This is a genomic window from Streptomyces sp. NPDC034084 (assembly GCF_055575535.1).
On the sequence record NZ_JBVISK010000002.1, the window covers coordinates 284422 to 340393 of the forward strand.

The following is a 55972-nucleotide window of genomic DNA, read 5'->3' on the forward strand; positions in this document are numbered from 1 at the left end:
CGTCGCCGCCGCCGTCGCCGGAATCGCCGGCCTTCTGCTGCCCTTCGCCGGCCCCGCCGCCGAGGCCGAGGCGGCCACGACGGGCATCCACGTCGCCAACGGGCGCGTGTACGAGGCCAACGGGAACGAGTTCGTGATGCGCGGGGTCAACCACGCACACGCGTGGTACCCGGACCGGACGGGCTCGATCGCCGACATCGCCGCGAAGGGCGCCAACACCGTACGGATCGTCCTCGCCAGCGGCGACCGGTGGACCCGGACGAGCACGGAGCAGGTCGCGGCCCTGATCGGCCAGTGCAAGGCCAACAAGGTCATCTGCGTGCTCGAAGCGCACGACACGACCGGGTACGGCGAGGACGGGGCCGCGACCTCCCTGGACAGGGCGGCGGACTACTGGATCAGCGTCAAGAGCGCGCTCCAGGGCCAGCAGGACTACGTCGTCGTCAACATCGGCAACGAGCCCTTCGGCAACAGCGGCTACACCGCCTGGACGAGCGCCACGCAGAACGCGATCGCCAAGCTCCGTGGCGCCGGCATCCACCACGCCCTGATGGTCGACGCGCCCAACTGGGGCCAGGACTGGTCGGGCACCATGCGGAACAACGCCGCCTCTGTCTTCGCCGCCGATCCCGACCGCAACACCATCTTCTCCGTCCACATGTACGGCGTGTACGACACGGCGGCCGAGGTCCAGGACTACCTGAACCACTTCGTCTCCCACGGACTTCCCCTCGTCGTCGGCGAGTTCGGCGACCAGCACAGCGACGGCAACCCCGACGAGAACGCCATCATGGCCACCGCGCAGGCGCTCCGCCTGGGCTACCTGGGCTGGTCCTGGAGCGGCAACGGCAGCGGCGTCGAGTACCTCGACCTGGTCAATGGCTTCGACGCCACCTCCCTGACCCCCTGGGGCAACCGCCTCTTCAACGGCGCGAACGGCATCGCCGCGACGGCGAAGACCGCCACCGTCTACGGCAACGGCGGCGGCGGACAGCCCGGCACCGCGCCCAACGGCTACCCGTACTGCCTCAACGGCAACGCCTCCGACCCCGACGGAGACGGCTGGGGCTGGGAGAACAGCCGCTCCTGCGTCGTCCGCGGCAGCGCGGCGGATCACTGATCACCGACCGCTGATCACCGACGCCGATCACCGATGGCCCTTCCGTCCCGACCGGGCGGAAGGGCCATCGGCGTAGGCGCGATGAACCCCGTACTCACCCCGACGAATTCCCCGGCATGGAGCTCAAAGGAACGGAATCGCAATTCGCCGTCGCAGCACCTTTCGCACAGGGGAAGAAGGACGCGCGGGCTTTCCCTCACGCCCCGAAGGACCGCGTGGAACCGATTCGGCCGCCCGTGCCCCGCACACAATCGGCTCCCCGCGCACGGGCGGTAAGGTCGTGCATCGACGTGACGGACAGAGAACAGGGGTGGCGCGTGAAGCGGCCGACCATGGCGGACATCGCGCGCCGCGCCGGCGTGTCCAAGGTGGCCGTCTCGTACGCGCTCAACGACCAGCCGGGCGTCTCCGACGCCACCCGCGCCTCGATCAAGAGCATCGCGGCCGAGCTGGGCTGGCGCCCCAACAGCGCCGCCCGGACGCTCACCGGAGGCCGCGCGCAGGCGGTGGGACTCACCGTGCGCCGCCCGGCCCGGACGCTCGGGGTCGAGCCGTTCTTCATGGAGTTCATCAGCGGGGTCGAAAGCGTGCTGTCCGAGCGGTCGTACGCGCTGATGCTCCAGATGGTGGCCACCGAGGACGGCGAGATCGAGGTGTGCCGCCGCTGGTGGGGCGAGGGCCGGGTCGACGGAATGCTCCTGATGGACCTTCAGGCCGACGACGCCCGGCCGGCGGCCGTCGAGGAGCTCGGCATGCCCGCCGTGGCCGTCGGTCCGCCGGAGGTGTCCGGGTCGCTGCCGGCGGTCTGGTCGGACGACGGTCAGAGCGTCCAGGAGATCGTGCGCTACCTCGCCGTCCTCGGCCACCGGCGGATCGCCCGGGTCGCCGGGCCCGCCGCACTGGCCCACACGGCCGTCCGCGACGCCGCGCTGCGCGAGGCCTGCCAGGAGGCGGGCATCCCCCGGGCGCCGGTGATCCACACGGACTACACCGGCGACGAGGGGGCGCGGGCCGCCCGGGCGCTGTTGATCGCGCCGGAGCGGCCGACCGCGATCGTCTTCGACAACGACATCATGGCGGTGGCCGCGCTCTCCGTCGCCCAGGAGCTCCACCTCTCCATCCCGGCCGATCTGTCGATCGTGGCGTGGGACGAGTCCCCGCTGACGCAGGTCGTGCGGCCCACGCTGTCGGCGGTCACCCGGGACATCCCCGCCTACGGCGCCCACGCCGCCTCCGCGCTGCTCGCGCTCATCGCCGGGGAGCGGGTCGGCGACATCCGTGAGGGGCACGCCCGGTTCGTTCCCCGGGGCAGCACCTGCCCGCCCCCGGGGCGACGGCCCGACGCGCCCTGACGGAGCTGGGTGGCGCTACTTGGTGGCGCCCTGCGAGAAGCCGTTGTAGATCCACCGCTGGAGCAGCAGGAAGACGACGAGCGTCGGCAGGATGACGAGGATCGCGCCGGCCGAGATGGCCTCCCAGTGCGCCCCGAACGGCCCCTTGAAGCGGAAGAGCGCGGTGGAGATCGTGCCGAGGTCCTCGGAGTGCATGTACAGGAAGGGGATGTAGAAGTCGTTGTACGTCGTGATGCCCTTGATGATCACGACGGTGGCGATCGCCGGTTTGAGTAGCGGGAAGATGATCTTCCGGTAGATCGTGAAGGCGTTGGCGCCGTCGAGCCGGGCCGCTTCGTCCAGGGAGACCGGGATGCCCCGGATAAACTGGAGGAAGATGTAGACCGAGACGATGTCCGTGCCCATGTAGAGCAGGATCGGGGCCCAGCGGGTGTCGATGAGGCCGAAACCGCTGATGACCTGGAAGGTCGCGACCTGTGTGGTGACGCCGGGCACGAGCGTGGCGATCAGGAAGAGCGCCATGACGGCCTTCTTGGCGCGGAAGTCGAAGCGGTCGACGGCGTAGGCGGTCATCGAGCCGATGAGCACCGTGCCGCCGATGGAGAAGAAGAGGATGAACGCGGTGTTGCCGAAGGCCGTGAGCATGTCGCCGTCGGTGAACGCCGTGACGTAGTTGTCGAGGTTCAGCCAGTTCCCCGGCAGGGAGAGCGCTCCGCCCTCACCGACCTCCTTCGAGGTCTTGAGGGAAGTGAGGAGGACGACGGTCAGCGGCAGCAGGACCACCAAGGACGCGGCGATCAGCGACAGATAGGTCAGCACGGTCCCGACGGGGAGGCGGCGGCGCCGGGGTGCGCGGGCGGCTGCCGGGGCCGCGTGGGGATCGGCGATGAGGTCGGGGGTCATACGAGGTCCACCTTGTCGTCGGGCACGAGCCGGCGCTGTATCCAGGTGATCAGGAGGATGATCAGGAGCAGCACCACGGCCGCGGCCGAGGCCAGGCCGGTCTTGTTGAACTGGAACGCGAGCTTGATCGTCTGGATGACGAAGGTCTGGGTGCCGGTCGCGCCGCCGGTCATGATGTAGGGGATCTCGAAGACCGAGAGGGAGCCGGAGATCGCCAGGATGACGCTGAGGCTGATCACGGGCTTGATGCTCGGCGCGATGATGTGGCGGAACTGCTTCCACCGGCCGGCGCCGTCCAGTTCGGCCGCCTCGTACAGCTCGCCGGGGATGGACTGGATGGCGCCGAGGAAGAGGACGAAGTTCAGTCCGGTGAAACGCCAGACGGACACGCCCGCGAGGGAGATGTTGGCGGAGGTCGGGTCGCCGAGCCAGGGGTGGTCGGTGGTGACGCCGAGCCAGGACAGCACCGCGTCCAGGGTGCCGCCGTCCTGGAAGAAGTACAGGAAGACGAAGCCGATCGCGACGCCGTTGATGAGGTAGGGGAAGAAGAGGATCCCCTTGAAGAAGTTCCGGAACTTCAGGTTGAAGCTGAGCACCACGGCGAAGTAGAGCGCGACGGCGATCTGGACCACGGACGCGGCCAGGTAGTAGCCGCTGACGAAGAAGACCCGGAAGAGTTCGGGGCGGGTGAAGATCTGCACGTAGTTGTCGACACCGACGTACTGCCGGTCGGGGCTCACCCCGTCCCAGTCGGTGAAGCTGTACGAGATCATGCTCGCCACGGGGACGTAGGTGAACGTGATCAGGAGCGCCAGCGGGGCCGCGAGGAAGAGCCAGGGTGTGATCCGGCGGAGCGGCGAACGCCGCCAGGAACGGGGGCGCTTCGTCGCCGGGGTCCGGCGCCGGCCGGCGGCACGGTCTCCGCGCGACCTGCCTTCCCGGTCCCGCTCGTCGGTGGCGGACCGTCCGGCTCGCTCGTCCGTAGCGGGTCGTCCGTCGCCCTTGTCCGTGGCGGGCCGCCTGTCGCTCGTGTCCGGGGCGGCTCCCTTGTCTCGCTTGTCCGTGGCGGATCGCCGCGCCGGGGCGGCGTCCCCGGGAACGGCGTCGGTTGTCTCGGTCATGTCGGCCTTTCGTGTCCGCGACTGCGGGAGGTCAGGGGCCCCGGCCGGTGTCGTCCGGCCGGGGCCCGCTCCGCCGGTGGTCAGGAGCCGGCGGTCTTCGCCGCCTCGTCCCACCGCTCGTTCAGGTCGGCGAAGAAGTCCTCCAGGCTGCCCTTCGCCGCTCCCCGCGCGGTGTCGACGAGCTTCTGGCGGTAGTCGGGCTTGTTGAGACCGATCTCCGCCGCGTCGTCGATGTCGTTGACCGCGGCCGTCTTCGCCTCGGAGCGGTCGAAAAAGGTGACATCGTTGTCAACAAAATCCTTGAGAGTCGCCGGCATCGGAGCGGACTTGACCGCCGACACGACGCCCTCCTTCTCCGAGAACCCGGACTTCTCGGTGAACCAGTCGACCCAGGCGCGCGCCGCGGGCTTGTTCTCGGAGTAGATGCTGACGGCCTGCTGGTAGTCGGAGACGACGGCCGCGCAGAACCTGCCGTTCTTCTGGACCGGGAACGGCATGAAGCCGATGTCCTCGGGCCGGGCGCCCGCCTCGGCCGCCGCGCCCCGCATCTGGGTGATCGACCAGGAGCCCAGCATCATCGTGGCGATCTTGCCCTCGGCGAGCAGCGCCTTGGAGGCCTCCCAGTTGGTGGTCGTCGGGTCCTTCTCCGAGAGCCCCTGCTGGGCGATGTCGTACAAGAGGCCGTCGATGGTGCGGAGTTCGCCGCCCTCCTTCCACGGCGAGACCGGACCGGCCAGCTTGTCGCCCGCGTCCGCGTCGCAGCCGACCGAGCCGTTGTTGGCGGTCCACTGCACCAGTGGCCAGCCGTCCTTGAAGTTGGTGTAGTACGGGGTGGCGCCCGTTTTCTCCTTGATCGCCTTCAGGTCGGCGAGGAACTCCCGCGGCGTCTTCGGCCAGGCGGTGATGCCGGCCTTCCTCCAGAGCGCCTTGTTGTACACGAAGCCGTTGGCCGTGCCGAACTGGGCGATGCCGTAGATCTTGCCGTCCACCTCGGTCTTGTCGCCGAAGCGGTACTTCGACCCCAGCTCGGCCGCGGTCCCGAGGGGCGCGAAGAACTTCGGGTAGTCGTTCTTGGCCACGGCCCCGGGGATGAGGAGCACATCGCCGTACGCCTTGGCGTTCATACGGATCTTCACCTCGCCCTCGTAGTCGGTGATGCCGTCGAACGACACCTTGACCTTGGGGTAGATCTTGTTGAACTCGGCCGCGTACTGCTTCATGACCCCCTTCTGCACGAGGTCGGTCCGTTGGGTGAGGACCTTGATCTTGCCCTCGACCTGCTTCGGGTCGGACGGAGGGGCGGCCGTCTCACCGGTGACGGCGCCCCCTCCCCCGCCGCATCCGGCCACGGTCAGCATCGCGGCGGTCAGCAGCGCGCCCGTGAGCGCTCTCGACTTCTTGCCCATTGCCCAACTCCTTCAGGGTTACGGCTCAGGTCTACCGGTGGGATGTCGGCACTATGCCAGCCAGACGTGAACCGGTAAAGTACAGATTTCCAGCGCGATGCCCAATCGTTACCGCCACCTTTGAAAAGCATCGACAAGCGGGTCATCGTGCCTGGTTTCGCCACTGTCCGTCACTGAACCTTCCACTTCATCGGTTCATGGGCAGTCGCTCGACGGCGCAGACACCGGCGCCCCGCACACGCATCCGCTCCCCCGCCAGGCGATTGGAGTCGCACACCATGAAGGACGTCACCCAGCTGCACGAGGGCTGGCACCTGCGCCACGAGGGCGCACTGCTTCCGGCCACCGTCCCCGGCTGCGTCCACGCCGACCTGCTCGACGCGGGGGTGATAGCCGACCCGTTCCTCGGGCTCAACGAGACCGAGGTGGCGTGGGTGGGCCGACGGGCGTGGTCCTATGTCACCGAGCTGGCCCACGACAGCGGCCACGAGCGGTCCGAGCTCGTCTTCGACGGCCTCGACACCGCCGCCGAGATCCTCCTCGACGGGGCCTCTCTCGGCTCCACGCGCAATATGCACCGCGTCCACCGCTTCGACGTGACCGGGCGGACCGGCCCCCTGGAGGTGCGCTTCACCTCGGCGTACGAGGAGGCCGAGCGTGTCCGCGCGCTCACCGGCGACCGGCCCAACGTCTACCCCGAGCCCTTCCAGTACATCCGCAAGATGGCCTGCTCCTTCGGCTGGGACTGGGGGCCCACCGTCGTCACGGCCGGCATGTGGCGGCCGGTGCGGCTCGAGCACTGGTCCACCGCACGGCTCGCCGAGGTGCGCCCCCTGGTGACGGTCGACGGCCCGGACGGCCATGTCGAACTCCGGGTCCGCGTCGAGCGCACGGCGAACGGCGCGGGCCGCCCGCTGACCCTGCGGGCCGCAGTGGCGGACGTCGTCTCCGAGACCGTCTTCGACGGCGACGAGGCGGCCCTGACCTTCCGGGTCCCCGAGCCCCGGCTGTGGTGGCCGCGCGGCCACGGTGAACAACCGCTGTACGGGCTCGATGTGACGCTCCTCGACGAGCACGGAGGTACGCTCGACACCTGGGAGCGCCGCGTCGGTTTCCGTACGGTGACGGTCGACCGCTCCGCCGATGAGCACGGCACCGGCTTCACCTTCGTCGTCAACGGGGTACGGATCTTCGCGCGCGGGGTCAACTGGATCCCGGACGACGTCCTGCCCTCCCGGGTGACGCCCGAGCGCTACCGCACCCGGCTCACCCAGGCCGCCGCGGCCAACGTCGACCTGGTCAGGATCTGGGGCGGCGGCATCTACGAGGACGACGCCTTCTACGACGTCTGCGACGAGCTGGGGCTCATGGTCTGGCAGGACTTCCTCTTCGCCTGCGCCGCCTACCCGGAGGAGCAGCCCCTGCGCGGTGAGGTCGAGGCGGAGGCGCGTGACAACGTTATCCGGCTGATGTCGCACGCCAGCCTCGTCCTGTGGAACGGCAACAACGAGAACCTCTGGGGCTTCCGCGACTGGGACTGGGAGCGGCCGCTCGCGGGCGACTCCTGGGGCGAGGGCTACTACCTGGGCGTACTGCCCCGGATCGTCGCCGAACTGGACCCGACCCGCCCGTACACGGCGGGCAGCCCCTGGTCCGGTTCCTGGGACCACCACCCCAACGACCCCGCCCACGGCACCCACCACTCGTGGGAGGTGTGGAACCGGCAGGACTACGCCGTGTACCGGGCGGACGTGCCCCGCTTCTGCGCGGAGTTCGGCTGGCAGGCGCCACCCGCCCTGGCGACGCTGCGGCGGGCGCTGCCCGGTGAGGAGCTCGCCCCCGACTCCCCCGGCATGCTCCACCACCAGAAGGCCGAGGACGGCAACGGAAAGCTGAACCGCGGCATCGGACGGCACTTCGCCCCGCCGGAGAAGGACTTCGACCGCTGGCACTACCTGGCCCAGGTGCTCCAGGCACGGGCGGTGGCGGCCGGCATCGAGCACTGGCGGGCCAACTGGCCGGTGTGCGCGGGCACGGTGGTGTGGCAGCTCAACGACTGCTGGCCGGTCAGCTCCTGGGCGGCGATCGACGGTGACGGCCGCCTCAAGCCGCTCTACCACGAGCTGCGCCGGGTCTACGCGGACCGCCTGATCAGCCTCGTACCCGCCGAGGACGGGCCCGTGTTCGCCCTCGACAACCAGTCCGGCACCACCTGGCGCACCACGGTCACCCTGCGCCGGACGCACGCGGACGGCACCGTGCTGCGCGAGGACGCGTTCGCGATGGAAGCCGACGCGCGGACGGTCGTACGCCTCGTGCTGCCGGCCGTCCTTCTGCCGGGTCCGGAGTGCACCGACGAGTTCCTCGTCGCCGACGCCGACGGGCTGCGCGCGGTCTACTTCCCGGTCGTGGACAGGGAGTTCGCCTATCCTGCCCCGGAGTACGACGTACGGATCGAGCCCGTCGCGGGAAGCGACGACGTGGACGTGGTCGTCACGGCCCGGAGCCTGGTGCGGGACCTTCTCCTCCAGCCCGACCGTCTCTCGCCGGGGGCGCGCGCGGAGCGCGGTCTGCTCACCCTGCTCCCCGGGGAGGAGGCACGGATCACCGTCTCGGGCTGGACCGGAGCGGATGCGACCGCCGCGCGGAACGCCCTGTTCAGCGTGGGCTCCGCATGAGCGTCCCCGTCCCGCGCGTCACCATCAACGACGTCGCCGCACGGGCCGGGGTGTCCAAGGGCGCCGTCTCCATGGCGTTCAACAACCGGCCGGGGGTCTCGTCGGCGACCCGGGAGCGCATCTTCGAGGTCGCCAGGGAACTCGGCTGGGTCCCCCACCAGACCGCGCGGAACCTGTCCGGGCGGCGGACGGGCATCGTGGGCCTGGCGATCTGCCGCCCGGCCCGCCTGCTCGGCCTCGAACCGTTCTACATGGAGTTCATCTCCGGCATCGAGGACGTCCTGGCCGAGCGGTCGTGCTCGCTGCTGCTCCGTCTGGTCCGCGACCTGCCGGAGGAGACCGCGCTGTACGAGGAGTGGTGGCGCAGCCGGACGGTCGGCGGGGCGATCCTGGTCGACTTCCACCGGGACGACCCCCGCATCGCTCCGCTGCGGGCCCTCGGCATGCCGGCCGTCGCCGTCGGGCACCCGTCCCTCACCGGCGGGTTCCCCTCGGTCTGGACGGACGACGCCTCGGCGGCGGCGGACGCCGTGCGCTATCTCGCGGCGCTCGGCCACCGTCGGATCGCACGGGTGGGCGGCCCGGCCGACCTCGGGCACAGCGGCATCCGCGCCGCGGCGTTCGAGGCGACGATGGCCTCGCTCGGCCTCGACGGGAGCCGCCAGTCGGCCACCGGCTTCGCCGGGGAGGAGGGGGCCCGCGCGACGCGCAGCCTGCTCCTGGGCCCCGGCCGTCCGACGGCCATCGTGTACGACAACGACATCATGGCTGTCGCCGGGGCGGCGGTGGCGGCGGAGATGGGGCTCGCGGTCCCGGACGACGTGTCACTGCTCGCCTGGGACGACTCCCAACTGTGCCGGCTCACCCACCCGCCCCTGTCGGCGATGAGTCACGACGTCCACCACTTCGGGAAGCAGGTGGCACAGGCTCTCTTCGGGGTGATCGAGGGCACCCACAAGGGGGCGCTCCAGGTCCCGACGCCCTCGCTGACACCGAGGGGCTCGACGGGGCCGCCCCCGCGGACGTAAGGAGCCGGGCGCCGTGACGTGAGGCTGTACCTCCCTGGGAGGTACAGCCTCACGTCGTCACCAAGGGGGGCAGTTCCCGGTCACGTCTTCCGGGACCGCACGGGGCTGCGGAGAGGCGACCGTGGCGCGGAAGACCGTCCCCGCTCCGCTCATCGAGGCCTGGTCGGCGGCGGGCAGGTAGACGGACTGTCCGGGCCCGATGCGCAGGGTGCGCCCCGGGGCCTCGACGCTCACCTCTCCCTCCGTGCACAGGACGATCTGCGGAGCCCCCGCCCGGAGTCGGCGGACCGGTCCGGCCTCGTCCAGCCGGATCCGTGACAGCCGGAAGTCGTCGACGGGACTCGGGTAGACCTCCTCGCCGTCCTCGGGCCGGGGGACGAGGACGCGCGTCGGCTCGGCCGTGAAGCGTACGACCTTCATCAGCTCGGCCACGTCGACGTGCTTCGAAGTCAGCCCGCACCGCAGGACGTTGTCCGAGCCTGCCATGATCTCCACGCCGAGACCGGAGAGGTACGCGTGCGGGATCCCGGCCCCCAGGAAGAGGGCTTCCCCCGGCCGGAGTTCGACGGGGCGCAGCAGCAGGGCGGCCGGCAGTCCCGGGTCGCCCGGATGGGCGCGGGCGATCTCCGCGGAGGCGGAGAAGTCCGCACGGTACGCCCCCGGCCGGCCCGCGGCGGCCGTGACGGCGTCCGTCAGGGCAGCGACCAGGCCGGAGGGCGAGCGGAGGAAGGCGGAGAAGACCCGCTCCAGCGCCGCGGTCTCCGGAAGGGTGCGCAGGTCGTCCGTGAGGCCACGGAGCGCGGGGACGTCCAGCGCGTCCAGGAGGTCGGCGCAGTCCCGGGGGGTACGGAAGCCGCACAGGCCGCGGAACGGGGTGAGCGCGACGATCATCTCGGGCTTGTGGTGGGCGTCCCGGTAGTTCCGGTGCGGGGCGGTCAGGGGCACGCCGAGGGCCTCCTCGCGGGCGAAGCCCGCCTCCGCCTGGGCCCGGTCGGGGTGGACCTGGAGGGAGAGGGGCGCGTCGGCGGCCAGCAGTTTGAGGAGGAACGGCAGTCGGGGCCCGAAGCGGCGCAGGGTCGCCGCCCCGAGTTCGGCCGCCGGCTCGGCGGCGATGACCCGGTCCAGCGGCAGCAGGCCTTCGGCGCGGCGCACTTGGGACGGCGCGGCGGGATGTGCGCCCATCCACAGCTCGGCCTGGGGCCGGCCGGTGGGCTCGGTCCGCATCAGGCGCGGCAACGCGGTGAGGGAGCCCCAGGAGTAGGGCTGGATGGTGTTGAGGAGAAGGTCCACGGGTTCTTCCTGATCGACGGGGTGTCGGTCTTCCGGGTCTACTAGGGCTTCGTGCTCGACGCGTGGCTTCTTGATCGAGGGCGAATTCCTGATCGAGGGGGCGTGCTGTTCCAGGTCGACGGGGCTCGCCTTACTGATCGGGAGGCGCGCTGCAACGGTTCGGCGGCTCGACAGGCCTGCGGGCTGACGGGCTGACGGGCGGGGACGGCTGGACCGCTCGCCGGGCCGCCGGGCCGCCGGTTGGAAAGCCCGGCCGACGACTCGACGGTTGTACGGGCCGACCGACGCGCGAAGACGGCCCGCCGGTTGGGCAGGCCGACAGGCCGACAGGCCGACGGGCCGACGGGCCGAAGCACCGGCAGGCCGACTGGCCGACGGCTCGGCCGGGTCTCAGGCCGAGGACCGGCCGGGCACACCGCTCCCCCCGCGGGGCAGACCCGCCGCTGTCGCCCCCGCCGCGGCCGCCCCGATCAGGCCCGCGTCGAGGGCGAGGCCCGCCGGTACGACCGGGATGTCCCGGGTGAAGTCCAGCACCGCGTAGGCGGCGAGGTGGTGCCGCAGGGGGCCGAAGAGGAGTTCACCGGACTGGGCGACGCCGCCGCCGATGACCACGAGGTCGAGCTCGACCATGGCCGCCGTGGCCGCGATCGCCGCGGCCAGGGCGCGCCCGGCACGGTCGAACGCCGCGAGGGCGCGCCGGTCACCCGAACGGGCGGACGCGGCGACCTCCTGTGCCGTCACCTGGGCACCGGCCGCCGGTGCCCAGCCGGATTCGAGGGCGTGGGCGGCGATGGCCGTGCCACTGGCGAAGCGCTCGACGCATCCCCGGGCCCCGCACGGGCAGACGGGGCCGTTCTGGTCGACGCTGATGTGGCCGATGTGACCGGCGTTGCCGGAGGTGCCCGCGTGGAGCCTCCCTCCCAGGATGAGCCCGCCTCCGACGCCGGTGGAGACCACCATGCACAGCGCGTTGCCCACGCCCTTGGCCGCGCCCAGCCAGTGCTCGGCCGCGGTCATGGCCACCGCGTCGCCGACGAGAGCGGGTGGCATGCCGGAGGGCACCGCCGGGTGCGCCCGTACCCGGTCCACCAGCGGGAACGATCGCCAGGCGGGGATATTGACGGGACTTACCGTGCCCGCGACCGTGTCGACGGGTCCGGCGCTGCCGATGCCGAGGCAGGACAGGGAGGTCCACTCCGGGTGCGACGCCAACTCGTCGAGTACGGCGGAGACGGCGGCCATGAGCTCCTCGGCGGAGCCACGCGCCGGGGTGGGCCGCTGGGACCGGGCGAGCAGGCGGCCGTCCGTGTCCACGAGGGCCCCGGCGATCTTCGTGCCCCCGATGTCGAGCGCTCCGTACACCATCGCTTTCCGCCTTCCTGGATTCCGTTTGCGTGCCTCACTCTGCACAGCCTTGACAACGTTGTCTAGTAAACTGGTTCAGTCACGCGCCGAGCGGGCCTGAACCGGCCGGGGCCGCTCGGGCGGTCTCGGCGGACCGAGGCGGGGACCAGCCTGAGCCGCGTCGGAGATGGCTCGATAAAGTGGGGGACATGCCTCGTACTTCTCCTGCGGTCGCTCTCGACGCCCTGCTCGCCGGCAACCGACGTTTCGTCGCCGGCACCCCCGACCACCCCAACCAGGACGCCGCGCGTCGTGCGCAGCTCGCACCCGGACAGGAGCCGTTCGCGGTCATCCTCGGGTGCTCCGACTCCCGGCTCGCGGCGGAGATCATCTTCGACCAGGGGCTCGGGGACCTGTTCGTCGTGCGGACCGCGGGACACGTCCTGGGGGCCGAGGTGCTCGGCAGCGTCGAGTACGCCACGAGCGTCCTCGGCTGCCGGCTGGTCGTCGTCCTGGGCCACGACTCGTGCGGCGCCGTCGCGGCTGCCCGCGCCGCCGTGGAGGACGGCGCGCCGGCGGTCGGATTCGTGCGGGACGTGGTGGAGCGGGTGACGCCGAGTGTGCTCGCGGCCCGCGCCGCCGGCCTCACGGAGAACAGCGACATCATCGACGAACACATAAGGCACACGGCGCAGCTGCTCATGGACCGTTCCCGCGTCCTGGCGGAGCAGGTGGAGTCGGGCGAGGTCGCGGTCGTGGGCCTCGCCTACCAGCTCGCGGAGGGCAGCGCCCGGATGGTGACCTCGCACGGCGTCGAGAGCGCGGAGTGAGCGGTCCCGTGACCCAGCGCTTCGACTGCTCGGACGCGGCGGCCCGCTCGGCCGGCATCGACGCGGCGGTGTCCGCCCTCGGGCAGGGGCGTCTGGTCGTCCTGCCGACGGACACCGTCTACGGTGTCGGCGCCGACGCCTTCGACCCGCGGGCCGTCGCCGGTCTCCTTGCCGCGAAGGGGCGGGGCCGGCACAAGCCCTCCCCCGTGCTGGTCGGCTCGAAGGACGCGCTCGACGACCTGGTCGCGGAGCTGCCGAAGACGGCCGAGGACCTGATCGGGGCGTTCTGGCCGGGTGGCCTGACGCTGGTGCTCCGCCACCGCCCTTCGCTCTCCTGGGACCTGGGCGAGACCGGAGGCACCGTCGCCGTGCGGATGCCGGACCACCCGCTCGCCCTCGACCTGCTGGCCGCGGCCGGCCCGATGGCCGTCTCCAGCGCGAACCTCACCGACCGGCCCTCGCCGGAGGACTGCGACGCGGCCTTCGGGATGCTGGGCGACTCGGTGTCGGTGTACCTCGACGGCGGCCGGACCGCCGGTCCGGTGTCGTCGTCGATCGTCGACCTGACAGGTGACACCCCCGTCCTCGTACGGGAAGGCGTCCTGTCCGCCGCGGAGCTGCGAACGGTCGTCCCCGGACTGATCGCACCGTGACCACCGTCCCACGCTGACCCGCGTCCCCCGCCGGCGCCGTCGCTCCCCGTCACCGGGGGCGGCGGCGCCGTCGTGTCGCACGGCGGGCGGCCCCTCCCCAGGCGTCGGGTGGCCGCCGTCCCGGCGGGTGGGCGCGGGGCAGCGCGGGCACAGGCGCGCGTCAGCGGGAGCCGTACACCGGGTGCGGGGGCTCGGAGGCCGCGAGGAGTTTCAGGGTCGTCTCACCCGCCTCCGCCGGAGTCCAGCGGGCGCCCTTGTCGGCCGTGGGGCCGGGGCGCCAGCCCTCCATGACCGTGATCCGGCCGGCCTCCGCCTCGAAGACGCGGCCCGTGACGCCGGCCGAGGCGGCGGAGCCCAGCCAGACGACGAGGGGCGAGACGTTCTCCGGGGCCATCGCGTCGAAGCCGCCCCCCGACGGCGCGGCCATCGTCTCGGCGAAGGTCTGCTCGGTCATCCGGGTGCGGGCGGCCGGGGCGATGGCGTTGACCTGGACGCCGTAACGGGCCGTCTCGGCGGCGGCGACGAGCGTGAGTCCGACGATCCCGGCCTTCGCGGCGGCGTAGTTGCCCTGGCCGACGCTGCCGAGCAGCCCCGCGCCGGAGCTGGTGTTGACCACCCGCGCGCCGGGCGCGCGCCCGGCCTTGGCCTCCGCCCGCCAGTGCGCGACGGCGTGCTTGAGCGGCAGGAAGTGGCCCTTGAGATGGACGCGCATGACGGCGTCCCAGTCTTCCTCGTCGAGGTTGACCAGCATGCGGTCGCGCAGGAAGCCGGCGTTGTTGACGAGGGTGTCGAGTCGGCCGAAGGCGTCCAGGGCGGTGGCGACGAGCGCGGCGGCGCCGTCGGTGGTGGCGACGTCGCCGACGTGGGCGACCGCCTCTCCGCCCGACGCCGTGATCTCGTCGACGACCCGCTGGGCGGGCCCCGCGCCGCCTCCGGTGCCGTCGAGGCCGACGCCGAGGTCGTTGACGACGACCTTGGCGCCCTCGGCGGCGAAGGCGAGCGCGTGTGCGCGGCCGAGCCCCCGGCCGGCGCCGGTGACGATCACGACGCGCCCCTTGCACAGTCCTGTCATGGTGGCTGCCTTTCGGTGCGTGGGTTCAGTGGTTGACCGGGGCCGCGTCCAGGAAGGAGGGCCGCTCCCCGCCGCCGTGGACGAGCAGGCTCGCGCCGCTGATGTACGCGGCCCGGTCGGAGGCGAGGAAGACGCAGGCGTCGCCGATGTCGGCGGGTTCGGCGAGCCGGCCGAGCGGCACGGTGCGGCCGACGGAGGCGACCCCGTCCTCGTCCCCGTAGTGCAGGTGGGAGAGTTCGGTGCGCACCATGCCGGGGACGACCGTGTTGACCCGCACGAGCGGCGCCCATTCCACCGCCATGGACCGGGCGAGGTTGTCCAGGCCCGCCTTGGCGGCTCCGTAGGCGGCGCTGCCCGGTGAGGGGCGGGTGCCGCTGACGCTGCCGATCATGACGATGGCCCCGCCTCCGCGCTGATGCCGCATCACCTCGTACGCCGCGAGGGAGGCCGTCAGGGGGGCGACGAGGTTCAGCTCGACGACCCGGGCCTGCCGCTCGGCGCCCCCGTCGCCGAGCATCCGGAAGGGGGTTCCCCCGGCGTTGTTGACCAGGACGTCCAGCCGTCCGTGGTCGCCGCGCACCCGGTCGAAGAAGTCCGCGACGGCGGCGGTGTCGCGCAGGTCGACCGGGAAGAAGTGAGCGGCGCGCCCGGCCACCTCGACGGGCTGGTCGGGAGGCCGTCGTGCACAGATGACGACCTCCGCACCGGCTTCGAGCAGGGCTCGGGTGACGCCGGCGCCGACACCCCGGGTCCCGCCGGTGACGATGGCGACGGATCCCGACAGATCGATGGTGACTGGCAAGGGACACCTCCCGCAGTGCGCGAACCGCTGCTATCTTCACCTAACAAACGTTTGGTGGAAAGGTAGCTGATCTGCTGATGGGTGTCTCCACCTCCGCCACGGACCAGGGCGTCGCCGTCGTCACCGTCGACTTCCCCCCGGTCAACGCCCTCCCCGTACAGGGCTGGTACGAGCTCGCCGTCGCGGTGCGAGCCGCCGGAACCGATCCCGAGGTGCGCTGCGTCGTGCTCACGGCGGAGGGCCGCGGCTTCAACGCGGGCGTCGACATCAAGGAGATCCAGCGCGCGTCCGGACACGACGCCCTCCTGGGCGCCAACCGCGGCTGTTACGAGGCCTTCGCCGCCGTCTACGACTGCGAGGTGCCGGTCGTCGCCGCCGTGCACGGCTTCTGCCTCGGCGGCGGCATCGGCCTGGTCGGCAACGCCGACGCGATCGTCGCCTCCGAGGACGCGGCCTTCGGCCTCCCCGAACTGGACCGGGGCGCGCTCGGCGCGGCCACGCACCTGGCCCGGCTCGTCCCGCAGCAGCTGATGCGGGCCCTCTACTACACCTCGCGCACGGTCACCGCGGAGGAGCTGCACCGGCACGGCTCGGTCTGGCGGGTCGTCCCGCGCGAGCGGCTGCTCGACGCGGCGCTCGAACTCGCGCGGGAGATCGCCGCCAAGGACGGACAGCTGATCCGGCTCGCGAAGGCCGCGATCAACGGCATCGATCCGGTGGACGTCCGCCGCAGTTACCGCTTCGAGCAGGGGTTCACCTTCGAGGCCAATCTCAGCGGCGTCGCCGACCGGGTCCGCGACACCTTCGGCGAGGACCATGCCATCGGCAGGAGCGACGCCACCGCCACAGACAAGGAGCAGCGGTCGTGAGCCGGGACAAGACGATGACCACCGAGGAGGTCGTGGGCCGCCTCGAGAGCGGAATGACGATCGGCATCGGCGGCTGGGGCTCGCGGCGCAAGCCGATGGCACTGGTACGGGCGCTGCTGCGGTCCGACCTCACCGATCTGACCGTGGTCTCGTACGGGGGCCCGGACGTCGGACTGCTCGCCGCCGCCGGGAGGATCCGCAAGCTGGTCGCGGCCTTCGCCACGCTCGACTCCATCCCCCTGGAGCCGCACTTCGGGGCGGCCCGGCAGCGCGGCGCGTTCGAACTCGTGGAGCTGGACGAGGCGATGGTCATGTGGGGCCTGACGGCCGCCGTGCACCGGCTGCCGTTCATGCCCATCCGCGCCGGGCTCGCCTCGGACGTGATGACGGTCAACCCAGCGCTACGGACCGTGACATCACCGTACGGCGACCGCGAGGAGCTCGTCGCCGTCCCCGCGCTGCGTCTGGACGCCGCCCTCGTCCACCTGAACCGTGCCGACGCGCACGGCAACGGCCAGTACCTCGGCCCCGACCCGTACTTCGACGACCTGTTCTGCGAGGCCGCCGACACCGCGTACGTCTCCTGCGAGCGGATCGTGGAGACCCAGGAGCTGCTCAAGGACGCGGGGCCGCAGTCGCTGCTGCTCAAGCGGGCGTTCGTCGACGGGGTCGTGGAGACCCCGAACGGCGCCCACTTCACCTCCTGCGCCCCCGACTACGACCGCGACGAGGCCTTCCAGCGCGCCTACGTCACGGCGGCCCGCGACCCGGAGGCCTGGCGGGAGTTCACCGCCCGGTTCCTGTCCGGCGACGAGGAGGCCTACCAGGCCGCGGTCGCGGCGTTCCAGAAGGAGGAAGCGTGAGCGTCACCGACAGCACCACCACGGCCACGCGGGCCGAGTACTGCGTCGTCGCCTGCGCCGAGGCCTGGCGGGACGCGGGCGAGGTCCTGGCCAGTCCGATGGGCACGGTCCCGACGATCGGCGCCCGCCTCGCGAAGCTCACCTTCTCCCCCGACCTGCTGCTGACCGACGGGGAGGCGCTGCTCATCGCCGACGTCCCGGCGGTCGGCTCCACACCCGGGGTGGTGGAGGGCTGGCTGCCCTACCGTCAGCACCTCGCCCTGGTCGCCACCGGACGTCGGCACGTGATGATGGGCGCGAGTCAGCTCGACCGGTACGGCAACCAGAACATCAGCTGCGTCGGCGACTGGGCGCGGCCGAAGCGCCAGCTCCTCGGCGTGCGCGGCGCTCCCGTCAACACCTTGAACAACCCGACCAGTTACTGGATCCCCAAGCACTCGACGCGCGTCTTCGTCGAGCAGGTCGACATGGTCTGCGGCGTCGGTTACGACCGGGCGGCCGCGGCCGGCCCCTCCGCGACCCGCTACCACCGACTCCCGGACGTCATCAGCAACCTGGGCGTCTTCGACTTCGAGACCCCGGACCGCACCATGCGACTGCGCTCGCTGCACCCGGGCGTCACGGTCGAGGAGGTCCTGGATGCCACCGGCTTCGCGCTGACCGTCCCCGACGAGGTGCCGCACACCCGCGAGCCCACTGCCCCCGAACTGTGGCTGATCCGACAGGAGATCGACCCGAAGGGACTGCGCGACCGGGAGGTCCCCTCATGAGCGACGACACGATCGCCACCCCGTTCACCGCACTCGTCGGGGTGCGGCACCCCGTCGTGCAGACCGGCATGGGGTGGGTCGCCGGTCCCCGCCTGGTCTCGGCCTCCGCGAACGCCGGCGCGCTCGGGATCCTGGCCTCGGCGACGATGACCGTCGACCAGCTCCGGTCCGCGGTGCGCGAGGTCGCGTCCCGTACCGACGCGCCCTTCGGAGTGAACCTGCGCGCGGACGCCGGGGACGCGGACGAACGCGTACGGATCATCGTGGAGGAGGGCGTGAAGGTCGCCTCGTTCGCGCTCGCGCCCTCCCGCGAGCTGATCGCCCGCCTCAAGGACGCGGGCGTCGTCGTCATCCCCTCCGTCGGAGCCAGGCGGCACGCCGAGAAGGTCGCCTCGTGGGGCGCCGACGCGGTGATCGTGCAGGGCGGGGAGGGCGGCGGCCACACCGGCAGCGTCGCCACCACCGTTCTCCTCCCGCAGGTCGTGGACGCCGTGGACATCCCGGTCGTCGCCGCCGGCGGCTTCCACGACGGGCGCGGCCTGGTCGCCGCCCTGGCCTACGGCGCGGCCGGGATCGCCATGGGCACGCGCTTCCTGCTCACCTCCGACAGCACGGTCCCCGACGCGGTGAAGGCCCGGTACCTCGCCGCAGCGGTCACGGACGTCACCGTCACCACGAAGGTGGACGGACTGCCGCACCGGCTGCTGCGCACGGAGCTGGTCGAGGCCCTGGAGCGCTCGGGCCATGCCGCCTCGCTGCTGCGGGCCGTCCGGCATGCGGCGGCCTTCCGGCGCGAGTCGGGCCTGAGCTGGGCGCAGATGGTCCGGGACGGCCTGGCGATGAAACACGGCAAGGACCTCACCTGGAGCCAGATCCTGCTGGCCGCCAACACCCCGATGCTGCTCAAGGCGTCCATGGTCGAGGGCCGTACCGACCTGGGCGTGATGGCCTCCGGGCAGGTCGCGGGGCTGATCGACGACCTGCCGTCCTGCGCCGAACTCGTCGAACGCCTCATGGCCGAGGCACGGGCCACGCTCGACGCCCTCCCTGTCGCGGACTGACCAGCCAGGAGGGTCGCCGGAAGGGCGGCCCCTCGCACGCGCCGGGGTGCCCTCCCCCGGCGGACCGGCCTCACCCGATCACACCGTCCGACTGAGGACGTCGCCGCCGTCCTCGCGAGCGTCAGAGGCGCTCGATGATGGTGACGTTGGCCTGGCCGCCGCCCTCGCACATGGTCTGCAGGCCGTAGCGGCCGCCCGTGCGCTCCAGTTCGTGCAGCAGGGTCGTCGTCAACTTGGTGCCGGTCGCGCCCAGCGGGTGCCCGAGGGCGATGGCGCCGCCGTTGACGTTGACCTTCTCCGGGTCCGCGCCGGTCTCCTTGAGCCAGGCCAGGACGACCGGGGCGAAGGCCTCGTTGATCTCGACCAGGTCGATGTCGTCGAGCGTCATCCCGGCCTTCTTCAGCGCGTACGCCGTCGCCGGGATCGGGGCGGAGAGCATACGGATCGGGTCCTCGCCCCGGACGGACAGGTGGTGGACGCGGGCGCGCGGCGTCAGGCCGTGTTCCCGTACGGCGCGTTCCGAGGCGATCAGCAGCGCGGATGCACCGTCGGAGACCTGCGAGGAGACCGCGGCGGTCAGCCGGCCGCCCTCGACCAGCGGCTTCAGACCGGCCATCTTCTCCAGGGTGGTGTCGCGGCGCGGGCCCTCGTCGGTGGTGACGTCGCCGTACGGGACGATCTCCCGGTCGAAGCGGCCCTCGTCGATCGCGCGGACGGCCCGCCGGTGCGAGCGCAGGGCGAACTCCTCCATGTCACGGCGGGAGACGTCCCACTTGGCGGCGATGAGTTCGGCGCCGTGGAACTGGTTGACCGGCTGGTCGCCGTAGCGGGCGCGCCAGCCCACCGAGCCCGCGTACGGGCCGTCGGTGAGGCCGAGCGGGTCGGCGGCCTGGCGGCTCGCGTAGGCGATGGGGATCATCGACATGTTCTGCACGCCGCCCGCGACCACCAGGTCCTGGGTGCCGGACAGGACGCCCTGTGCGGCGAAGTGCAGGGCCTGCTGGGAGGAGCCGCACTGCCGGTCCACGGTCGTTCCGGGCACCTCCTCGGGCAGTCCGGCTGCCAGCCAGCAGGAGCGGGCTATGTCACCGGCCTGCGGGCCGACGGTGTCCAGGCAGCCGAAGACGACGTCCTCGACGGCGGCCGGGTCGGCACCCGAGCGCTCCATCAGCGCCGTGAGCACATGGGCGCCGAGGTCGGCCGGGTGGACGGCGGACAGCCCACCGTTCCGCCTGCCGACCGGGGTGCGTACCGCTTCGACGATGTAGGCCTCGGTCATGGTCACTCCCTCTTCGTACGTCCAGTGTCCGTCGCGGAGGGCGACGCCCGCCGGCACCGCCGACAGGTGCCGGCGGGCGCTCTCCGTCGACGTGGTGGTGGCGGCGCCGGTCTCATGGGTGCTGGCTGCTGACGGAGAGGACCTCCCCCGTCAGGTACGAGGAGTAGCCGCTGGCCAGGAAGACGATCACGTTGGCCACCTCCCAGGGCTCGGCGTGGCGCCCGAAGGCCTCGCGGGAGGTCAGTTCCTCCAGGAGTTCGGGGGTGGTGACCTTCGCCAGGTGCGGGTGCATGGCCAGGCTCGGGGAGACGGCGTTGACCCGTACCCCGTACGCGGCGGCCTCCAGGGCCGCGCAGCGGGTGAGGGCCATGACGCCGGCCTTCGCGGCGGCGTAGTGGGCCTGCCCCGTCTGGGCGCGCCAACCGATCACCGAGGCGTTGTTGACGACGACTCCCCCGGCGCCCGCGGCTTTCATCCGACGCAGTGCGGCACGGGTGCAGCGGAAGGTGCCGTTCAGGGTGACGTCGAGGACCTTGTCCCACTGCTCGTCGGTCATGTCGACGAGGTCGGCGGTGCCGCCGAGGCCTGCGTTGTTGACGACGATGTCGAGGCGTCCGTGGTGCTCGACGGCGAGGTCGAACAGCGCGGCGACCTGTGTCTCGTCGGTGACGTCGCAGGGCAGGGCGGTGACGCGGTCCGCGCCGAACTCGGCGGCGAGTGCGGCCTCGGACTCCTTCAGCCGGCGTGCGTGGGCGTCGGAGACGACAACCCGCGCGCCTTCTTCCAGGAGCCGCCGGGCGGTCGCGCCGCCGATGCCGGCGCCCGCGGCGGCGGTGACGACGGCGGCGCGGCCGGCGAGCAGACCGTGGCCCGGCAGGTAGGGGGGTGGGGCGCCGGTCATGGGCGGGCCTCCTTGGGCAGGCCGAGGACGCGTTCGGCGATGACGTTCCGCTGGATCTCGTTGGAGCCGGCGTAGAGGGTGTCGGCGCGGGAGAAGAGGTAGAGCCGCTGCCAGTCGGTGAGGTCGTACGGCGCTCCGTCGGCGAGCATTCCCCCGGCCCCGCAGACGTCCATGGCGAGTTCGCCCAGTTCCCGGTGCCAGGTGGCCCAGAAGATCTTCCCGATGGACGCCTCGGGGCCCGGTGCTCCGGCGGCGGCTCCGTCGAGCATGCGCAGGGCGTTGAACCGTATGGTCTCCAGGCCGATCCAGGCGCGGGCGATGCGGTCGCGGATCAGTGGGTCGGCGGCCGCGCCGTTGCGCTTGGCCAGCTCGATGAGGGCCTCCAGCTCGCGGCGGAAGCCGACCTGCTGGCCGAGGGTGGACACGCCCCGCTCGAAGCCGAGGGTGGCCATGGCGATCCGCCAGCCGTCGCCGGGGGCGCCGACGACGTGGGAGGCGTGGGTGCGGGCCGCGTCGAAGAAGACCTCGTTGAACTCCGAGGTCCCGGTCAGCTGGACGATCGGCCTGATCTCCACTCCGGGCTGGTCCAGGGGGACGAGCAGATAGGACAGGCCGTGGTGGCGGGTGGATCCGGCCTCGGTACGGGCGATGACGAAGCACCAGTCGGCCTCGTGCGCGAGCGAGGTCCACACCTTGTGGCCGGTGACCGCCCACTGGTCGCCGTCGCGCTCGGCCCGGGTCCGTACGTTCGCCAGGTCCGAGCCCGCGTCCGGCTCGGAGTAACCCTGGCACCACAGCTCCTCGACGGCGACGATCGGCGGGAGGAAGCGCTCGCGCTGTGCGGGGGTGCCGAAGGCGATGAGCGTGGGTCCCAGGAGCTGTTCGCCGATGTGGCCGACGCGGGCGGGGGCTCCGGCGAGGGCGTACTCCTCGTGGAAGGCGACCTGCTGTTCGAGGGTCGCGCCCCGGCCGCCGTACGCCTTGGGCCAGCCGACGCAGGTCCAGCCCGCGGCGGCCATGTGCCGCTCCCAGGCGAGGCGTTCGGCCTGTGCCTCGTGCTCACGTCCGGGGCCTCCGCGCCCGCGCAGGGCGGCGAACTCGCCGGTGAGGTGGGCGCGCAGCCAGCCGCGGACCTCCCTGCGGAACGCCTCGACGTCGCTCATGGCCGTACGTTAACCTACCAAACACTTGTTAGGGAAGGAGGACGGATGTCCGCTGCCCGCACCGCCCCCACGGCCCCGGTCCGCTCCGCAGGTGTCGGCCCGGGGGCCGTGGTCAGGATCACCCGGCCCGATGGCCGCGACGCCCTCGACCGCGCGACCGACGACGAGGCTCCCCGGGAGGCTGGAGCCTGATGGACCTCGACTTCTCCGCGGCGGAGGACGCCTTCCGGGCCGAGGCCCGCGCCTGGCTCACCGCCCATGTGCCCCGCACCCCCCTGCCCTCCCTGGAGACGGAGGAGGGTTTCTCCGCCCACCGGGAGTGGGAGCGGACCCTGTTCGCCGACCGGTGGTCGGTGGTCTCCTGGCCCGAGGAGTACGGCGGCCGGGGCGCCTCGCTCCTCCAGTGGCTGGTCTTCGAGGAGGAGTACTACGCGGCCGGCGCCCCCGGCCGGGTCAGCCAGAACGGCATCAACCTCCTCGCCCCCACCCTCTTCGAGCACGGCACGGACGAGCAGCGCGACCGCGTCCTGCCGTCCATGGCGAGCGGCGAGACCGTCTGGGCCCAGGCCTGGTCCGAGCCGGAGTCCGGCTCCGACCTCGCCTCGCTGCGCTCCACCGCCGAACGGACCGACGGCGGCTGGCTCGTGCGCGGCCAGAAGACCTGGTCGTCCCGGGCGGCCTTCGCCGACCGCGCCTTCGGCCTCTTCCGGAGCGACCCGGGCGCCGGGAAGCCGCACGAGGGCCTGACGTACCTGATGTTCCCGCTGGACGCCGCCGGGGTGACCGTACGGCCCGTCGGACGTCTCGACGGCAAGCCCGCCTTCGCCGAACTCTTCCTCGACGGGGTGTTCGTGCCCGACGAGGACGTGATCGGCGCGCCGGGACAGGGCTGGCGCGTCGCGATGAGCACCGCGGGCAACGAGCGGGGGCTGACCCTGCGCAGCCCCGGCCGGTTCACGGCCGCCGCCGAGCGCCTTACGGCACTGTGGCGGGAGACCGCCGATCCCACCGACACCGCGCTGCGCGACCGGGTCGCCGACGCGGTCGTCGGAGCCCGCGCCTACCGGCTGTTCGCCTACGCGGGCGTCTCGCGGATCGCCGCCGGGGGTTCGATCGGCGCCGAGTCCAGCCTCAACAAGGTCTTCTGGTCGGAGCTCGACATCGCGCTCCACGAGACCGCCCTCGACCTCCTCGGCCCGTACGGTGAACTGGCCGACACGGCCCCGGACGCTCCCGCGCAGGGGAGCTGGGCCGAAGGCCACACGTTCTCCCTCGCCGGACCCGTCTACGCCGGCACCAACGAGATCCAGCGCGACATCATCGCCGAGCGACTGCTCGGCCTCCCGAAGGGACGCCGGTGATGCGGTTCCTCCTCGACGCCGAGCAGCGGGAGTTCGCCCGCTCGCTCGACGCCTTGCTCACGGCGGCCGACACCCCCGCGGCGGTACGGGCCTGGGCGGCCGGGGACACCGCACCCGGCCGCGCGCTCTGGGCGCGTCTCGCGGAGGCGGGGGTCCTGGCCCTGGCGGTCCCGGAGCGGCACGACGGACTCGGGCCGCTGCCGGTCGAACTGACCGTCGCCTTCACCGAACTGGGCCGCCACGCGGTACCGGGCCCCCTGGTGGAAACGGTCGCCGCGGCGGCGCTCCTGGACCGACTGGACGAGTCCGCTCCGGAAGGCGCCGCCGCCGAGTGGCTGCCGGGGATCGCCTCGGGGAAGGCGGTCGTCTCCCTGTGTGTGCCGGGTGCCGGCAGTCCCTACGCCCTGGACGGGGACGCCGCCGACGCCGTGCTCGTCGTCGAGGGCGACACCGTACGCCTGGCGGAGGCGGTCGGCCCCGTGCAGCCCTCGGCCGACCCCGCGCGCCGGCTGGTCCGGCCGCTCGGCGGAGCCGTCCTGGTGCGGGGCCCGGCCGTGGCCGCCGCCGCCGCGCACGCCGCCGATGTCGCCGCCCTGGCCACCGCAGCCCAGTCCCTCGGCCTCGGCCGGGCCCTGCTCGACCGGACCGTCGCGTACGTGAAGCAGCGCACCCAGTTCGGGGTCGCCATCGGCTCGTTCCAGGCGGTGAAGCACCGCCTCGCCGACGCGCTCATCGCCCTGGAGTTCGCCCAGCCCCTGCTCCACTCGGCCGCCCTCGCCCTGGCGGGGGGCGCGGAACACCGCTCCGCCGAGATCGCGGCGGCGAAGGTCTCGGCGGGCGAAGCGGCCTACGCCGCCGCACGCACCGCCCTGCAGCTCCACGGTGCCGTCGGCTACACGGAGGAGCTGGACGTCGCCCTGTGGATCCGCAAAGCCCGTCCGCTCCGCGACGCCTGGGGCACCCCCGCGGCCTGCCGCGCCCGCGTCCTCGCCTCGTGAACGGAGCCCGCCGCGCCGTCCCCGTACCCGTCCGTCGACGAGAGGAGCAGAGGCATGAGGCCGACGGAGGAACAGGAAGCACTGCGGGCCGCCGTACGGGCCGTGCTCGGACGGCACGCGGGGGACGCGGCCTGGCGGCCGCTGACCGAGCAGATCGGCGTCGCGGGCCTCGCCGTGCCCGAGGAGTACGGCGGCGTCGGGTGCGGGGCACGGGAGGTCCACGTGGTGCTGGAGGAGCTGGGCCGGGAGCTGAGCCCCGTCCCGTACCTCGGCTCAGCCGTCCTGGTGGTGCAGGCGCTGCTCGCGTCGGGCGACGGCGAGGCGTGCGCGCGGCTGCTGCCGGGGCTGGCCTCGGGCGCCGCGGTGGGGGCCCTGGCGTGGGCCGAGCGCGGTTCGTGGGACCCGTCGGCCGTACGGGCCGAGGCCGGCCCGGGGCCCGGCGGAAGGTGGCGGATCACCGGGACCAAGGAGCATGTGCTGGACGGAACGAAGGCCGGGGTCCTGCTCGTGGCGGCCCGTTCGGGGGCCGGGGTCTCGCTCTTCGAGGTGCCGGGGGACGCGCCGGGCGTGGAGCGCGAGGCGCTGGTGACGATGGACTCCACGAGGACGCAGGCCCGCGTGGTGCTCACGGAGGCGGAGGGCCGGCTCGTCGGAGCGGAGGGTGGGGGCCGGCGGGTCCTCGCCCACGTCCTGGACCTGGCCTGCGCGGCACTCGCCGCCGAACAGGTCGGCGCCGCCTCGCGCTGCCTCGAACTCACCCTGGCCTACGCCGGGGAGCGGGTCCAGTTCGGCCGGCCCATCGGCTCCTTCCAGGCGGTCAAGCACCGGCTCGCGGACGCGTACGTCCTGGTCGAGTCGGCGCGCTCGGCCGCGCTCGGCGCCTCCTTGGCCGCGGCGGCGGGCGACCCGGGGCTGACCCGCCACGCGGCCGCGGCGAAGTCCGCCTGTTCTGAGGCGTTCTCGGCGGTGGCGGGCGAGATGATCCAGCTGCACGGCGGCCTCGGCATCACCTGGGAGCACGACGCCCACCGCTACTTCAAACGCGCGCACGGCTCGACCCAGCTCTTCGGCCCTCCACCCTGGCACCGCGCCCGCCTGGCGGCCGACCTGGGCCTGCCGACGCCGTGACGGCCGTACGAGGGCGGGGGCGCCGCGCTCCCGCCCTCGACGGCCTTGACCCCCACTTCACTTCAGGTCCTATTCCGTACGCGCGAACCCTCACGAAGAGCACCGCCATGACGCCCCCCTCTCCGACACCCACTCGCCGTACAGCCGGCGGCGGACCGGACTGGCCTACGAGACCTCATCGCTTCACCCCAGCCCAGCAGTGCTTCCGGCCGGCTCCGAAGCCCGTCGTCGGAGGGCGGAGGCGGGCGCACTGCATCCGGTGGAAGCCCCCTACCGGCTGACACTCCCAGCGGTCCCCAGTCGGGCGCCGGTGTCGTCGTCGAAGTCCTCGCAGAACGCGGCGAGGGCATCGGCGAGGTGGTCCATCGAGCGTGCGGCGAACAGGACGGGCTGGTACCCCTCGATCCGGTACGCGGTGCCCGCCATCGCGCGCAGGTCCCAGTCGCGGATCTCGCAGCAGGGCAACCGGCGCAGCTCGCCGGGCGAGGAGAGCAGCGCCGCGCCGTACGCCTTGACCGCCCCGGCCTCGGTGACCACGCCGCACTCGAGGGTGTACCAGTACACCCGGCTGAGCAGGCTGAGGGCCTCCTCGGTCCGCACTTGTGCGGCCGCCCGGCCGACCAGGCGGTACAGCTCGGCGAACCGGGTCGAGGCCAGGTGGACGCCGTGGCCGAACACGTCGTGGATCACGTCAGGTTCGGGCGTGTACAGCGGAGCAGCGGGGTGCCGGACGAACTGCACCGCGTGGAAGTAGCCGTACCGCAGCGCCCCCAGGAACCGCCGGTTCGGCACGAAGCCACCGGCCAGGGTGAAGTCGAATCCGGTCCGGGCCCGCAGGTGCGCCCCGATCTCGCCGTGCTGCGGGATGCGGTCCGCGGGGATGCACGCGTCCTCACGGGCGGCCAGCACCGCCCGGCACGCGTGGGCCCGCAGGGCGGGCTCCAGCGCCGCGTGGACCGTGCGCCACGTCGCGTGCTCCGCACGGCTGTACGTGACCGACGGCGAGGGGTCACCGACCCAGTGGCCGCGCGCCAACGCGACGAGCGTGCCTCGCCGCGCCAGGTAGCGGGTGTCACGGAGACCGGGGTGCTGAGCGACAGGAGCGAGCCTGCCGTCTGGCGTGACGGGGACCAGCTCCGATGCATCGCTCATGGCTTCTACCGTGCCCCGTGGGACCGTGAATCACCACTCGATACGAGCGTCGCCGCCAGGTGCGGACCGGGTCCGTGGGTGATCCGCAGCCGGCGGGGCACCTCCATGATCGAGTGGCCTTCGGCGCACTCCAGCACGATCCGCGACCGCCGGGCCAGAGCCTGAGCCGTCGTCCGGCGGCCTGCTGGCTTCGCCGTACTGGCCGTGCTCGGCTTCGTCGTGGATGGTCAACGCGCCGGCGAGGTCGAGATCGGCGACCGTGCCGTGGGCTCCGGCGCGGACGAGCAGCACCGCGCCGAGCGCGGTGCTCCAGAACGTCCTGGCCTCCACGTCGCACGGCCGACGGGTCCTCCAGCCACGAGCCTCGATGAGCTGGCTCACGAAGCGCTCGGACTGCCGGAACAGCAACTGAAGGTGCCGGTCGACCACGGGGGCGAGTTCGGGCTTGGAGATCGCGGCGGCGAGTGCTCGCGCGACCGAGGGGAGCGAGGGCATGGCCAGTACGGCGCGGGCGATGTTGCGCCGGAACGTCGCCGCGTCGGGGGCCTGGCGACCGATGCGCTCGATCCGTCGGGCGTCGTGCAACAGGCCCAGAAAGGCGGCGTGCACGAGCAGCGAGTCCTTGGAGCCGAAGTAGTACGTGACCTGGTTGGGAAAGGCTCCCGCCGCGCTCGCGATCTCCGCGACGCTCACCTCGCCGCCGGGCCGCTCCTTGCAGAGCCGTGCGGTCGCCTCGATCAGCCGACGTCTCGTCGCGCGACCCCGGTCGCGTGACCGGGCCGCCGTCGACCGCGCTTCGGTTCGGTTCTTCTCCACATCGAAATTGTATGTGATACAACAGGCCCTGTTCACTTGTATCGCATACAAGAAAGGTCGAAGGGCATGTACCGGACTGAAGTCGTCGTGACCGGACTCGGCGCGATCACGCCACTCGGTGGGGACGTGGAGAGCACCTGGAAGGCCCTGCTCGCCGGCGAGTCCGGCATCCGCGGTGGCGTCCTGCGAGGCCACGAGGACATCGGCCTCCCTGACATCGTCGGGGGGACGATGGCGGCCGACCCCGCGGAATCGCTGCCGCCGGCGCAGGCCAGGCGGCTCGACCGCTCGCAGCAGGCGGCCCTCACGGCGGCGGCCGAAGCCTGGGCCGACGCCGGCAGCCCGGAGGTGGACCCGGACCGGCTCGCCTCAGCGATCGGCACGGGCATCGGTGGCGTCCGTACGCTGCTGGAGCAGGACGACGTACTGGAGGCGACGGGGACGCGGCGCGTCTCGCCCCGAACGGTCCCGATGCTCATGCCCAACGCGGCGGCGGCGCTGATCAGCATCGAATACGGCGCACGGGCCGGGGTCTACACGCCGGTCTCGGCATGTTCGTCCGGCGCCGAGGCGATCGCCCTGGGGGCCAGGCTCATCCGTGCCGGCGAGGCGGACGTGGTCATCGCGGGCGGGACCGAGGCCGCGATCACCCCGATCACCGTCGCCGGCTTCGTCCAGGCACAAGCCCTGTCGCGCTCCACCGCCGAACCCGCATCGGCGTCCCGGCCGTTCGCCGCGGACCGTAACGGGTTCGTCCTCAGCGAAGGCGCCGCCGTGGTGGTGCTCGAAAGCGCCGAGCACGCCGAGGCCCGGGGCGCGCGCGTCCACGCGGTACTCGCGGGCGCCGGCATCGCCGCCGACGCCCACCACATCACGGCACCCGCCCCCGATGGGTCAGGGCAGATCTCGGCCATGCGGAAGGCCCTCGCGCAAGCCGACCTCGCTCCCGAGCAGATCAGCCACATCAACGCCCACGCCACCGGAACTCCGGTCGGCGACGTCGCGGAAGCGCACGCGATCGCAGAGGTCTTCGGCCGCGCGACCGTGACAGCCCCCAAGGCGGCGCTCGGTCATCTCTTCGGCGCGGCCGGTGCGATCGAGGCGCTCATCTCCGTCCTGAGCGTGGAACACGGCGTCGTCCCGCCGACGCGCAACCTCACCTCGGCCGGTGTCGGGCCCGACATCGATCTCGATGTCGTCACCGAGCGACGAGACGCCCCCCAGGAGGCCGTGCTCAGCAATTCCTTCGGCTTCGGTGGCCAGAACGTCTCGCTCATCGTCACCCACGCGCGGCAGACCACGCCCCGTACGGCCTCGACCACACCCTGACCCGCGTGATGCCTGTCCGTGGAGGGGTGCCGATCGACCGAGCGGTGCAGAGTTCGCCCGATGGCGCGCGTCTTCACGGAGTCGATCTCGCGGCTGGTGGCCGCCGGCGCCGAGAAGAGCGCCCAGCCGTGAAATCACCCCCGCGCCGACCCAGGTCCCTTCGGAGCGGGTCCGCAACCGGCGGAACCTCGGCGCCCTCGCGGCGCGTCACGACGGGCGGGCAACGGAAGGCGACGACGCCGTCTCTCTCGCATCGGCCCACCAAGAGGAGCAGGCCCGCAGAAAGGCACCTTGCCAGAGTTACTGAACGCGTTCAACTTGCGTGGCAGTACGACTGGCGAAGGGAGCCCCCGGAACCCGCGTGGGGGCGCGGTTCCGACCGAGGACCGGCTCGGCCGGGTACGGACTCAGGGCGTCTGGTCGAAGGTCAGGACCGCCTTTCCGTGGAGGTCTCCGGCGAGCAGCGCCGCGACCGCGTCCGACGCGTCGTCCCAGCCACCCCGCCAGGTGATGCCCGGGTCCAGGGTGCCGTCGGCCACGCGGTGGGCGAGCCAGCTCAGGTCGCGGTCGAGGTCGGGGCAGGAGAGAAGGAAGAAGGTGACGACGGACCGGTCATGCCGGCCCTGATCGCCGAAGAGCGTCCCGAACGGGAAGGACTCACCCGCGCCGGCGGAGTGCCCCAGGGCAACCAGCGTGCCGCCCTCCCCGAGCGTGTCGTACGCGTCCACGAGGAGCGGTCCGCCGATCAGGTCGATCACTCCGTCCACCGGCCGGGAGACCTCCTTCGGCGTCCCGACCACCTCGTGGGCCCCGAGGCCGCGCAGAAGTGCGCCGTTCGCGGCCGGGGAGCTGGTGGACGCCACGACGTGGGCACCGGCGGCGCGGGCGAGCTGGACGGCGTACCGCCCGACACCTCCGGTCGCGCCGGTGATCAGTACGTCCCGCCCGAGGAGCGGGCCGAGGCGGTGCAGGGCGCGCAGGGCGCTCGCGCCGGCGACGGGGACGGTCGCGAGGGCGGCCGGGTCGGCCCCGGCCGGAGCGGCGCCGATCAAGGCGGTGTCGACGGCTCGGAGTTCGGCCCAGGCACCGTCGGGCATCAGGGTCACGACAGGGGTGCCGACGGCAGGGCCCGAGCCGTCCGCCGCGGCCCGCTCGACGACACCGGCGGCGTCCCACCCGAGGACCGCCCCCGTCGGGGCGGCGCCGAGGCCGAAGGTGATCTCCCCGTGATTGAGCGAGGTCGCCGTCACCCGGACCAGTGCCTGGTGGGGCGCCGGCTCGGGGTCGGCGGCGACGCCGAGCCGGAGGCCGCCGGGGGACCAGGGGTCGACGAGAAGTGCGCGCATGGAAGCCCTCCAAGATTCTGCCACTTAGTGGCAGAAGCCTATAGATGGCTTTCGCTGCTGGGAAGCAGGGGTGTCGTAAGGTGGTGCCGTGAAGGCTGAGACCATCCCCGTGCTCCCCCTGCGCGAACGCAAGAAGCTGCGCACCCGGCAGACGCTGATCGACACCGCCCTGGACCTGTTCGGCGCCCACGGCTTCGACGGCGTGACGCTGGACGGGCTCTGCGAAGCGGCCGAGGTGTCGAAGCGGACCTTCTTCCGCTACTTCGCGAGCAAGGAAGACGTCGCCATGGCGCCCACGCAGGACCTGTGGGCCGCCTTCCTCGACGTCCTGGACACCTGCCCTGCGGACGGCCGTCGGCTCCTCGCGCTGTTCGAGGACGCCCTCGCCGAGGCCGTCGGCCGGATGCCGGCCGACGGCTGGGCCGGACGCGTCCTGGCGGCCCGCCGCCTCGCCGCCCTCACGCCGTCCATGGACGCGCACTGCCTCGCGTTCTGCGACCGCACCACGCGCTCCGCGCTCGCCGTGCTCGAGCGCCGCTTCGCCCTCCCCGGGCCCGACGGGCAGCTCCACGCCCGCCTGGCCCTCGACGTCCTCGTCATCCTGTTCCACCGGGCTCTGGACGCGTGGGTGGCGCAGCCGGCCGGACACACGCCCGAGGACCTCGTGCGCCGACTCCGCGCCACCGCGGCCGAACTGCCCTCGGCACTCGCCGCGACCGCCGAGCCGCACGGCTGAGCCCCGGATCCCCGCCAGATTCCCTATTGGCAGGCTCGGTCGACTGGCGCGCCAACTGCCTTTCTTGATCGCCACGGGCGTCGGACCTCTCGTCGCCGGAGCCGTGTACGCCATCGGCCCATCGGCCGGGGCGCCGACCGCCCAGCTCAGCCCGCCGTGCCACCGCGCGGCCCCGACAGCGGAGGAACCAGAAGTCCCGGCGAAGTGAACAGGTGAGAGCGCGTATGCTCCTGACCTCACGTCAACAGAGGTGCACGGACACCCCGCACAGGCCGAGCCCCCGCCGAGCCGCCCTCCGCCACACCCGCAACGGCCCGTCGAGCACGCTCTCGTCCCCCTCGCCGTAGTCCAACCAGTCCTGGTCCTCCGCCGCCGAGCGTTCGGCCGGGGTGAAGGTCAACGCGCGCTCGACGAGCGGAAGGCTCCGCCGTACCTGTGCGGCGCCGAGCAGGAAGGTGCCGCACCAGCCCGGCAACAGGGCCGCGCGCGCCGGACCGATGGCGTGGAACAGGGACGAGACCGCGTACTCCTTGCGGTGGACGGTGATGAAGATGCTGTCGTCGCTCTGCCCCTCCCACACGGAATCCAGTACGGAGAAGGAGGGATCCACGCTCCCGCCGCACACCTCGTCGAGATGGTGACCGGGCGCGGTGAGCGCGCGGAAGCCTTCGATGGCGGCGGCGTCCGTACGGGCATGACCGGCCGCGCGGTCGAGGGAGTACCAGGTCCGGTAGTCGGGCAGCGGCTCCCGCTGCCACGCTCGCCAACGCCGTGCGGCGTCCGGGGCGGCGCGGTCCACGCCCATCGCGGGCAGCAGGTGGGGGGAGAGGCCGGCGATGACCGGATCGGGGTGGCTGCTGATCGCCCACGCGCTCGTGAATCCCATGCCCCGGACGCTACCGTCGGCCACTGACATGGCGTCCCGGCGCCGTCCGGAACCCGGTTCTCAGGCGGGGCGCTTGGCCATGACGACGACGCCCGGGCCGGAATGCTCGTCCGCGGGGAGGCGGAGTTCTGCGACCGGGTGAAGGCCCGACCGCTCGATCAGGGCGACGAATCGGTCCGGCTCCCACTGGTGGGTCGTCCAGCGGACGGGTACGCCTCCGTAGGCCTCGGTGCGGGCCACGTCCTCGTCGCCGACATGGGTCGCGGCGATGAGGTGGCCGCCGGGCTTCAGGGCGCGCGCGAACGTCGCGAGGACCTGAGGGAGGACGTCACGGGGGAGGTTGAACAGCGACCACCAGCCGAGCACGCCGCCGAGGGATGCTTCGTCGAGGTCGAGCTCGGTGGCCGAGGCGACCTCGAACCGGCATCGCGGGTACAGGCGGCGCGCGTTCTCGATCATGCGAGGAGACAGGTCGACCCCCGACACGTCGAGCCCGCGCTCGGCGAGGTAGCCGGTGACCGTTCCCGGTCCGCAGCCGACGTCCAGGACGGGCCCCAGCCCGCTCACCGTGTCGGCGAAGGCGTCGATCGAGGCCTTGAGCCAGGGATGGCGACGGATGTCGCCCATGCCCGTCGTCGCCACCATGTGGGCGTATGTGTCGGCCACCCGGTCATAGGACTCGCGGACCACGTCGAGATCTGCCGGACGGTCGATTCGGTGAAGAGACATCGGCCCATGATAGGAGCGCGTGAACTCCCGCCGGAGAGGGGCGAAGCGGGGCCGGACGGAGGCCCGTTCCCTCAGGGTGCGGATACGGCCAAGAGGAAGAGCGCGCTCCGAGCACGGAGGCGTCGGTACCCGAAATGGCCGTGGGGCCCGGCCTGGAGGGCGGTGCGGCGGGGCCCCGGGCCGCCGCTGTCGCACAAGGATCGTCCCGCCGTCACACTGCCGTCACACCGCCATCGTCGCGCCGTCGCACGCGCGGACGCCAGGTTGGCCGGAAACCCGAGGAATCAACGCCCCTCCTCCCGACCGTCGTTGATCACGTCCGTCGTGCCTCACATACTGCGCTGACCGGCGGCGGGAGGCGTTGCGCCCCGAGGCCGGAACGACCACACGACCACCTTCCAAGCTCCTGGGGGAGACTTGCGCGCACACGTGCACAGAGCACGCGCCTTCACCATCGCGGCGGCCACATCGGTGGCCCTCGTGGCAGGCATGACCGGTCCCGCGACGGCTGTCGCCGCGCACGCGACGGCCGCACCGGGCGCCGCCACACGCCTAGGCGGCACACAGCGGATCCCGCTCGTCACCGGCGACCGCGTGGTGGTGAACGCCGAGGGCCGGATGGTGGGCTTCGAGTCCGCCGAGGGCCGTGAGCACATACCCGTACAGGTGCGGCGCACGGGGGACCACACCCTGGTGGTGCCCGGCGACGCGCAGCGCCTGATCGACACGGGCCGGCTCGACCAGCGCCTCTTCGACCTCGACGTGCTCACCGACCCGCGGCTCCGCAGGAGCCACCGCGCCGGGCTCAAACTGATCGTGCGGTACGAGGGGGGTGCGGGTGCCGCACGCGCCGAGGTGCGCGCGGCCGGCGACACCCAGGTGCGGCGTACGTTTCCGACGATCAACGCCGACGCCATCCGTACGTCCCCGGACGACGCGGCCCGGGTGTGGGAGGCGCTGACCAACCGGCAGGCGGGCGGCCTGCGCGCCGCCGCCTCCGGTATCGACACGGTGTGGCTGGACGGGGTGCGCGGAGCGAGCCTGGACCGGAGTGTCCGGCAGATCGGTGCCGACAAGGCGTGGGAGTCCGGTTTCGACGGCGCGGGCGTGAAGATCGCCGTCCTCGACACCGGCGTCGACAAGAGCCACAAGGACCTGACCACGCGGGTCGTCGGTGAGAAGAACTTCTCCGCGTCCGCCGACGCCGTGGACCGCGTCGGGCACGGCACGCACGTCGCGTCGATCGCCGCGGGCACCGGCGCCGCGTCCGGCGGCCGGTACAAGGGCGTCGCACCCGGTGCCGAGGTGATCAGCGGCAAGGTCCTCGACGACGAGGGGTACGGGGACGACTCCGCCGTCATCGCGGGCATGGAGTGGGCCGCCGCCGAAGGCGCGGACGTGGTCAACCTCAGCCTCGGCGGCCCCGACAGCCCCGGCGTCGACCCGCTGGAGGCGACGGTGGACCGGCTGTCCACCGAGAAGGGGATCCTGTTCGCCGTCGCGGCGGGCAACGAGGGCGAGTCCGGTGCCTCGACCGTGGGATCGCCGGGCAGCGCGGACGCCGCACTGACCGTCGGCGCGGTCGACAAGGACGACCGCCTGGCCCCCTTCTCCAGCACCGGGCCCCGCGTCGGCGACGGCGCCGTGAAGCCGGACGTGACCGCGCCCGGCGTCGCCATCACCGCGGCCGCCGCGGCCGGCAGCGCCCTCGACACGCGCCCCGGCACACCGCACCCCGCGCCGGGGTACCTCCAGCTCGACGGCACCTCCATGGCCACCCCGCACGTCGCGGGGGCGGCCGCGCTCCTGAAGCAGCGGCACCCCGACTGGAAGTACGCCGAACTGAAGGGCGCGCTGACCGGCTCCGCGAAGGGCGGCGACCACACCGCCTTCCAGCAGGGCTCGGGGCGGATCCAGGTCGACAAGGCGCTCGCTCAGAGCGTCGTCGCCGAGCCGGTGTCGCTGAACTTCGGCACGGCGCTCTGGCCGCACGCGGACGACGAGCCCGTCACCCGGAAGGTCGTCTACCGCAACCTGGGAACCACCGACGTCACCCTCGACCTCTCGGTGTCCACCCTGGACCCGGCGGGCAAGCCGGCTCCTGCCGGGTTCTTCACGCTCGGCGCCTCGAAGGTGACCGTGCCCGCCGGCGGCACGGCCGGGGTCGGCCTCGTCGCCGACACCAGGATCGGCGACGCCGACGGCACCTACTCGGGCTACGTCACGGCCACGGGCGAGGGGCAGTCCGTCCGCACGGCCGCGGTGGCCGTACGGGAGGCCGAGTCGTACGACCTCACGGTCCGGGCCGTCGGTCGTGACGGCGCCGACGCGCAGAACTTCTCCAGCACCCTGACCGGAGTCGGCGGCCCGGCCGCGGGCTTCGACACCCGCGTCGACAACGAGCCGGGCACCCACACGATCCGCGTGCCCAAGGGCACGTACACGTTCAACACGGCCGTCTACCAGGACCCGTCGGACTACACCGCGGGCACCGACTGGATCGCCCAGCCGAGGCTGGACGTCTCCGCCGACACCACGGTCGTCGCCGACGCGCGCACCACCAGGCCGGTGGACCTCACCGTGCCCGGTATCGGCACGGCGGACTACGCGGGGACGTACTACGAGCTCGCCACCGACGTCGGGCGGGTCGGCAACGGCTGGGTCCTCCGGGGCTTCACGGGCTTCCGTACGGCCCACATGGGCCCGGCCGTCACCGACGGTTCCCTTCTGCAGACCTGGGACGCGCACTTCCTGAAGGACGACACCAGTCAGTACTCGGTGGCCTTCGGCGGCAAGGTGAGCACGGTCGCGACCGGTTACACCAAGCACGTGAAGGCGAGCGAGCTGGCCACGCTGAAGGTCGGCCTCGGGGCCTCCGCCACCGGGAAGACGACGCTCGCCTCCCCGTACGCCCATCTGCCGGGCGCGCCGGAGGGCAACGGGTTCTCCGCGCCGCAGGCGGCGCCGGGCACGCGCACCTTCTACGTCTCGACCGGCGACGGCGCCACGTGGCTCACCCGGTTCAACCAGCTGGGCGACCGCGACGAGTGGGGCTACCCGGCTTTCGAGGGTGCCTACGAGATGGTCCGGCCGAAGCGCTACGAGGCCGGCCGGACGTACCGCGAGACGTTCAACACCGGCGTCTTCGGCCCGCTTCTGGGTGAGGGCATGGGCGTCTTCCGTACCGCTCCCGACCCGGCGACGGGCGAGCAGCAGCTCGTCGGCGCCGTGCCGTTGTCCGCCGACGGCGCGGGGCACGTGGGGACCGTTCCGTACACCTCGGCCGTGTCGACGCTGTACCGCGACGGTGTCAAGGTCGCCGAGAACGACGATCCGCTGAGCGGCTCGAAGCCCTTCACGGTGGGCGCCGCCGACGCCGAGTACCGCCTGACGACCTCGGTCGAGCGCCCGGCGAAGATCGGCTCGGTCTCCTCCCGCGTCGAGGCGGGCTTCACGTTCCGTTCGGGGCAGGTCGCTGCGACCACGGCGCTGCCGGTGTCCACCGTCCGCTTCGCGGCCCCCGTCGACCTCGCCTCGCGTCTCCCGGAGCGGGCGCCGGTACTCGTCCCCGTGACCGTGCAGGGTGCTGCGGCCGGTGCGAGCCTCAAGTCGCTCTCGGTGTCGGTGAGTTACGACGACGGTCAGACCTGGCAGGCCGTGAAGGTCGTGGGCGGCCTGATCTCCGTGAAGAGTCCTGCGAAGGACCGCGGCATCTCCCTCTCCGCCAAGGTCACGGACCAGCGGGGCAACACGTCGACGCTGACCGTCCACAACGCGTGGTTCGGCAAGTGACGCCGTCTCGTTGACGGATCGTTCCTGACGCGGCGTCACCACCCCTGGTGGTGACGCCGTTCCGTCGTGTCCGGGCCGCCGAGCACACGTACGGCCTCCACGATCAGGTCCCAGAAGGCTTCCGTGTCGACGTCCATGCCGACCTCGGTGGCGGCGGGCAGACCCGTCACCCCGTGCAGATCCACCACCGTCGCTCCCCGGGTGTGCGTGCCGTTCAGCTCCACGGTCACCGCCGCCCGTACGAGGCTGACCAGTGACGGGTTGATCAGGTGGGCGACGGTGAGCGGATCGTGCAGCGGGGGCGCGTCGAAGCCGTACACCTCGCGGTAGGTGGAGGCGAAGTAGGTGAGCAGGTCGACGCAGAGCCCGCTCAGCGGGGTGCCGAGCGCGGCGATCCGGGCGACGACCTCCGGGGTGGCCCGCACCTGGTGGGTCGCGTTGAGGCCGAACATGGTCACCGGCAGCCCGCTGCGGAAGACGAGGTCCGCGGCTTCCGGATCGCACAGGACGTTGAACTCGGCCGCCGGCGTGGTGTTGCCGCGCCCCGTCGAGCCGCCCATGAGCACGATCCGCTCGATCCGCCCGGCGAGCTCGGGGTGGGCGAGCAGGAGGACGGCGATGTTGGTGAGCGGCCCGGTCGGTACGAGCGTCACCGGCGACGGGTGTGCGAGGAGGATGTCCCGCACGAGGGTGAGGGCGTCGCGCGGATCCTGCGGCACGTCCGGCTCGCCCGCGCCGAAGCCCGGCCCGTCGAGGCCGGAGTCGCCGTGGATGTTCTCGGCGATCCGGCGCGGTCCGTGCAGTGGCCGGTCGCGGCCCGCCGCGATCGGGACGCCTCTGATCCCGGCCACCGAGCAGACCCGGCGGGCGTTGAGGGTGGTCTTCTCCAGCGTCTGGTTGCCCGCGACGGTGGTGATCGCGAGCAGGTCGATCGCGGGGTGTGCGGCGGCGAGGAGGATGTTGAAGGCGTCGTCGTGACCGGGATCGCAGTCGAGAATCACGGGAACGGGCATACGGTCACGGTCCCACACACGACGCGGCATACGAAGGACGCGGCCATGGACGGTGGCGGAACCCTCCCGTCCGGCCGTACGGGCGTTCTAGCGTGCTCGGCATGACCTCGCTCAGGCACTGGCGTGCGCCGTTGCTCGCCCTCGTGGCCGTCCTGCTCCTCCCCCCTGCCGCCGCGGCGCAGGACCCTGCGGGCTCCCCCGCCGTGCGGGTGGCGACACCGGACCGTCCCTCGTACGACGTGTCGCTGCGCGGTGACGCCGACGGCTCGCACTGGTCCGGCCGCCAGACGGTGTCGTTCCGCAACGCCTCCCGTACTCCCCTGCGGTCGGTCGACGTACGGCTCTGGGGCAACGGCGCCGACGGCTGCGGGGCCCCGGGCGAGCCGTCCCCCGTCCGGGTGAGCGGGATCGCCGGCGGCTCCCCGCGACCGCTCGCCGTCGACTGCACGGCGCTGACGATCGACCTGCCCGCGCCGCTGGCACACGGGGCGCGGGCGAGCGTCTCCTTCGACCTCGCGATCACCGTCCCGGACCGCGTGCACCGCTTCGGCCGGGACGGCGCGCACCGCTATCTCGGCAACGCGCTCCCGCTGCTCTCCGTACGGGACGCCCGGGGCCGGCACCTCGACCCGGACGTCGGCTTCGGCGAGTCCTTCTACACGCCGGCCGGTGACTTCCGCGTCGCGCTCGACCACCCGGACAGCCTCGTCGTGCCCGCGACGGGCACGACGACCCGGCGTGCGGGCGCGCCCGGCCGGACGGTCAGCACCAGTGTCGCGCGCGGGGTGCGGGACTTCGCGTGGGCGGCGGGCCCCTTCCGGTCGAAGACGGTGACCACGCCCGGCGGGGTACGCCTGAACGCGTACTGGACCGCCACGACGTCCCCCGAGGGCGTCGCCGTCGACCTGAAGGAGGCCGTCGGCTCGGTCGACGCGTTCGGGAAGCGGTTCGGACGCTATCCGTACGGGGAACTCGACCTGGTCATGAGCGACGGCCTCGACGACTTCGGCAGCATGGAGTTCCCGGGACTCGTCCTGCTGTGGACCGAACCGGAGGGGTCTGCCGTCGTGCACGAGATCGCGCACCAGTGGTTCTACGGCGTCGTCGGCAACGACCAGTTCGCGGCGCCCTGGCTGGACGAGTCCTTCGCCCAGTACGCGAACCAGTCGTACTACGGGGAGCCCACCGCCGGCTGCTGGGAGGACCAGGGCGCGTGGCCCAGCGAGACGGCCGCCCTCACCCGGCCCATGAGCTACTACGCGGCCGGTCACCGCTCCGAGTACGTCCGGGTCGTCTACATGCGCGGCGCCTGCGCCCTGCACGATCTGGAACGGGCCCTGGGCGACCGGGCGATGGCCGCCATGCTCCGCGGCTACGTGCGGGACCACTGGCTGGGCGTCGCGACCACGGAGGACTTCAAGCGCGCGGCGCAGGCGGCGACGGAGCAGGACCTCGGCCCGTTCTGGACGGAGCACAGGATCCACTGAGGGCGGGAGCCGCGCCGGGTGCGGGCACGTCATGGGTCCGCACCATGAACGTCACGTTTCACGACAGGCGGCCGATGCCCCCGGGGGCACAGCCCGGACACACGACTGTCCGCCGGCGGTGAACACCCGGCCGAGCGGACTTGACGGTCACTACAGTCCAGTCGCATGACGACGGTGACGACGCGTGCGGTGGAGTATCCAGCTGACAACCTGACGATGATCGGGCACCTCGCGCTCCCGGCCGGTGCCGATCGGCGGCCCGCAGTCCTGATCGGGCCCGAGGGGATGGGACCCAGCCACGTCGAGCGCCGCCGGGCCGAGGCCCTGGCGGAGCTTGGGTACGTGGCACTGGCCTTCGACCTCCATGGCGGGCGCTATTTGAGCGATCCCGAGGAGATGCTGGCCCGTTGCATGCCGCTGCTCTCCGATCCCGACCGGATGCGGGGCATCGGCCACGCGGCACTTGACGTGCTGCGCGCCGAACCACGGGCCGATCTCGACCGCGTCGCGGCTGTCGGGTACGGCACCGGGGGCGCCATCGCGTTGGAACTGGGGCGTGACGGGGTCGACCTGCGCGCGATCGGGACAGTCAATGCACTGACCACGGGCCGACCGGGCGAGGCGGCACGCATTCGTTGCCCGGTGTGGGCCGGAGTCGGGTCGGAAGACCCGATCATGCCCCCCGCGCAACGGGAGGCGTTCACCGCCGAGATGCAGGCCGCGGGCGTCGACTGGCGCCTCACGGTCTACGGCGGGGCCTTGCACGCCTTCCACCACCCACCGGTCGACCACGCCGCACCCCCCGGTGTCGGCTACCACCCGCGGCACGCACAGCGGGCTTGGCGCGACATCGTCGACCTGCTCGCCGAGTGCCTACCCGTAACGCGGTGACCTGGTCGGCTCCTGACGCTCGCTCCTGGCCGCCGTCGCCGTCCAGGTTCAGGCGTGGTCACACGTCCCAGGTGACCGGGAGGCTCTTCACCCCGTAGATGTCCGCGGTCTCCGGGCGCAGGGCCACCTCCTCGGCCGGGACGGCAAGGCGCAGTGTGGGGAAGCGCTCGAACAGCGCGGCGAACGCGACCCGCATCTCGACGCGGGCCAGCTGGGCCCCGAGGCAGAGGTGGATGCCGTGGCCGAAGGCCAGGTGCCCGGCCGCGTCCCTCCCGAGGTCGAGCGCGTGGGGGTCGGCGAAGCGCTCGGGGTCGCGGTTGGCGGTGTTGTACGACAGGACGACCGTCGTGCCGGCCTCGATGAGCCGGCCGCCGACCTCGACGTCCTCCAGCGCGGTCCGCATGAAGGACTTGGCGACGCTCAGGTACCGCAGGAGCTCCTCGACGGCACCGTCGATGAGCGCCGGGTCGTCGCGCAGCGCGGCCAGTTGGTCCGGGTTGCGCAGGAGGGCGAAGGCGCCGAGGGACAGCATGTTGGCGGTGGTGTCGAATCCGGCCGCCAGCAGGATCAGGCTGATCCCCTTCAGCTCCTCGTCGGTCAGGTCGCTGTCCGTGAGTTCGCTGAGGATGTCGTCGGTGGGGTGGGCGCGCTTGGCGGCCACGAGCCGCGCGAGGTAGTCCTGGGTGGCGGTGTAGGCCGCGATCAGGTCCTCGTCGCTCGTCTCCCCGCCCATGAACGTGTCGATCTGCTCCTGGAAGGAGTCGCGGTCCTCGTAGGGCACGCCGAGGATCTCGCAGATGATGATGGTGGGGATGGGCTTGGCGAACGCGGTCACGAGGTCCGCCGTCGGCCCGGCCTCCTCCATGGCGTCCAGGCAGTCGGCCGTGATCCGCTCGACACGCTCGGTGAGCAGACGCATCCGCCGCGCGGTGAACTTGCCCACGAGCGGCTTGCGGTAGCGGCTGTGCTGCGGTTCGTCCATGAGGAGGAACTCACCGGGCGGCGCCGGGGGCAGCTCGAAGTCGACCACGTTCATGAGGTCCTTGCGGGAGCTGAACCGCGGGTCGGCCAGGACCGACCTGACCAGCTCGTATCCGGTGATGATCCAGCCGGGTTTTCCGCCGGGGTGGGTGTAGCGGCTGATCGGGCCGTGGCTGCGGGCGTCGATCAGCTCGGCCGGCGGGTCGAAGGGACAGCCGGACGGACGCTCGGTGGGGAGGGTGGTGACGGTGTGGACGGACTCACTCATGGCCATTCCTCGATCTCGCGATGCCAGGTGTTCGAAGCAGTCCGAAAGCTACGTTGCGTTCACAGTTCCGTCAATCGCAATGAATTCATAACAGCAGCTCAGAGCAGGGAAATTGATGCAATGACACTGCCCCTTAATGCAACGTCATGTTGCAATGGGCTACGCGCTCCGGGAGGGCGCCGTCCCGGCGCGCACCGAGGGGAGGTCTTGACCTCCGTGATCTCCGGCCACTAACTTGCGCTCAGCATCGACCCATGACGACCGAGAGGAGGCGACCGGCGGATGAACACCTGCTCCGACCTGAGTCGCCTCGCCCACAGCACGGTCTGGGTTCCGGGTCGCATCGCCCACGGCTGCTGACGACGCCGTTCCGCCGCGCCCGTCCGTGGCGCGTCCCGGTCTTCCCTTCACCCTTTCCCGGCCCTCTCCCGGCACGCCGCTGTCGCGTGCCGTTCCGCGCCCGCTCCCCTGACGTGGCGCGTCCGAGCACAGAAAGCTGCCCGACATTGGCGAACATGATGCATCGACCCATCGCGCACCGAAACGAGGGCCCGTCATGGTAGCGGCGCGTATCACCGTCAACGGAGAAGAAGCACCCCTCTCACCGGCCGCTCCCCACACCACGGTGCTGGACTTCCTGCGCGAGCGCGGCCTCACCGGGACCAAGGAGGGCTGTGCCGAGGGTGAGTGCGGCGCCTGTTCCGTCCTGGTGGCCCGGCCCGGGGTGGACAAGCCCACCGACTGGGTGGCGGTCAACGCCTGCCTGGTGCCGGCGGCGGCCCTCGACGGCCAGGAGATCGTCACCTCCGAAGGCCTCGCCACCCCCGGCGCTCCGGGCACACCGCCCGCCCTGCACCCCGTACAGAAGGAGATGGCGGCTCGCGGAGGGTCCCAATGCGGTTACTGCACGCCGGGGTTCGTCTGCAGCATGGCGGCCGAGTACTACCGGCCCGACCGCTGCGCGCACCCGGACACGGACGCGGACGCGACCGCCGGAGGCGACGCCGAGCACGGTCCCAACGGCTTCGACCTGCACGCCCTGAGCGGGAACCTGTGCCGTTGTACGGGCTACCGCCCGATCCGCGACGCCGCCTTCGCCGTCGGCACACCGGTCGACGAGGACCCCCTCGCCCAGCGCCGCGAGCAGGCCCCGCCCGCACCGGTCGCCACCACGTACGCCCAGGACGACAGCGTGTTCCTGCGGAGGAGCACCCTGGCCGAGACGCTGCGACTGTTGCGCGAGCGGCCCGGCGCGGTGGTGGTGGCGGGCTCCACCGACTGGGGCGTGGAGGTCAACATCCGGTCCCGGCGCGCCGGTTGCGTGGTCGCCGTCGACCGGCTCCCCGAACTGCGGGAGCTGCGTGTCGGGTCCGACGCCGTCGAGATCGGGGCGGCGCTGACCCTCACGGAGATCGAACGCCGTCTCGACGGCACGATCCCGCTGCTCGCCGAGCTCTTCCCCCAGTTCGCGTCCCGCCTCATCCGCAACGGCGCGACCCTCGGCGGCAATCTGGGCACCGGCTCCCCCATCGGTGACAGCGCGCCCGCGCTGCTCGCGCTCGACGCGTCGGTGGTGCTCGCCGACACCGACGGTGAGCGCGAGGTCCCCCTGTCCGACTACTTCACCGGCTACCGGCGGAGCGTGCGCCGTCCCGGCGAGCTGATCCGCGCGGTCCGCGTCCCGCTCCCGCTGTCGCCGGTCACGGCCTTCCACAAGATCGCCAAGAGGCGCTTCGACGACATCTCCAGTGTGGCGGTCGCGTTCGCGCTCGACATCGAGGGCGGGATCGTCCGCAAGGCCCGCATCGGCCTCGGCGGCGTCGCCGCCACCCCGATCCGCGCCCTCGCCACCGAGGCGGCCCTGGAGGGCAGGCCGTGGACGGCGGAGACCGTCGAGGCCGTGGCACCGGTGCTGCGGGACGAGGGCACCCCGATGGACGACCACCGGGCCAGCGCCGCCTACCGCTCCGCGATGCTCGGCCAGAGCCTGCTGAAGCTGTACACGCGAGCCACCGAGGCGGTGCCGTCATGAGCCAGTTGTCCGAACGCCCCGAGAAGTCCGTCGTCGGCATGTCGATGCCGCACGAGAGCGCCGCCCAGCACGTCACCGGCACCGCGCTCTACACCGACGACCTGGTCCACCGCACCAAGGACGTCCTGCACGCCTACCCGGTGCAGGTCCTGAAGGCGCACGGCACGATCACCGCGCTGCGCACGGCGCCGGCGCTCATGGTGCCCGGTGTGGTCCGCGTGCTGACCGGAGCCGACGTGCCCGGTGTCAACGACGCCGGGATGAAGCACGACGAGCCGCTCTTCCCCGACGAGGTCATGTTCCACGGGCACGCGGTCGCCTGGGTGCTCGGCGAGACGCTCGAGGCGGCACGGCTCGGCGCTGCCGCCGTCGAGGTGGAACTCGACGAGAAGCCCTCCGTGATCACACTGCGGGAGGCGATCGCCGCCGGCAGTTTCCACGGTGCCCGGCCCGTGATGGAGACCGGCGACGTCGACGCCGGCTTCACCGCCTCCGCGCACGTGTTCACCGGCGAGCTGCACTTCTCCGACCAGGAACACTTCTACCTGGAGACGCACGCCGCGCTCGCCTACATCGACGAGTCCGAGCAGGTGTTCGTCCAGAGCAGCACCCAGCACCCTTCCGAGACCCAGGAGATCGTCGCCCACGTCCTCGGTCTGCACAGTCACGAGGTGACCGTGCAGTGTCTGCGGATGGGCGGCGGCTTCGGCGGCAAGGAGATGCAGCCGCACGGCTTCGCCGCCGTCGCCGCGCTCGGCGCCAAGCTGACCGGCCGGCCGGTCCGGGTGCGCCTCAACCGGACGCAGGACCTCACCATGTCGGGCAAACGGCACGGCTTCCACGCCCAGTGGAGGATCGGCTTCGACACCGAAGGCCGCATCCAGGCCCTCGACGCCACACTCACGGCGGACGGCGGCTGGAGCCTGGACCTGTCCGAGCCGGTGGTGGCCCGCGCACTGTGCCACATCGACAACACGTACTGGCTCCCCAACGCACGCGTCACCGGTCGCATCGCCAGGACCAACAAGGTCTCCAACACCGCCTTCCGCGGATTCGGCGGCCCCCAGGGCATGCTGGTCATCGAGGACATCATGGGCCGGTGCGCACCACTGCTCGGCCTCGACCCGGCGGAGCTGCGGGAGCGCAACTTCTACCGGCGGGGGCAGTCGACGCCGTACGGACAGCCGGTCGTCCAGCCGGAACGGATCGCCGCCGTCTGGGAACAGGTCAAGGAGAACGGGCAGGTCGCCGACCGGCGGCGCGAGATCGCCGCCTTCAACGCGGCGCACCCGCACACCAAGCGGGCCCTCGCGATCACCGGCCTCAAGTTCGGGATCTCCTTCAACCTCACGGCCTTCAACCAGGGCGGCGCGCTGGTGCTGATCTACAAGGACGGCTCCGTCCTGATCAACCACGGCGGCACCGAGATGGGTCAGGGCCTCCACACCAAGATGCTCCAGGTGGCCGCGACCACGCTGGGGATCCCGCTCCACAGGGTGCGCCTCGCCCCGACGCGTACCGACAAGGTGCCCAACACCTCCGCCACCGCCGCCAGCGCGGGAACCGATCTCAACGGCGCGGCGGTCAAGAACGCCTGCGAGCAGCTGCGCGAGCGACTGCTGCGGGTGGCCGCCACCCGGCTCGGCGTGAACGCCGCGGACGTACGCATCGTGGAGGGCGTCGCGCGCGCCCTCGGCCACGACACGGAGCTGGGCTGGGACGACCTGGTGCGCGCCGCGTACTTCCAGCGCGTGCAGCTGTCGGCGGCGGGTTTCTACCGGACCGAGGGGCTGCACTGGGACGCGAAGACGTTCCACGGCTCGCCGTTCAAGTACTTCGCGCACGGCGCCGCCGCAGCGGAGGTGGAGGTGGACGGCTTCACCGGCGCGTACCGCGTCCGGCGGGTGGACATCGTGCACGACGTCGGCGACAGTCTGTCCCCGATGATCGACATCGGGCAGGTCGAGGGCGGTTTCGTGCAGGGCGCGGGGTGGCTGACCCTGGAGGACCTGCGCTGGGACGCCACGGACGGACCGAACCGGGGCAGGCTCCTGACGCAGGCGGCGAGCACCTACAAGCTGCCGAGCTTCTCGGAGATGCCCGAGGAGTTCCACGTCACCCTTCTGCGGAACGCCACCGAGGAGGGCGCGGTCTACGGCTCCAAGGCGGTGGGCGAGCCTCCGCTCATGCTGGCCTTCTCCGTACGGGAGGCGCTGCGGCAGGCCGCCGCCGCGTTCGGACCGGACGGGATCAGCGTCGAGCTGGCCTCGCCCGCGACACCGGAGGCGGTGTACTGGGCGATCGAGACGGCGCGCCGCGCCGCCGCCGACCACGTCCGCGACGACGCGGCGGAAGCGCTGAGCAGTGCCTGACATGACGTGGTTCGCCGCGGTCGCACGGCTGCGGGCACACCGGGAACCCGGCGTGCTCGTGACCGTCGCGACCGTGCGCGGCCACGCCCCGCGCGACGCCGGCGCGAAACTCGTGGTCGGCCGGACCGAGACCTGGGGCTCGATCGGCGGCGGCAATGTGGAGGCCGTCGCCATCGACCGGGCCCGGGAGATGATCGGCGCGTCCGAGGCGACGCCGGAGCTGGTCGACTTCGCCCTGAACGACAAGGTGACCAACTGGCACGGCGTGCAGTGCTGCGGCGGGACGGTGTCGGTGCTGCTCGAACCGCTGCCGGTGGTACGGGCGGTGGCCGTCTTCGGCGTCGGACACGTCGGACTGGAACTCGCGCGCATCCTGGCCCGCCAGGACCTCGACCTCCATCTGATCGACTCCCGCTCCGACACCCTCTCGGAGCAGAGGCTCGCCGTGCTCGGGGACGCGGTGGCGAACGTCCGGGTCCACCACACGCCCCTGCTCCCCGAGGAGGTCCTCGAGGAGCTGCCGCCCGGTACACACGTCCTGATCATGACCCACGACCACGCCGAGGACGCCGCCCTGTGCGACGCCGCCCTGCGCACGCCGCACCTCGGCTCGGTCGGGCTGATCGGGTCGGCGGCGAAGTGGGTACGGTTCCGCAAGCGCCTCGCCACCGAGGGCGGTCATGACGAGGCCACCATCGACCGGATCAAGACCCCGATCGGGCTGGCCGACATCACGGGGAAGGAACCCGCGACGATCGCCGTGAGCGTCGCCGCCGACCTGCTGCGCAGCTTCGAGACGGAAGGCGACTGAGGACGCCCCGGCACGTGCCGGGGCGTCCTCGGGCCCCGTCGTCGTCGAAGACCCACGCCGGGCATCCGGCGCGTCATGTTCGCCGTCGACGACATGGACGGGGTCGTCACGCGTCTGCGCGCTCACGGCGCCGAGCTCTACGGCCGAGGTGGTGCGGTACGAGGACGTCTACCGGCTCTGCTACCCGGAGGTCCCGAAGGCACCGTCGTCGGACTGGCCGAACGGCTCGGCTGAGGGTGCCCGCAGTCCGTGCGTGCGGGCGGGATCTCTGGCGCCGGGCAGCGGAGTTGTGTTTTCCTGAACCCATGAGCCTTCTCGTGACGCGCCGACACGTGGACTACGTGCGCGTCACGACCATGGCGTGTTCCCGCTGACACCGAGGCCTCGACCCGGCGTCCGGACTCCGACGCGCTCGCCCCGACGGCTCCTGGGCGCCTCCTGACGGCCTCGTCCTGCCCCGCGGTCCCCTCCCCTTCCGCCTTCCGGGCGCGGACGCGCGACCGCACGCACCTCACACCATCCACCACAGCAGGAGGAGACGCATGAGCGTCCATGACGTACCCCGCTCCCCCGAGACCGCCCACGCCGTCCCCGATCCGGAGCTCTTCGCCACGGAATGGGAGAAGTGGCACCGGGACAAGGACGCCCGGCTCGCCTCGGAACACGGCTTCCTCGCGATCACCGGCCTGCACTGGCTCTCCGCCGAACCGCAGGGATTCCCCGGTGTGCCCGGGACCTGGTCGACGGGACCCGAAGGCGTCGTCGTCGAGCTCGACGCGGGCACGGAACTCCTCGTCGGCGGCGTGGTGGTACGAGGACGGCACCTCTTCGGCCACATCCCGGAGCGCGGCGGCGTCGACGCCGTCTGGGGCGAGACCGTGATCGAGGTCGCCAGGCGCGGCGGCCACGACGTGGTCCGGCCGCGGCACCCCGGCCACCCGCTGCGGGTCGCCTTCACCGGCACGCCCGCGTACGCGCCCGACCCGCGCTGGGTGGTCACGGGCCGCTACGAGGCCTTCGACGAGCCGCGGCCGACCACGGTCGGCGCCTCCGTCGAGGGCCTCCGGCATGTGTACGACGCTCCCGGCCGCGTCGTCTTCAGCCTGGACGGCCAGGAGTTCAGCCTGACCGCGTTCAACGGCCACGCGCCCGGCAGCCTCACGGTCCTGTTCACCGACGCGACCTCGGGCGTCACCACGTACGCCGCCAACCGCCACCTCGGGGTGGAGGCCCCCGGGCCCGACGGCACGGTCGTGCTCGACTTCAACCGGGCGACCAATCTGCCCTGCGCCTACACCGACTTCGCGACCTGCCCACTGCCGCCCGCCGAGAACCGGCTGCCCGTCGCGGTCGAGGCCGGGGAGCGGATCCCGTACGAGCGGGGCGCGGTCGCGTGACGGGAACGCCCCGGTGCGGTGGGTGTTGCCGTGACGTGACGGCGTCGTGGCCGATCGGTGGCGATACCGTCCGCCTCCCGTGACGCCGCCGGGCCTCGCCTGGCATCCGGGGAAGCGGCCCGGCAGCAGCTGCCGCGGGGCCGCTTCCCACGGCGCATCGCCGCCGCGAGCCTCGCCGGCGGCACCCGCGCCTGGGCGGACGCCGGCCACGGACTCGAACACCCGCCCGGCCCCGTACGCGCCGTCTGGGGGGTGGAGCGTCAGGTGCGTTTCGCCGCCGGGGCCCTGGTGCTGCTGGGCCTGGTTCTCGGGCTGTTCGCGCATCCCGCCTTCCGGCTGCTGTCGGCGGCGGTCGCCGGAGGTCTGGTGTTCTCGGCGCTCACCGACACCTGCGGCATGGCGGTGGTCCTGGCCCGGCTTCCTTTCAACCGGCGTGGCCCGGCGCGTCTCGGGTGACCTGCGCGGGCGGTTCGGCCGGAGAGGAGCGTGCCGCCCGGCCCAGCAGCGCGGTGAGGAGGACGGCCGTGAGTGTGCCGGCGACGACGCCGCTGCCCAGGATCGTGCGGGCCCAGCCGGGGAACCCCGCGTACAGGTCCGGGCTGAGCAGCGGCAGCAACCCCGCGGTGAGCGCCAGGGCGGCCGTCAGCGAGCCCGGCCCCGTACCGGACAGATCGGCCCGCCGGAGCATCTCCACACCCATGACGGCGATCACGGCGTAGACGACGAGGGCGGAGCCGCCGACGACGGCTTCGGGGATACCGGCCAGCGCCCGCGAGACGGGCGTGGCCAGGCCGAGGGCGACCAGGAGGGCTCCGGCGCCGGCGGTCACGAAGCGGCTGCGGACGCCGGTGAGCCGGCCGATGCCGATGTTCTCGGCGCTGGTGACCATGAGGGAGGTGCCGAACAGCCCGCCGGCCAGGGACACCAGGGCGTCGGCGCGGGCGACGCGGGGAACGTCCCGCTCGGGAGCCGCGGTCCGGCCGACGGTCTCGCTGTTGAGCACGGTCTGTCCGGTGATCTCGGCGAGCGTGGTGAGGCTGAACACGAGCAGCGGAAGGGCGGCCACCAGGTCGAACCGCGGCGCGCCGAAGGGCAGGAAGACGGGCAGCGCGAAGCCGCCGCCCGCCGCGGGAGCGAAGGAGCCCAGGCCCGTCGTCACGGCGACGACGGTCCCCGCCGCCATCCCGATGAGGACGGCCGTCTGCCGCCAGAAACCGCGCAGGAACACGTACGCGGCGACGGTCGCCACCACGGTGAGCGCGGCGAGGAGCACCGCGCGTGGCTCGCCCGTACCGTCCGGTCCGGTGACGAGCCGGGCGGCGACCCGGATCATCGCGACGCCGATGAGCAGCACGGTCACGCCCATGACCAGGGGCGGGAAGAGCCGTACGACCCGGGCGTACAGGGGAAGGACGGCGAGCAGCAGCACCGCGGCGAGGAGGACGGCGCCGGTGGCGGTCGCCGGCCCGTGCTCCTGGGCGATCTGGAGGAACAGCGCGGTCGCGGCGCCGCCGGGCAGCATGACGAACGGCAGGCGGCCGCCGATGCGCCAGACGCCGAGGGACTGGAGCAGAGCGCCCGCCCCGCACAGCAGCAGGACGGTGCTGAGCAGTGAGGCCGTCGCGCCGGGCGACATCTTCAGGGTGGCGGCGACGAGGAAGACGGTGGAGACCGGGGCGGCGATCATCGCCAGGACGTGCTGGGCCGCGAGGGGCACCAGGCGCCGGAAGGGGACCCGCGCGTCGACGGGTTCGGCCGGGCGGGCGGTGGCGGATGCCGGGGCGGGGGTGGTCGTCATGCCGCCGCCTCCAGCCACGGGATGTCGGCCGCGGTGTAACGGTAGGCGCGGAAGACCGCGTTGGGCTGCGACGGGAAGAGGCTGCGGACCTCGCTCTCGCCATAGCCGGCGAAGTACGGGACGACGTACTCCCAGCACAGGTAGCCGTCCTTCGTCACCTCGAAGAGCCGCCCTGACGGGGAGTCGGTGACGAGCGTGTTGCCGTTCGGCAGGCGCTGGGCGGAGCCCATGAAGGGCGCGAAGAAGAACTCGCGGGCCGGGTCGTGGTACTCCCACACGATGTCGCCGTCGGTCCGGTCGATCTCGATGACGCGGGAGTACGGAACGTCGTGGCCGGGCCGGAAGACGCCGTTGTCGAAGACGAGCAGCCGGCCGTCGTCCAGTTCGGTGGGCGCGTGCTGCTGGCTGACCGTGCCGGGGCGGCTGCGCCAGATGATCTCGCCGGTGTCGCGGCTGATGACGACGACGGCGGAGACGCTCCGCAGGCTGGCGAGGATGTTGCCGTCCCGCAGGGGTGTGACGCTGTTGATCAGCGGCCAGTGCTCGCGGGCGTAGGCATCGTGCAGCGGGAAGGAGTCGCGGTCGAGGTGGTCCGCGGCGCGCCAGGACCACAGGAGTTCACCGTCCGGGCCGACCTCCTTGATGGTGTCGGCCCAGACGAGGCCGCCTTCGGCCTCGGAGCCGGGCACTCCGCCCCGTACGGCCGCGGCCTCGGCTGCGGCGAGGGGTTCGAGTGCGGTGTAGAGGATGCGTCCGTCGTCGAGGTGATGGGCGTCGTGGTGCTGGAGGGGATCACGGTGCTCCCGCAGCACCGTGCCGTCGGGGGCCGCGTGGAGCATGACGCCACCGCGGTACTTGTGCCACATCGGGAAGAGGGCCTTCTCCCCCGGGAGTACGCCGTTGTACGCGAGGGTTCCGTCGGCGAGCAGCCGGGCGTGGCGGCCGGGGCGGTACGGGAGGTCCCAGCGGTGGACGGTGCGGCCGTGCAGGTCGATGAGGTGGACGTCGCCGGTGCCGGTGAGCGGGGCGTAGAGCGTGTAGCCCTCGGACGCGGCCGTCTCGTCGAGGGCGATGAGGCCGGTGGGGCGTCGGCGGCGTGAGTTCTGGTCGACGGTGGGCACGTCGGAGCTCCTTCGTCAAACTTTCTTTGATGAGAACAACCGACTTTGACGGTAGGGGCGTTGTGTGACGGGCGTGTGTCGGGAGTACGAAACCGTCTCCGGGCTCCGGCCGCGCGCCGCGTAAGGTGCGGGCATGCGCCGTGGAACAGGGAGAACGGCGCGGCGGGGCGGGAAAGGACGGGACCACCATGGAGGCCGCGAACACACCGCGGGTGGGCGCCGCCGTGCGCCGCCGGCGACGGGCGCTCGACCTGACGCTCGCCGAGGTGGCACGGAGCAGTGGGCTCTCCTCCCCGTTCCTCAGCCAGATCGAGAACGACCGGGCACGTCCCAGCATGCGGTCGCTCCAGCGGATCGCGGACGCGCTCGGGACCACGGCGGTGCAGCTGCTCGCGGCCTCCGACGAGACCCGCACGGTCGACGTGGTGCGCGCCGGCGACGACAGCGGCCTCGACCGGGAGGCGCGCGTCCGGCCGGTGGTCCGCGGCCGTCATCAGCTGCACGCGCTGGAGTTCGTGGGCGCGCACGAGGCGGACCGCGAGTTCCGGCACCGGAACGACGAGCTCCTGTACGTGGCGGACGGCTCGGTGGAGGTGGAGGCCGACGGCCGCGTCCACCGGCTGGGCCGCGGGGACACCCTGCTCCTCTCCGGCGGCGTCCGCCACCGCTGGCGCACCACCGAGCCGGGCTCGCGGGTGCTTGCCGTCGCGATCGGCGACCACGTGGAGGTACTGGGATCCTGAGGGCCGGCACAGCAGACCGCCCGGGGGCCTGCTTGCACCGGTGCGTACTGCGGGGCAGGGTGACGCCCATGACATGGACGGCACCCCCGGTCGAACGCACCGGGCAGCTGGGCCGCCTCGGCACCGTGACCGAGCGCCGGATGCTGGAGGGTTGGCTGACCTGGCACCGGGAGACGTTGCCGGCGAAGTGCGCCGGGCTCGACGGGGACCAGTTGGCGCGGGCGACGGTGGAACCGTCGAACCTCACCCTCCTCGGCCTGGTCCGCCACATGGCGGAGGTGGAGCGGTGGTGGTTCCGGCGCGGCTTCGCGGGCGAGACCGTCGGGGACGTCTTCACCGGTCCGTCGGACGGGGACGAGGGACTCGACGGGGTTCACGCCGACGACGCGGAGAGGGACTTCGGTCTGTACCGGGCCGAGGTCGAGGCGTGCGACGCGGCGGTGGCCGGGCACGACCTCGACGAGACCTTCGTGTCCACGCGCGGGGTATCCCTCAGCCTGCGCTGGGTCTACATGGTGATGATCCAGGAGTACGCCCGACACAACGGCCACGCCGACTTCCTGCGGGAGCGGACCGACGGGGCGACGGGAGACGCCTGACCTCCGGTACGGCTCCGGGGCGCCGTACCGGAGGGGCACGCGGGCCCCGGGCCTCGCCGGTGCTCGTGGTCCAACGGCCTGGTGGTGGCGTAGTCGGCTACGCGATCCACCGGGCGTGAGCCGGCGAGCCGGTGGCGAGTCCCTCGGGTCGCCCTACGGCCGGTGCTCCAAGGGCCCCGGGCCCCGGTCGTTCAAGAGGGCGCAGACGAACTGCTCCTCGGTCGCGCGCAGCCGGGTCAGCAGGGCCGGGTTCAGCGGGACCTGGCTGGTGACGGAGACCGTCACCGTGCGGCGGCCGTCCCGCGTGGCCGCGGCGAACTGCGTGTAGCCGGGGGTGTTTCCGGTGTGGCCGAGGACCGTGCCGCAGCGGGTGGTGTAGCGGAAGATGCCCAGACCGGCCGCGTTGGCCCCGGGTCCGGCCGGTTCGGACGCGCCGCCGGGGAGGAAGTCCTGCTGGGCCCGGCGGGTGGCGGGGGTCAACAGCTCCGGTCCGGCATAGCCGCCGATGAACCTGCTCAGGTCGGCCGGGGTGGAGACGATGCCGCCCGACGCCCAGGCGCCGGAGGCGCTGACCGCCTCGCTCACGTCCTCGGGCTGCTCGCCGGGGGCGGTGAAGTAGCCGTGCAGGAAGGGGCGGGGAAGACGGTAGCCCTGAGGGAGGCTGGTCTCCGTCAGGTCGAGCGGACGGTAGACGAGCTGCCGCAGGAGCGACTCGTACGAGCGGCCGGTGGCCTGCTCCGCCATCAGCGCGACGGCGATGTTGTCCGAGTTGGAGTAGGCGTAACGGCTGCCCGGCGGGAAGTTCAGGGGCAGACCGGCCACGAAGTCGAGGAGGCGGCGCGAGTCGAAGTGGTGGCGGGGGTCGGCGCGGACGATGTCCTGGAACTCCTGGCTCCTGCTGAAGTCCGGGAGTCCGCTGGTGTGCTGGAGCAGCTGACGCAGGGTCACCGCGTGCCATGCGGCGGGCAGTCGGGGCAGGCGGCGCCCGATCGTGTCGTCCAGGTGCAGGGCGCCCCGGTCCACGAGGCTGAGTGCGACCGCGCCGCTGAAGGCCTTGGCCACGCTGGCGACGCGCATGTGGTCGTTCGGCCGGGGCGGGCGGGACGTGCCCACCTCGGCCGTGCCGGCCCGGTAGACCTGCCGTACGCCGTCCCTGGTGAGGAGCGCGATCGCGCCGGGCGGTCCGCCCGGCGCTCCCACCAGCTCGGCGAGGGCCCGCTGGAGCGCCGGATCGCCGTGACCGGAGTCGTACGGCTCCGGGCGCGGCGGAGCCGGTGCGGCCGCCGCGACGGGAAACGTCGCCGCACCGCTCAGGACGGCGGCGGCCAGGACGGCCGCGGCGCGGAATCGGCGCCTCGGGCCAGGTCGGGAACGGCCACGGGCGGAGTTCGTGGAACTCCGCCCGCCGTACGCTGCGGGGACACGTCGGGGCATGCGCTACCTCCTCGGGGCGTGGAACCCGGAACGGCGGACGTCCGGGCGGGTCGGGACGAGCGGCCGCCCGGCCCTCGTCGGCCACCGGGCCGTCCTGTCCCAGGATCCGGCCACGCTCTCGCGGACCGGCCCCCGCCGCGAGCCGCCTGCGCCATCCGGCCCACACGCGCGTGGGCGGAGACGGGCCGAGGCGGGGGGTGCGCCCGGCCATCGCCCTGGCCGACGTGCCCCCGTGGGCGTACTCCGAGGACCGGCCGACGGGCGAGGGACGGTGTCCGGTGCCAGGCTGAGGACGTACCGGATCCGCGGAAGGGAATCGCCATGCTCACCACTGCCTTCGTTCCGGGCTCCCCCTGCTGGCTCGACCTCGGCGCCCCCGACGTGCCGGCCGCCGCGGCCTTCTACGGGGCCGTGCTCGGCTGGGAGTACGAGGCGATGGGCGAGGGGCAGGACGCGGAGGGCGGGATGTTCCGGAAGGACGGAAAGGTCGTCGCCGGGCTCGGCAGACTCACCGAGGAGGGTGCCCGCTCGGCCTGGATGATCTATTACACGGTCACCGACGCGGACGCCACGACCGAGGCGGTGGAGCGCGCGGGCGGCACGGTTCGGGTGGCTCCGAGGAGCTTCGACGAGCAGGGCCGGATGGCTCAGTACAGCGACTCGCTGGGGGGACAGTTCGCCGTCTGGCAGCCGGGCACCCTCCAGGGCGTCGAGCTGGCGGACGAGCCCGGCTCGCTGGCGTGGACCGAGCTGTTCACGACCGACGTGGCGGCCGCCAAGGAGTTCTACGGCGACGTCCTCGGGTGGCGGTTCGGCGACATGGAGATGCCGGGCGACGCGGGCACGTACAGCCTCATCACCCCCGCGGGACTTCCCGAGGAGCGCATGCACGGCGGCCTCATGCAGTTGTCCGAGGCGGAACTCACCCTCACGAACGGACGCCCGTACTGGCACCCCGTCTTCGCCGTCGACGACTGCGACGCAGCGGTCGCCAAGCTCACCGCGATCGGCGGCGGGGTGCAGATGGGGCCGCAGGACGTGGAGGGGGTGGGCCGACTGGCCGTCTGCCTCGACCCGTCGAACGCCGACTTCGTGCTCCTCACCCCGTCCGCCGGCTGAAGCCGGACCGGGCCGGCTCCTTCACCACCTGAGCGGCGCGACCGCGAGGGGGCCGGGAGCCGGGACCTCGGGCCGCGTCACTTCGACATGATGAAGTCCAGGGCGGAGCCCGAGGCGGTCGTCCAGTACGTGACGAGCTGACCGTCGTCCGCGTACAGCGTGGCGACGGGCATGGGCACGTCGACCGGACCGCCCGCGCGGCTGCCGGGCTCACGGCCCTGCAGGGTGAGGGTGATGCTCTTCGCCTCGTACTCGTCCCGGGCACCACCGCTCACGAGCAGAGCGGCGTACGCCTCTTCGCCCGGGGCGATGACGACGGGCCGGCCCGGGTCCGGGTCGCTGTCCTTGATCACCGGGATCGTGGTCCGGGCGTCGGCCCCGAGGCGCACGTGGGGGTAGCGGTAGAGCTGGCACTTCGCGTCGCCGACGTTCTGGACGCCGAGGAGCAGGTGCCTCCTGTCCTCGCTGTTCGGGGGCTCCGTCACGGCGGAGACCGCGAGCTGCTCCGCGGTGCAGTCGGCGACGGCGGTGCCGCCGCTGCCACCGTTCCCTCCGTTGCCGCCCGTGGTTCCGCCGGGCTCCGGCGGGGGCGTCTCACTCGGCTTGGCCGGGGACGTTTCGCTCGGCTTCGGCGAGACCGTACCGCTCGGCTTGGTCGAGGCCGTCGCGCTGGGGCGGGCCGTGGGCTTCCCCTCGTCCTGGCGCCCGTCCGCGCCCGACTCGCATGCCGTGGACGTGAGCAGCGCGGCGACCACCGCGGCCCCGACGGCGTAGGGCTTCCAGCCCCTCGGGCTCGGGCTGTCCTGGCAGGCAGACGTGTTCATGGTGTTTCCCCCGTGGTCGGCCGTACGCGGCCGCTGACGATTGTCGCCGGCGAGCGGAGTCTGCTCCAGGAGTCCCGTCGACACGCTCGTCGCCCGTGTCTGTTACCGAGGAGGTACAGGGACGTGGCGGTTCCGGGGCCGTGCCCGGTCCCGGGCGCCGTGACGCTCACGGGGCTTCACAGGATGCGCGCCGGGCGGATCGTTCCGTTCCGAGTGTGAAAGTGAACTGATCGCCGATCGTGCAGAGTTGTACGGTTTCCGGCCGTCCCTGGCGGGCAGGTTTGGGGGGCCGCAGGGCGGGCAG

48 protein-coding genes and 1 pseudogene (1 of these 49 cut by a window edge) are annotated in these 55972 nt (G+C 72.5%); 28 read left to right on the forward strand and 21 right to left on the reverse strand.

Features of this window, described 5'->3' with window-relative positions; translation table 11 throughout:
* Both ACZ51I_RS06685 and ACZ51I_RS06690 read left to right on the forward strand, forming a co-directional pair.
* A protein-coding gene (locus ACZ51I_RS06685) for a cellulase family glycosylhydrolase (RefSeq protein WP_468872015.1) crosses the window boundary here: on the forward strand, positions 1–1120 show its 3' portion. Its footprint begins 32 nt before the window's first position; only the last 1120 of its 1152 coding nucleotides appear in the window; its start codon lies off the left edge, out of view; its stop codon occupies positions 1118–1120.
* A 317-nt stretch (positions 1121–1437) separates the two neighbouring features.
* Complete coding sequence (locus ACZ51I_RS06690; protein WP_468872016.1) at positions 1438–2472, forward strand: LacI family DNA-binding transcriptional regulator; 1035 nt, start codon at positions 1438–1440, stop codon at positions 2470–2472.
* A 15-nt stretch (positions 2473–2487) separates the two neighbouring features.
* On the opposite strand, the gene ACZ51I_RS06695 is transcribed toward ACZ51I_RS06690, so the two are convergent.
* The 3 genes from ACZ51I_RS06695 to ACZ51I_RS06705 all read right to left on the reverse strand — a co-directional run bounded on the left by ACZ51I_RS06695 (position 2488) and on the right by ACZ51I_RS06705 (position 5902).
* Complete coding sequence (locus tag ACZ51I_RS06695) at positions 2488–3375, reverse strand: carbohydrate ABC transporter permease (protein WP_468872017.1); 888 nt, start codon at positions 3373–3375, stop codon at positions 2488–2490.
* Positions 3372–4496 carry a carbohydrate ABC transporter permease gene (locus tag ACZ51I_RS06700; RefSeq protein WP_468872018.1) on the reverse strand — a complete coding sequence of 375 codons (1125 nt, stop codon included), beginning with the start codon at positions 4494–4496 and terminating at the stop codon, positions 3372–3374. Before ACZ51I_RS06700 ends, ACZ51I_RS06695 begins: the two co-directional genes overlap by 4 nt.
* 80 nt (positions 4497–4576) lie before the next feature.
* Positions 4577–5902 carry an ABC transporter substrate-binding protein gene (locus ACZ51I_RS06705; protein WP_468872019.1) on the reverse strand — a complete coding sequence of 442 codons (1326 nt, stop codon included), beginning with the start codon at positions 5900–5902 and terminating at the stop codon, positions 4577–4579.
* Between the two features lie 278 nt (positions 5903–6180).
* Between ACZ51I_RS06705 and ACZ51I_RS06710 the strand changes: the two genes are divergently transcribed.
* Both ACZ51I_RS06710 and ACZ51I_RS06715 read left to right on the forward strand, forming a co-directional pair.
* The gene (locus tag ACZ51I_RS06710; RefSeq protein ID WP_468872021.1) at positions 6181–8580 is read left to right on the forward strand and encodes a glycoside hydrolase family 2 protein; all 2400 of its coding nucleotides are present in this window, start codon (positions 6181–6183) and stop codon (positions 8578–8580) included.
* On the forward strand, positions 8577–9608 hold the full coding sequence (locus ACZ51I_RS06715; protein WP_468872022.1) for a LacI family DNA-binding transcriptional regulator: 1032 nt from the start codon (positions 8577–8579) through the stop codon (positions 9606–9608). The genes ACZ51I_RS06710 and ACZ51I_RS06715 overlap by 4 nt, the downstream gene beginning before the upstream one ends.
* A 57-nt stretch (positions 9609–9665) precedes the next feature.
* On the opposite strand, the gene manA is transcribed toward ACZ51I_RS06715, so the two are convergent.
* Both manA and ACZ51I_RS06725 read right to left on the reverse strand, forming a co-directional pair.
* A complete protein-coding gene (gene manA, locus ACZ51I_RS06720; RefSeq protein ID WP_468872024.1) occupies positions 9666–10898 on the reverse strand; it encodes a mannose-6-phosphate isomerase, class I in 1233 nt (410 codons plus the stop codon).
* 390 nt (positions 10899–11288) lie between these two features.
* The gene (locus ACZ51I_RS06725; RefSeq protein WP_468872025.1) at positions 11289–12263 is read right to left on the reverse strand and encodes an ROK family protein; all 975 of its coding nucleotides are present in this window, start codon (positions 12261–12263) and stop codon (positions 11289–11291) included.
* 188 nt (positions 12264–12451) lie between these two features.
* On the opposite strand from ACZ51I_RS06725, the gene ACZ51I_RS06730 reads away from it, so the two are divergent.
* Both ACZ51I_RS06730 and ACZ51I_RS06735 read left to right on the forward strand, forming a co-directional pair.
* Positions 12452–13072 (forward strand): carbonic anhydrase, encoded by a 621-nt coding sequence (locus ACZ51I_RS06730; RefSeq protein ID WP_468872026.1) that lies wholly within the window; start codon positions 12452–12454, stop codon positions 13070–13072.
* 8 nt (positions 13073–13080) lie between these two features.
* Positions 13081–13725: an L-threonylcarbamoyladenylate synthase gene (locus ACZ51I_RS06735; protein WP_468872028.1), complete on the forward strand. Its 645-nt coding sequence runs from the start codon at positions 13081–13083 to the stop codon at positions 13723–13725.
* Positions 13726–13885: 160 nt separating this feature from the next.
* On the opposite strand, the gene ACZ51I_RS06740 is transcribed toward ACZ51I_RS06735, so the two are convergent.
* Entirely contained in the window at positions 13886–14797 is a 912-nt protein-coding gene (locus tag ACZ51I_RS06740) for an SDR family oxidoreductase (RefSeq protein ID WP_468872030.1), read from the reverse strand.
* Positions 14798–14822: 25 nt separating this feature from the next.
* Positions 14823–15599 (reverse strand): SDR family oxidoreductase, encoded by a 777-nt coding sequence (locus tag ACZ51I_RS06745; RefSeq protein WP_468872031.1) that lies wholly within the window; start codon positions 15597–15599, stop codon positions 14823–14825.
* 77 nt (positions 15600–15676) lie between these two features.
* Here ACZ51I_RS06745 and ACZ51I_RS06750 point away from each other — a divergent pair, with 77 nt between their 5' ends.
* The 4 genes from ACZ51I_RS06750 to ACZ51I_RS06765 are packed head-to-tail and all read left to right on the forward strand — an operon-like array spanning position 15677 to position 19162.
* Positions 15677–16468, forward strand: a complete 792-nt coding sequence (locus tag ACZ51I_RS06750; RefSeq protein WP_468872033.1) for an enoyl-CoA hydratase family protein — start codon at positions 15677–15679, stop codon at positions 16466–16468.
* Between the two features lie 14 nt (positions 16469–16482).
* Positions 16483–17331 (forward strand): CoA transferase subunit A, encoded by an 849-nt coding sequence (locus tag ACZ51I_RS06755; RefSeq protein ID WP_468873785.1) that lies wholly within the window; start codon positions 16483–16485, stop codon positions 17329–17331.
* Entirely contained in the window at positions 17328–18101 is a 774-nt protein-coding gene (locus tag ACZ51I_RS06760; protein ID WP_468872034.1) for a CoA-transferase subunit beta, read from the forward strand. The genes ACZ51I_RS06755 and ACZ51I_RS06760 overlap by 4 nt, the downstream gene beginning before the upstream one ends.
* Entirely contained in the window at positions 18098–19162 is a 1065-nt protein-coding gene (locus ACZ51I_RS06765; protein WP_468872035.1) for an NAD(P)H-dependent flavin oxidoreductase, read from the forward strand. The genes ACZ51I_RS06760 and ACZ51I_RS06765 overlap by 4 nt, the downstream gene beginning before the upstream one ends.
* 121 nt (positions 19163–19283) lie before the next feature.
* On the opposite strand, the gene ACZ51I_RS06770 is transcribed toward ACZ51I_RS06765, so the two are convergent.
* The 3 genes from ACZ51I_RS06770 to ACZ51I_RS06780 all read right to left on the reverse strand — a co-directional run bounded on the left by ACZ51I_RS06770 (position 19284) and on the right by ACZ51I_RS06780 (position 22505).
* On the reverse strand, positions 19284–20441 hold the full coding sequence (locus ACZ51I_RS06770) for an acetyl-CoA C-acetyltransferase (protein WP_468872037.1): 1158 nt from the start codon (positions 20439–20441) through the stop codon (positions 19284–19286).
* A 112-nt stretch (positions 20442–20553) separates the two neighbouring features.
* Positions 20554–21342 carry an SDR family oxidoreductase gene (locus tag ACZ51I_RS06775; RefSeq protein WP_468872038.1) on the reverse strand — a complete coding sequence of 263 codons (789 nt, stop codon included), beginning with the start codon at positions 21340–21342 and terminating at the stop codon, positions 20554–20556.
* Positions 21339–22505, reverse strand: a complete 1167-nt coding sequence (locus ACZ51I_RS06780; RefSeq protein WP_468872040.1) for an acyl-CoA dehydrogenase family protein — start codon at positions 22503–22505, stop codon at positions 21339–21341. Before ACZ51I_RS06780 ends, ACZ51I_RS06775 begins: the two co-directional genes overlap by 4 nt.
* 45 nt (positions 22506–22550) lie before the next feature.
* Here ACZ51I_RS06780 and ACZ51I_RS06785 point away from each other — a divergent pair, with 45 nt between their 5' ends.
* Genes ACZ51I_RS06785 through ACZ51I_RS06800 form a run of 4 tightly spaced genes read left to right on the forward strand, consistent with a single transcriptional unit; the run spans position 22551 to position 25992 of the window.
* A complete protein-coding gene (locus ACZ51I_RS06785) occupies positions 22551–22697 on the forward strand; it encodes a hypothetical protein (RefSeq protein ID WP_468872041.1) in 147 nt (48 codons plus the stop codon).
* The gene (locus tag ACZ51I_RS06790) at positions 22697–23866 is read left to right on the forward strand and encodes an acyl-CoA dehydrogenase family protein (RefSeq protein WP_468872042.1); all 1170 of its coding nucleotides are present in this window, start codon (positions 22697–22699) and stop codon (positions 23864–23866) included. Before ACZ51I_RS06785 ends, ACZ51I_RS06790 begins: the two co-directional genes overlap by 1 nt.
* A complete protein-coding gene (locus tag ACZ51I_RS06795; protein WP_468873786.1) occupies positions 23866–24864 on the forward strand; it encodes an acyl-CoA dehydrogenase family protein in 999 nt (332 codons plus the stop codon). The genes ACZ51I_RS06790 and ACZ51I_RS06795 overlap by 1 nt, the downstream gene beginning before the upstream one ends.
* 54 nt (positions 24865–24918) lie before the next feature.
* Entirely contained in the window at positions 24919–25992 is a 1074-nt protein-coding gene (locus ACZ51I_RS06800) for an acyl-CoA dehydrogenase family protein (protein ID WP_468872043.1), read from the forward strand.
* A 270-nt stretch (positions 25993–26262) separates the two neighbouring features.
* Here ACZ51I_RS06800 and ACZ51I_RS06805 read toward each other — a convergent pair whose 3' ends face one another.
* Both ACZ51I_RS06805 and ACZ51I_RS06810 read right to left on the reverse strand, forming a co-directional pair.
* Positions 26263–27144: a phenylalanine 4-monooxygenase gene (locus ACZ51I_RS06805; protein WP_468872044.1), complete on the reverse strand. Its 882-nt coding sequence runs from the start codon at positions 27142–27144 to the stop codon at positions 26263–26265.
* A 30-nt stretch (positions 27145–27174) separates the two neighbouring features.
* Positions 27175–27960: a TetR/AcrR family transcriptional regulator gene (locus ACZ51I_RS06810; RefSeq protein ID WP_468872046.1), complete on the reverse strand. Its 786-nt coding sequence runs from the start codon at positions 27958–27960 to the stop codon at positions 27175–27177.
* A 66-nt stretch (positions 27961–28026) separates the two neighbouring features.
* Here ACZ51I_RS06810 and ACZ51I_RS06815 point away from each other — a divergent pair, with 66 nt between their 5' ends.
* Complete coding sequence (locus ACZ51I_RS06815) at positions 28027–29289, forward strand: beta-ketoacyl-[acyl-carrier-protein] synthase family protein (protein ID WP_468872047.1); 1263 nt, start codon at positions 28027–28029, stop codon at positions 29287–29289.
* 407 nt (positions 29290–29696) lie between these two features.
* Here the strand turns inward: ACZ51I_RS06815 and ACZ51I_RS06820 are convergent, their stop codons facing one another.
* Positions 29697–30635: a zinc-binding dehydrogenase gene (locus ACZ51I_RS06820; RefSeq protein WP_468872048.1), complete on the reverse strand. Its 939-nt coding sequence runs from the start codon at positions 30633–30635 to the stop codon at positions 29697–29699.
* Positions 30636–30723: 88 nt separating this feature from the next.
* Between ACZ51I_RS06820 and ACZ51I_RS06825 the strand changes: the two genes are divergently transcribed.
* On the forward strand, positions 30724–31371 hold the full coding sequence (locus ACZ51I_RS06825; protein ID WP_468872049.1) for a TetR/AcrR family transcriptional regulator: 648 nt from the start codon (positions 30724–30726) through the stop codon (positions 31369–31371).
* A gap of 241 nt (positions 31372–31612) precedes the next feature.
* Here ACZ51I_RS06825 and ACZ51I_RS06830 read toward each other — a convergent pair whose 3' ends face one another.
* Both ACZ51I_RS06830 and ACZ51I_RS06835 read right to left on the reverse strand, forming a co-directional pair.
* On the reverse strand, positions 31613–32257 hold the full coding sequence (locus ACZ51I_RS06830; protein WP_468872050.1) for a hypothetical protein: 645 nt from the start codon (positions 32255–32257) through the stop codon (positions 31613–31615).
* A gap of 60 nt (positions 32258–32317) precedes the next feature.
* Positions 32318–32986, reverse strand: a complete 669-nt coding sequence (locus ACZ51I_RS06835; protein ID WP_468872051.1) for a class I SAM-dependent methyltransferase — start codon at positions 32984–32986, stop codon at positions 32318–32320.
* A 429-nt stretch (positions 32987–33415) separates the two neighbouring features.
* Here ACZ51I_RS06835 and ACZ51I_RS06840 point away from each other — a divergent pair, with 429 nt between their 5' ends.
* Positions 33416–36778, forward strand: a complete 3363-nt coding sequence (locus ACZ51I_RS06840; protein ID WP_468872053.1) for a S8 family peptidase — start codon at positions 33416–33418, stop codon at positions 36776–36778.
* Between the two features lie 35 nt (positions 36779–36813).
* Here the strand turns inward: ACZ51I_RS06840 and ACZ51I_RS06845 are convergent, their stop codons facing one another.
* On the reverse strand, positions 36814–37791 hold the full coding sequence (locus tag ACZ51I_RS06845; RefSeq protein ID WP_468872055.1) for a nucleoside hydrolase: 978 nt from the start codon (positions 37789–37791) through the stop codon (positions 36814–36816).
* Between the two features lie 101 nt (positions 37792–37892).
* On the opposite strand from ACZ51I_RS06845, the gene ACZ51I_RS06850 reads away from it, so the two are divergent.
* Both ACZ51I_RS06850 and ACZ51I_RS06855 read left to right on the forward strand, forming a co-directional pair.
* The gene (locus tag ACZ51I_RS06850) at positions 37893–39278 is read left to right on the forward strand and encodes a M1 family metallopeptidase (RefSeq protein ID WP_468872056.1); all 1386 of its coding nucleotides are present in this window, start codon (positions 37893–37895) and stop codon (positions 39276–39278) included.
* A gap of 165 nt (positions 39279–39443) precedes the next feature.
* Positions 39444–40169, forward strand: coding sequence for a dienelactone hydrolase family protein (locus ACZ51I_RS06855; RefSeq protein ID WP_468872058.1), 726 nt, complete (start codon positions 39444–39446; stop codon positions 40167–40169).
* Between the two features lie 58 nt (positions 40170–40227).
* Here the strand turns inward: ACZ51I_RS06855 and ACZ51I_RS06860 are convergent, their stop codons facing one another.
* Positions 40228–41418 (reverse strand): cytochrome P450, encoded by a 1191-nt coding sequence (locus tag ACZ51I_RS06860; RefSeq protein WP_468872059.1) that lies wholly within the window; start codon positions 41416–41418, stop codon positions 40228–40230.
* A 556-nt stretch (positions 41419–41974) separates the two neighbouring features.
* Here ACZ51I_RS06860 and ACZ51I_RS06865 point away from each other — a divergent pair.
* From ACZ51I_RS06865 to ACZ51I_RS06890, 6 genes and pseudogenes are all read left to right on the forward strand, one after another.
* Positions 41975–43450, forward strand: coding sequence for a xanthine dehydrogenase small subunit (locus tag ACZ51I_RS06865; protein WP_468872060.1), 1476 nt, complete (start codon positions 41975–41977; stop codon positions 43448–43450).
* Entirely contained in the window at positions 43447–45822 is a 2376-nt protein-coding gene (xdhB, locus tag ACZ51I_RS06870) for a xanthine dehydrogenase molybdopterin binding subunit (RefSeq protein WP_468872061.1), read from the forward strand. The genes ACZ51I_RS06865 and xdhB overlap by 4 nt, the downstream gene beginning before the upstream one ends.
* 1 nt (position 45823) lies before the next feature.
* Complete coding sequence (gene xdhC, locus ACZ51I_RS06875) at positions 45824–46633, forward strand: xanthine dehydrogenase accessory protein XdhC (RefSeq protein WP_468872062.1); 810 nt, start codon at positions 45824–45826, stop codon at positions 46631–46633.
* 30 nt (positions 46634–46663) lie between these two features.
* A pseudogene (locus ACZ51I_RS06880) lies at positions 46664–46867 on the forward strand (VOC family protein); the annotation flags it as partial.
* Positions 46868–47175: 308 nt separating this feature from the next.
* A complete protein-coding gene (locus tag ACZ51I_RS06885; RefSeq protein WP_468872064.1) occupies positions 47176–48030 on the forward strand; it encodes a DUF1684 domain-containing protein in 855 nt (284 codons plus the stop codon).
* Between the two features lie 57 nt (positions 48031–48087).
* On the forward strand, positions 48088–48486 hold the full coding sequence (locus ACZ51I_RS06890) for a YgaP-like transmembrane domain (RefSeq protein ID WP_468872065.1): 399 nt from the start codon (positions 48088–48090) through the stop codon (positions 48484–48486).
* Here ACZ51I_RS06890 and ACZ51I_RS06895 read toward each other — a convergent pair.
* Complete coding sequence (locus ACZ51I_RS06895; RefSeq protein WP_468872066.1) at positions 48455–49828, reverse strand: uracil-xanthine permease family protein; 1374 nt, start codon at positions 49826–49828, stop codon at positions 48455–48457. The two genes, ACZ51I_RS06890 and ACZ51I_RS06895, sit on opposite strands and share 32 nt — an antisense overlap.
* A complete protein-coding gene (locus ACZ51I_RS06900) occupies positions 49825–50949 on the reverse strand; it encodes an aryl-sulfate sulfotransferase (RefSeq protein ID WP_468872067.1) in 1125 nt (374 codons plus the stop codon). The genes ACZ51I_RS06895 and ACZ51I_RS06900 overlap by 4 nt, the downstream gene beginning before the upstream one ends.
* Positions 50950–51137: 188 nt before the next feature.
* Here ACZ51I_RS06900 and ACZ51I_RS06905 point away from each other — a divergent pair, with 188 nt between their 5' ends.
* Both ACZ51I_RS06905 and ACZ51I_RS06910 read left to right on the forward strand, forming a co-directional pair.
* Positions 51138–51692 (forward strand): helix-turn-helix domain-containing protein, encoded by a 555-nt coding sequence (locus tag ACZ51I_RS06905; RefSeq protein WP_468872068.1) that lies wholly within the window; start codon positions 51138–51140, stop codon positions 51690–51692.
* Between the two features lie 68 nt (positions 51693–51760).
* The gene (locus ACZ51I_RS06910) at positions 51761–52291 is read left to right on the forward strand and encodes a DinB family protein (RefSeq protein WP_468872069.1); all 531 of its coding nucleotides are present in this window, start codon (positions 51761–51763) and stop codon (positions 52289–52291) included.
* 153 nt (positions 52292–52444) lie between these two features.
* Here the strand turns inward: ACZ51I_RS06910 and ACZ51I_RS06915 are convergent, their stop codons facing one another.
* Positions 52445–53725, reverse strand: coding sequence for a serine hydrolase domain-containing protein (locus ACZ51I_RS06915; RefSeq protein ID WP_468872071.1), 1281 nt, complete (start codon positions 53723–53725; stop codon positions 52445–52447).
* Between the two features lie 321 nt (positions 53726–54046).
* Between ACZ51I_RS06915 and ACZ51I_RS06920 the strand changes: the two genes are divergently transcribed.
* Entirely contained in the window at positions 54047–54844 is a 798-nt protein-coding gene (locus ACZ51I_RS06920; protein WP_468872072.1) for a VOC family protein, read from the forward strand.
* Positions 54845–54921: 77 nt separating this feature from the next.
* Here ACZ51I_RS06920 and ACZ51I_RS06925 read toward each other — a convergent pair whose 3' ends face one another.
* Complete coding sequence (locus ACZ51I_RS06925; RefSeq protein ID WP_468872073.1) at positions 54922–55668, reverse strand: DUF4232 domain-containing protein; 747 nt, start codon at positions 55666–55668, stop codon at positions 54922–54924.
* Between the last annotated feature and the right edge of the window lie 304 nt (positions 55669–55972).

Excerpts from the sequence above, each read along its gene's own strand:
- ACZ51I_RS06695 (WP_468872017.1), bottom strand. The coding sequence starts at position 3,375 with ATGACCCCCGACCTCATCGCCGATCCCCACGCGGCCCCGGCAGCCGCC.
- ACZ51I_RS06700 (WP_468872018.1), bottom strand. The coding sequence starts at position 4,496 with ATGACCGAGACAACCGACGCCGTTCCCGGGGACGCCGCCCCGGCGCGG.
- ACZ51I_RS06705 (WP_468872019.1), bottom strand. The coding sequence starts at position 5,902 with ATGGGCAAGAAGTCGAGAGCGCTCACGGGCGCGCTGCTGACCGCCGCG.
- ACZ51I_RS06710 (WP_468872021.1), top strand. The coding sequence starts at position 6,181 with ATGAAGGACGTCACCCAGCTGCACGAGGGCTGGCACCTGCGCCACGAG.
- ACZ51I_RS06715 (WP_468872022.1), top strand. The coding sequence starts at position 8,577 with ATGAGCGTCCCCGTCCCGCGCGTCACCATCAACGACGTCGCCGCACGG.
- ACZ51I_RS06725 (WP_468872025.1), bottom strand. The coding sequence starts at position 12,263 with ATGGTGTACGGAGCGCTCGACATCGGGGGCACGAAGATCGCCGGGGCC.
- ACZ51I_RS06730 (WP_468872026.1), top strand. The coding sequence starts at position 12,452 with ATGCCTCGTACTTCTCCTGCGGTCGCTCTCGACGCCCTGCTCGCCGGC.
- ACZ51I_RS06740 (WP_468872030.1), bottom strand. The coding sequence starts at position 14,797 with ATGACAGGACTGTGCAAGGGGCGCGTCGTGATCGTCACCGGCGCCGGC.
- ACZ51I_RS06750 (WP_468872033.1), top strand. The coding sequence starts at position 15,677 with ATGGGTGTCTCCACCTCCGCCACGGACCAGGGCGTCGCCGTCGTCACC.
- ACZ51I_RS06755 (WP_468873785.1), top strand. The coding sequence starts at position 16,483 with ATGACCACCGAGGAGGTCGTGGGCCGCCTCGAGAGCGGAATGACGATC.
- ACZ51I_RS06765 (WP_468872035.1), top strand. The coding sequence starts at position 18,098 with ATGAGCGACGACACGATCGCCACCCCGTTCACCGCACTCGTCGGGGTG.
- ACZ51I_RS06770 (WP_468872037.1), bottom strand. The coding sequence starts at position 20,441 with ATGACCGAGGCCTACATCGTCGAAGCGGTACGCACCCCGGTCGGCAGG.
- ACZ51I_RS06775 (WP_468872038.1), bottom strand. The coding sequence starts at position 21,342 with ATGACCGGCGCCCCACCCCCCTACCTGCCGGGCCACGGTCTGCTCGCC.
- ACZ51I_RS06780 (WP_468872040.1), bottom strand. The coding sequence starts at position 22,505 with ATGAGCGACGTCGAGGCGTTCCGCAGGGAGGTCCGCGGCTGGCTGCGC.
- ACZ51I_RS06785 (WP_468872041.1), top strand. The coding sequence starts at position 22,551 with ATGTCCGCTGCCCGCACCGCCCCCACGGCCCCGGTCCGCTCCGCAGGT.
- ACZ51I_RS06790 (WP_468872042.1), top strand. The coding sequence starts at position 22,697 with ATGGACCTCGACTTCTCCGCGGCGGAGGACGCCTTCCGGGCCGAGGCC.
- ACZ51I_RS06795 (WP_468873786.1), top strand. The coding sequence starts at position 23,866 with ATGCGGTTCCTCCTCGACGCCGAGCAGCGGGAGTTCGCCCGCTCGCTC.
- ACZ51I_RS06800 (WP_468872043.1), top strand. The coding sequence starts at position 24,919 with ATGAGGCCGACGGAGGAACAGGAAGCACTGCGGGCCGCCGTACGGGCC.
- ACZ51I_RS06805 (WP_468872044.1), bottom strand. The coding sequence starts at position 27,144 with ATGAGCGATGCATCGGAGCTGGTCCCCGTCACGCCAGACGGCAGGCTC.
- ACZ51I_RS06815 (WP_468872047.1), top strand. The coding sequence starts at position 28,027 with ATGTACCGGACTGAAGTCGTCGTGACCGGACTCGGCGCGATCACGCCA.
- ACZ51I_RS06820 (WP_468872048.1), bottom strand. The coding sequence starts at position 30,635 with ATGCGCGCACTTCTCGTCGACCCCTGGTCCCCCGGCGGCCTCCGGCTC.
- ACZ51I_RS06830 (WP_468872050.1), bottom strand. The coding sequence starts at position 32,257 with ATGGGATTCACGAGCGCGTGGGCGATCAGCAGCCACCCCGATCCGGTC.
- ACZ51I_RS06835 (WP_468872051.1), bottom strand. The coding sequence starts at position 32,986 with ATGTCTCTTCACCGAATCGACCGTCCGGCAGATCTCGACGTGGTCCGC.
- ACZ51I_RS06845 (WP_468872055.1), bottom strand. The coding sequence starts at position 37,791 with ATGCCCGTTCCCGTGATTCTCGACTGCGATCCCGGTCACGACGACGCC.
- ACZ51I_RS06850 (WP_468872056.1), top strand. The coding sequence starts at position 37,893 with ATGACCTCGCTCAGGCACTGGCGTGCGCCGTTGCTCGCCCTCGTGGCC.
- ACZ51I_RS06855 (WP_468872058.1), top strand. The coding sequence starts at position 39,444 with ATGACGACGGTGACGACGCGTGCGGTGGAGTATCCAGCTGACAACCTG.
- ACZ51I_RS06860 (WP_468872059.1), bottom strand. The coding sequence starts at position 41,418 with ATGAGTGAGTCCGTCCACACCGTCACCACCCTCCCCACCGAGCGTCCG.
- ACZ51I_RS06865 (WP_468872060.1), top strand. The coding sequence starts at position 41,975 with ATGGTAGCGGCGCGTATCACCGTCAACGGAGAAGAAGCACCCCTCTCA.
- xdhB (WP_468872061.1), top strand. The coding sequence starts at position 43,447 with ATGAGCCAGTTGTCCGAACGCCCCGAGAAGTCCGTCGTCGGCATGTCG.
- xdhC (WP_468872062.1), top strand. The coding sequence starts at position 45,824 with ATGACGTGGTTCGCCGCGGTCGCACGGCTGCGGGCACACCGGGAACCC.
- ACZ51I_RS06885 (WP_468872064.1), top strand. The coding sequence starts at position 47,176 with ATGAGCGTCCATGACGTACCCCGCTCCCCCGAGACCGCCCACGCCGTC.
- ACZ51I_RS06895 (WP_468872066.1), bottom strand. The coding sequence starts at position 49,828 with ATGACGACCACCCCCGCCCCGGCATCCGCCACCGCCCGCCCGGCCGAA.
- ACZ51I_RS06905 (WP_468872068.1), top strand. The coding sequence starts at position 51,138 with ATGGAGGCCGCGAACACACCGCGGGTGGGCGCCGCCGTGCGCCGCCGG.
- ACZ51I_RS06910 (WP_468872069.1), top strand. The coding sequence starts at position 51,761 with ATGACATGGACGGCACCCCCGGTCGAACGCACCGGGCAGCTGGGCCGC.
- ACZ51I_RS06915 (WP_468872071.1), bottom strand. The coding sequence starts at position 53,725 with ATGCCCCGACGTGTCCCCGCAGCGTACGGCGGGCGGAGTTCCACGAAC.
- ACZ51I_RS06920 (WP_468872072.1), top strand. The coding sequence starts at position 54,047 with ATGCTCACCACTGCCTTCGTTCCGGGCTCCCCCTGCTGGCTCGACCTC.
- ACZ51I_RS06925 (WP_468872073.1), bottom strand. The coding sequence starts at position 55,668 with ATGAACACGTCTGCCTGCCAGGACAGCCCGAGCCCGAGGGGCTGGAAG.